Below are 57,671 nucleotides of genomic sequence, written 5' to 3'. Positions count from 1 at the left end.
TATATAAGTATATACGGTTTATTTATTTTCTTCCTCCTCAAAGGAATAATCCTTTCTGTCAAAATATGGATCCTGCTTTAGCACGTCAGAACTTTATCTTGACACATACTTTCTAAAAAATCTCACTAAAAAAGTCTAACATAATAATTGTAAGTTCTAATTATTTCTGTACCTTTGCGCACTGATAATAAAACCTTATATAATGAATAATCCAGACCTTTTAAAAAGAGTAGAAACAGCTTTGGCAGAAATCCGTCCTTATTTGCAGAATGATGGGGGAGATATCTCTCTTGTTGGAATTGAAGATAATAAAATAGTAAAAGTACATTTGCTGGGGAGTTGTCTTAATTGTAGCGTAAACCAGATGACCTTAAGAAGTGGGGTAGAAATGATGATAAAAAAATATGCTCCTGAAATAGAGAAGGTTATAAGTGTAAATGATTAAGAAATGGTTATTAGGAAGTCCCCTTGGTGAAAGAATGACCATTAAGGGGATTTTTTCTTGAAATGAATACCTGAAGATATTTATGGTGGAGGAGAGAGACTTTTATACACATGGAAAATTACTCCTCACAGGAGAATATGCTGTGTTGGATGGGGCTTTGGCTTTAGCACTACCTACCCAGAAGGGACAACAAATGAGAGTATTCCCTTCAGAGAAGGAAGGAATCTATTTCCGTAGTCTTACTCAGGAGAGAGAGATTTGGTTTGAGGAAAAGCTCTTTTCTTCAAGTCGGAATCCTATAGCACAAACCTTAGAAAAAATTATTAGAGAAGCTCAAAGATTGCATCCTAACTTCCTTAAAGAAGAAAATGTACAGGTAGAAACCCTATTGGAATTCCCGCGTCAATGGGGATTGGGTTCTTCTTCTACGCTTATAGCTATGATAGCACAATGGGCAGAAGTAAACCCTTATCTGTTGTTATGGAAAAGTTTCGGAGGAAGTGGGTATGATATTGCTTGTGCGAAGGCTACCTCTCCTCTTCTATATCAATTGCAAGAGGAACAAGCAAAGGTGTATCCTATATATTATAAACCTTCATTTGTCTCTTCTCTTTTTTTTATTTATCTAAATAAGAAACAAAATAGTAGAGAGGGAATTTCTCTTTATCATAGTATTAAAAAGAACAAAAAGGCTCTTATAGAACGGATCACATTCTTAACAGAATGTATTTATCGTGCAAATAATCTTACAGATTTTTCTTCTCTTATAAAAGAACATGAAACACTTCTATCCTCATATTTGCAAATACCAACAATAAAAGAACGACTATTTAAGGATTTTACAGGAGAATTAAAGAGTTTAGGGGCTTGGGGAGGTGATTTTATCTTAGCGATAGGGGAGTGTAATTATGTTAGCACGTATTTTTCTGAAAAAGGTTTTACAACAATCATTCCCTTTGAGGAGATGGTGCTTCTCAAGGATAAGGAGCCAATTCTACCTCCAAACCATTAAGATCTTCAGTAATAGGTATTTGGCATCCTAACCGACTATTTTCTTTAGTATAAGAGGTCTCAAAAAGCATCGCTTCTTCTTCAGCACCTATAGGAGGTAAGGGGGTATTATTCAGAATATAACATTGGCAAGAGCCACACATTGCCATACCTCCACACACCCCTATCTCGCCATCCTCAGCGATAGCATAAGCGCGGATAATTTCCATCAAGGACATATTCATATCTGTAGGGGCTTCTACCTCAAAAAGAACTCCATTGCGGTCAGTTATTCTTAAAGAAACATCGGACATTCTTGATTCATTTATAATAAGTGCAAAGATACAAATTAATGATTAATTACTGATATAAAAGAGTTAATTTGTAAATAATTGAGAATAAATAGAATGAGTATTTTATCTAAAAAAACAGTAAAAAATATTTGTCAGTTTGGAAAAAGGTAGTATCTTTGCACCCGATTACAAAAGGGTTCTTAGCTCAGCTGGTTCAGAGCATCTGCCTTACAAGCAGAGGGTCACTGGTTCGAATCCAGTAGGACCCACCACTTTTGTTCAAGTCAAAAATTTTTATTTGTTATTAATGTAGGGTTCTTAGCTCAGCTGGTTCAGAGCATCTGCCTTACAAGCAGAGGGTCACTGGTTCGAATCCAGTAGGACCCACAGAAAAGTCATCCATTAATTGGGTGACTTTTTTATATAGAATCACTTCAAATTAGTTAAAGTTGAAAAATTTTTCTATGATTTTATATTTTGTATAACCTCTTATTCTATAACGAGTTACAAGATTAATTTTAAGAAATGTCTTCATAATTAATCTATTTTATATTATTTTTTGATTTTTGAATGGTAAAATATTAGTATGTTTTAAAAATTTTTTGTAACTTTGCACGTCTCTTTATGGGAAATTATAGAAAATTGTTTTAATAAGGAAGTAGAAATTTTCTATAATATTAGGAAAAGCTAAGAATACAAAAAATGAATACATTAAAGATCAGAACTTTGCTAATGCTTATACTCCTTGTGGGGGTATGGCAAACTTCTTTTGCACAAGAAGAGATGAAAATTTCTGGGGTGGTGACCAATACTAAATCGTTACCACAGCCAGGAGTACAGGTGAGTGTAAAAGGTACGGAGAAGAGTACCTATACGGATTTTGAAGGTCGTTATTCTATTGAGATTACTAAAGGGCAAACTTTGATATTTGCTCTGCAGGGAATGAAACCTCAGGAAATTACTCCAACTTCCCTGATAGTGGATATCAAAATGGAAGGAGTGAATGAAGTGGCAGCTGCACCTGGGAAAAAGGAAGGAGGAACTCCTATGAATACCAATACACGAGGACAGACTTCTATTGCTAAAGAGGCAAAACCTTTATGGGTGCTCAATGGAGTGATATTGCAAGATGATATTGACCTTAAGCCTGAAGATTTGGTTTCTGATGATGCAAAAATGCTTATTGCTTCTGCTATTCCAGGACTTACGGCTGAGAGTATTGAGAGTTTCAAGGTGCTTAAGGATGCTTCTGCTACTGCTGTTTATGGTCCTCGCGCGATTGCTGGAGTAGTGGTGGTAACTACTAAAAAAGGAACCTCTGGTAGTAGTAGTATTACTTATACAAACGAATCAACCTTCCGCCTTATTCCTACTTATGGGGAGTATAATATCATGAATTCCAAAGATCAAATGTCTGTTTATCAGGAGTTGCTTAAGGGTGGACATTTTAAGGCGGACTATATGTCTATTCTTTCTTCTAAAGGGGTTATAGGGAAAATGTATGAATTACACAATACTTTGGATGCCAATGGGAATTCTGTAGTCCCCAATACTGCTGAAGGACGGTTAGCCTATATGCAAGAAGCAGAAAGAAGAAACACCAACTGGTTCAAGGAACTTTTCCAAACCAGCATCATGCAGAACCATACTTTGTCCTTCTCCTCTGGTAGTGAAAAATCTACTTACTATGCTTCTTTGAGCTTGCTTACAGATCCAGGATGGACAAAAGGAAGTAAACTTTCTCAATATTCAGGAAACCTAAATGCTAATTACAATCTTTCTTCTCAGTTTCGTTTGAATGTCATTACTGACCTTTCCTATCGTGATGAAACTTCCCCTTATATTTCTACTACAGGCTCTCTTTATAAGTTTGCTCTTAATCGATCACGTACTTTAGATCCTAAGGCATATTATACTAACCGATATAGTCCTTATAATATCTTTAATGAGATAAATAATGCCTATATGGATACAGATATAGCTACTTTACGACTTCAAGCGCAACTTTCTTGGAAAATCACTCCTAAGGTAGTGGCTACTGTAATGGGAGCTATTCGTTATCAATCAGCTATTTATAATCAGGAAAAGACAGAGTACTCTAATGAGGCTATTTCATATCGTTATATGCCCAACTCTATTATAAGAAATCAGAATGGTTATCTCTACAAAGATCCTAATGATCCATTTGCACTTCCTATTCCTGTACTTACAGAAGGAGGAATTCGTAGGAAAACAGAGAATACTACCAATGCTAATAGTTTCCGTGCAACAATAAACTATAATGACTCTTTCAAGAATGGGTTACATACCTTGGGACTTTATGGAGGATTTGATATGGATAATGCCAAGTATACCAATGATGTCAATAGGAATTATGGAGTTCTTTACAATTTAGGTTACTATAGCTCTTATAATTATATGCTTTTCAAGAAATTCCAAGAAGAGGATGCTACCAAGTATTATAAAATCAATAATACTGTGGGAAACTATCAAGCTTTCTTTGGGAATGCAACCTATACTTATAATAATCGTTATACTTTTAATGGTACTTTACGTTATGATGCTTCCAATCAGTTTGGAGAATCTCGCTATATCCGTTGGATGCCTACTTGGAATACAGGTCTCACTTGGGATGTGTCTCAAGAGAGTTTCTTTAAGTACTTAAAGCCATTTTCTCACTTAAGCCTTTATGGATCCTTTGGTATTACAGCGGTGGCTCCATCGGTAAGCAACTCACTTTCTCAAATATATCCTAACCTTCCTTGGAAGAATTCTAGCAAGCAAGAGATAGGACTTAATATCTCTTATGTAGCTAATCACGATCTTACTTACGAAAAGAATCAAGAACTTAACCTTGGTACAGCATTTGGTTTATTCAACGATCGTATTAATCTCTCTGTGGAATGGTTTAACCGTAGAAGCTATGACCTTATTGGAGATATTATTACTCAAGGAGTGGGAGGTACTATAGTAAAGAAAGGAAATATGGCAGAAATGCGTATTCATGGTTTGGAAATAGGATTGGAAACTACTAATATTAAAACTGATGATTTCTCTTGGAGGACTTCTTTTGTCTACTCAAGAGCTAAGAATGAAGTAACAAAATTGCTTACTAGTCCTAATATATCTGATATGGTAGGATATAACTCCTCTGATGCTACATCTGCAGGAGGTTTTGCTAAGGAAGGATATCCTTTGAAATCTCTTTTTTCTATTCCTTTTAATGGACTTAATAAAGAGGGAGTTCCTACCTTCCGTGACCAAAATGGTAATACTACTATAAGTGGTATACGTTTTGATAGCCAAAATGTAGACTTCTTAAAATATTCAGGAACACTCATTCCTACAGATAAAGGTAGCTTTAGCAATACAATTAATTATAAGGGAATCTCCTTTGGAGTGGTCTTCACCTATTCTTATGGAAATGTAGTACGCCTTAGAAGGTTGAGTAGTGTTTATAATGACTATTCCAATGCACCACGTGAACTAAATAACCGTTGGCAATATGCTGGAGATGAAAATAAGACGAATATTCCAAGGCTTTACACCACTTACATGTATGAAAAAATATATGGAGGTTGGAAAAATATGAACCAAGCTTATCTTACTTATGACTATTCTGATGTACGTATTGCTAAGGGAGATAACATTCGGTTGAAGGAAATTTCCGTAGGATATACTTTTGATAAGGATTTTCTTCGTGAGAGTCGCATTCGTCAATTGAGTGTGAAGTTGCAAGCCACTAACTTAGCTCTTCTTTATGCAGATAAGAAACTTAACGGAGATGACCCTGATTACTTAGTCAATGGCTATACTCCGATCTCTCCTAAAAGACTTATTTTTACCTTACGAATTGGACTTTAAAAGATGAACGTATGAAAAAATTATATACTATATTTGCCGTTGCAACTTTGATGTTTACAGGTTGTAACAAACAGTTAGATGAATTGCCAGATAATCAAGTACGGATAGATTCTCCTGAAAAAGTAAAGAAACTTCTTGTAAATGCTTATCCACAAGTGAGTGCCAGTATCCTGAATGAATTCTCCTCAGATAATATAGGAGATGGAGGAAGTATCATAACTTACTCTAACTACTTAAGTGAGGAGTTGGCAAATTGGAAGACTGTAAATGAATATTCTAACTATGAAGGGCTTAAGTATGTATGGCAATACCATTATGATGCTATTAATCATGCCAATACTGCTTTGGAGGCAATTGAGAAATTGGGAAATACTACAGAACTCCAACCAGCTAAAGGAGAGGCTCTGGTAGCTCGTGCTTATGGGCATTTTGAATTGGTGAACCTCTTCGGTAAACCATTTAATCCTAATACAAGTTCTTCAGATATGGGGATCCCTTATATGCTTGCTCCTGAAACAGAACTTAATAAGAAGTATAATCGAGTTTCTGTAGCACAAGTATATCAGCAAATAGATAAAGATCTTACTGCAGGACTTCCCTTAATCAGAGATAGTTATTATGATATGCCTAAGTATCATTTTAATAGAAAGGCAGCTTATGCCTTTGCGGCTCGTTTTTATCTTTATTATCAACAATGGCAAAAGGCTTTGGACGCGGCTAATGAGGTACTTACCATTAATGATGCTACCACCAAGAATCTGCTAAGAAATTGGGAAGATTTTAGAGATGTAACCAAAGCAGGAAGTGCTAAGCAAGGAAGTAGAGCTCTATATTACACACGTGATGATATTACAGCAAACCTATTAGTACTCCCCGTATATTCTCAGATTACTAACTATTATTCTGAGGATTATTCCAGACGCTATACTCACAATAGTCGTATTTCCAATGAAGAAACACTTTATGCTAAAAACCTTTGGGATCCTCAAGGAAAAGCTGGAGCCAATAATTTCGGGGGGGGATATTTCTGGTTTATGCCTATTAAGAACTCAAGTAATGAAAATGATACTATCTTCTTTGACAAGTGGCCTATTTTCTCAGGAGATTATTCCAGAAGTATCATGATTCCCTTCACTACTGATGAAACACTTTTGGTACGTGCTGAAGCTAAAATACATTTGGGACAATATGATAGTGCCGTGAATGATTTGAATCTGTGGACTTCCAAATTTATCTTTGTGAAAACTATTAATGGTTATACCAATCGTAATGTGGTAACCAAACAACAAATCATAGATTTCTATAGTGATGGTAATCTTGCTTATTCTACAAGTACCAATGATGGAGCCACTCAAAGAAAACGCTTGAACCCTTCCTTCACCATAGCCAGTGATGGTGTACAGGAGCCTCTTCTACAGTATGTGCTTCAATGTCGTAGAATCCTTACTTTGGGAGAAGGATTGCGTTGGCAAGATGTGCGCCGTTATAATATAGAAGTGGTGCGTTATGAAACAGATAATAGTAACCGTAATTTATTTACAGTCAAAGAAATCCTTCCTCAAGATGATTTAAGAAGGACACTTCAATTGCCAGCAATGGTGATAAAAGCAGGAATGACTCCTAATCCAAGATAACAAATACCTTAACTTATGAAAAAAATATTATACATACTTTTGGCAGGAACCTTTCTATTAGGTTGCTCTAATGATGATAAGCTCTCAGGGGAGAGTGGTATTATCCCTGATGAGGGAGGGGATGAACGAAGCCTCAACCCTCAGAATGATTTGGATAAGTACATAGAACAGAATTTTACCAAACCCTATAGTATTGATATTATTTATCGCTTTTTGGAGAGAGAAATCTATCGTGCTTATACCTTTGCACCTACTCGATATGAAAAAGCGGTAGAGTTTGTAAATGTATTCAATTATTTATTTGTGGAGCCTTACATTAAGATAACCTCTAAGCAATTCCTAAAGGAACACTCTTTCAATACCATTATTTTGATAGGAGAACCTGCTTTCAACCCAACAGGAGCTAAGCTTGTGGGATTTGCTTCTGCAGGAATCAAAATTCATTTGTTGGAAATTAATCATACTCAGCCTAATAATATCTATTGGCTTAATGATAATATCTTAGTTACTCTCTATCATGAAAATGCCCATACTTGGCACCAAGCTAAGCTATATCCTACAGATTATGAGAGGATATCCGCTACAGATTATAAAAGGGATAGCTGGGTGAATGCATGGAACCTTAATACAAGTAACTTCTTACCTGCGGGCTTTATGACTGCCTACTCTAGCTTTAATAGTGATGAGGATTTTGTGGAAATGTTAGCTCGTTATATAGTATATTATAATGCTACTTTGGATTGCGGTTGTGCAACTTCCGATGAGACTCGTTGGGGCAAAAACCAAACAAATACTCAGTATCACTCCATACCTGATGGTTTTGATTATGAGCTTTATACTGAATGGAAGAATAAATTTTGGAACTATGGCAACCTCTATAATGACCAAAGTGTTCAATATGAATCCTCTTATGTATGGGAAGAGCGATTAAAGGCTGCTGATACTAAAATACGTGAGACTGAAACTTATACTGGAAAGCAAAAAATAGAACAAAAGATGGCTATCATGAAAAAGTATCTTTTGGAAGAATGGAATATTAACTTGGATGAACTTCGTGCGGAGATACGTAGCCGTTACCCTTATGTAGTGGGTAAAGATTTTGAAGGGAATCCTGTTCAGAGAAAGGATTTTTCAGTTTTACCTAATAATTAAGATTTTATGAAAAGATATATAACATTATTTTTAATAGTTTCTCTTATAGTCTCTTGTAGCTATAAGGAGGATGATGCCTTTGATAAAAAACCTGCAGAGCGTACTACAGAGACTTTAGAGCATTATAAGAAAACCTTAGAGGATGGCAGTTATTGGTTACTTACTTATTATCCAGAAGTATATAGAAGCCTTGGAAAACTTCCAAGAGCACATCACAGTATAGGTGGATATAATATTTTCCTTAAGTTAAAAGATGGTAAAGTGAGTGCTTCTTCGGAAATGATGAAGGATAATAGTGAATATACTACCTATTTCACCTATCAGATTACAGAAGGACCTACTCTTAGCTTTGATACTTATAATGATGTGATACACCATTTTCGCCGTACCTCAGGGCAATTCCCTAATGCACGAGGTGGAGATATTGAGTTTGGGATTACAAAGGAAGAAAAAGAGGTCTTTACCCTATTGGGAAGGACATCTAATACGACCTTTACCCTTACCAAATTCACAGGAGATCGTATGGAATATCTTAATAAAGTACGTGAGAATGCGAATACCCTCAAAGGAAAAGGACTTAATTCTATTCAAGTTAATGGGAAAACAATCTCTCTCCTTCTTTTTCCTAGCTATCGCCAGTTAGTATTTAGCTATGATGACCAGAATATACAACAAGCCTTTATAGTAACAGATAAGGGAATTAAGTTCTACGAACCTGTGAATGTAAATGGAACTAAAATTGAGGAACTCTATATTAATGAAGCAAAAACGGGTCTTATTACACCAGATAATGCTATTTCTATAACCTTTGTTTCTTGTCCTATTGAAATTAATGGAACTGCTAAGTCAATTTGGTTTAACCAAGGCTATGTTTCTAATGTATTTTTGACAAGCTTCAATACAACAAACGCATGGATACAGTGGGGATATTCTTGGTATGATTTGGCTAGAAATACAGAACTTCTTGTTTCAACAATCAAGGGTAATGATGATCAATCAGTAGTAGGATTTACTAAGTTTGTTTCCTATTCTTCAGCTTATGAAGGAGGTTCTTGGACTTATTATGAAGCAGACTTTGTAGGGGTGGGTGACCATCCTGACCAAGTTCGGATTATTCTTAAAGATCCTTCTGATAATGAATCTCTTAGAACTGGTGAATATAGAAATCAAATACAGTTCTTTTCTCAATTGGTAACTATCCTCTATAGAAGAATCGCTAATAGTGGACCTTATACAGTGGAGGATGAAGGGATTCGTTATAAATTGACCAGTGTTGCCAATAGTGAGAACTGGTTCTATCTTTATAAAAACTAATGAGATTATTCAAAGATTTTAGAATTCAAATATTAAAGCCTTCTTTACTACGTTGTGAAGAGGGCTTTTTGTAAAAAATAAGAATTTTAATCACCTTGAAAGGCAAAAAATAATAAATTATTAGCGAATTTTAGGAGGATGATATAACATCTTTATCTAAATATAGGGAGTTTCAAGCTTTGTATCTGTATTTGGAATACTAAAACTTTTGATCTCTTCAGGCTTTCCACCGTTTTATCTATCGTGATAGCACTTATACGGCAACAAGAAAGAGGCTATCTGAAATTCCAGACAGCCTCTTTTTTCTCTTTTTATATATTTTTAAGCACCAGCGAATCGGTATTCTGCTTGTACGTCAAGGGTAAGGCGAGTGAATAAATCATCTAATAAATCTCGGCTTACTTGCAAGATATCCTCTAATAATTTATCAGAGAATTTTTGCAATAATTCTTGAGCAGCGATAGGTTGTGCTTTGTATATAGCTAAGTAATTAGCTTCCATTTCTCGTTGGCGTTGTTCCATTTCTTTTTCAAATCGGTCATATACATCTCGGATAACAGGAGCATATTTTTTGTAATTAACCATACCTAAAGTCTGTACTTTTCTCAGAATCCAATATGCGGAATCAGAACTACAATGATTATCCCCCTTACTATAAGCTTCTGGATAGGAAGTTACCCCTTGATACAAAGGGATGAAGATTCCTAGTGCAGCCATACCTAAGGCCACATAGTTAATCTCTCCAATAGCTTCAGGTAATTCTGGTCTTACTTGTAAGATGTGTGTATTGGTAGCACGGAAGATAGCCACAGGGCGGTATACTTCTTTAGGGTTTTCATGAAAATAAGGGTCATGTTCAGTACCTTGATAGTGGTGGTAATAAGCACGACGTACATCGGAGAGAGAAATTGGTTTTTCTCCTTTTGCATATACAGGGAATGTATTCTTAGTTACATCATTCTTAAGTTTAGGGCTGAAGAATGCTTGCAACGCCCATACACGAGGATAGTTATAAGTGATATCAAGTTTTACATCACGAATATAGGCTTTGTGAAAGTCAAATTTTTCTTTAGGATTGTGTAATTTATGTTGTATAGCGAAGTCTATCAAATCCTCACTGGCAAGGAAATTTTCCTTATCTTTAGGATCATAATCTCGGAAACGACTTTGATTGGCAGATATAAAATATACATCATCAGGGATACGACAAGCGAGCCAACGGTGTCCACAGGCAGTTTCTAAGTACCATATTTCTTTGTTATCCACGAAACTTACACCAAAACCCTCAGCAACACCGTGCTCTTTTATAAGCTTACCTAATAGTAACACACCTTCCTTAGCTGAATGAATATAAGGAAGTACAATACTAGTGATAGAAATTTCTCCTAGACCTGAAGGGACTAAGGGGTCAACTTCAAGGGCTTTGTCACTACTAAAGATACTTTCGGTAGCACTTAATCCTACTCCTGCAGTGTTAAATCCTGCACTTTCCCATTGATCAGGATATTGATAGGGAGGCATTCCCATATATCCTAATGCTTCTTCAGGAAGTTTGCAACGAAAAGGATTGTTGAAAGAAACAAATTCCTCAGGTCCTTTTTTCTGAGGAGCATGTACTTTGAATTTTTTAGCATTTACGGCATTCCAGTCATCAGAACGAGCTATAATCATGGAACCATCTTGAGTCATCTTTTTGCCTACGATAATGGTAGTACATTCGGAGGGATAAAGAGAGTCCTCCATTGGAGTTTGAAATTCTTCTTTTTTCATATCTTATTTATTTTAGATTCATCTGTTTGCTAATAGGGAGTAAAGTTACGAATGTCTATTGATAAATCAAAATAAAACCCTATATATTTTTATTTTGTAATATACTTAACTTTGTTTAGTATTTAGAAAAGATATGGGTTATTCTTTATATGCTGTTTTATATCAATAATTTATATATTAGATGGCTCATTTATTTGTTATTTATCGGAGATCATGATTCAATGGAGATCATGAGTTACTAATAAAAGTTTTTAAAATGTGGAAACTTTTTTTGTTTATTAAGTTTTTTGTTTTACCTTTGTCCCCGATTTAGAAGATATAACAAATGGATATAATTAAACTTTCTATTAAGCGTCCCAGTGTACTTATTGTGATGCTCTTGTTGTTACTACTTGGTGGTTTCTATTCATATAAGTTATTGAACTACGAACTCATTCCTAAGTTTGAGGTAAATGTAGTTACTATCTCTACTGTGTATGCGGGAGCCTCTCCTTCGGAGATTGAGAGCACCGTGACAAAGAAAATTGAGGATGCCGTTTCGGCTTTGGAGAATATCAAAAAGATATATTCATACTCGTACGAAAGTCTTTCGGTGGTAGTAGTACAACTTACTAACGATGCGAATGTAGATAACACCCTTAATGAGGCACAGCGCAAAATTAATGCAATAAGAGCTGATTTACCCGATGATGCTAAAGAGCCATCATTGAGTAAATTCTCTCTTTCCGATTTGCCTATTGTGTCTATAGGGGTAACTTCTAAGTTATCGGCACAAGAACTGTACGACTTGGTAGATAAAAAAATACAGCCAGAGTTATCACGTGTTCCAGGAGTAGCACAAGTAAATATAATAGGTGGTCGCAAGCGCGAAATACGCGTAAGCATTGATGCTAAGAAGTTAGAAGGTTACGGACTTTCTATTGCACAGGTACAACAACTCATTGCAGCCTCCAACATGGAAATTCCTGCAGGAAAAATAAAAACTCGCGAGAATAGTACCTCTATACGTCTGTTGGGAAAAATACAAGATGTAGAACAGTTGCGTAACCTTACGTTGGCTTCACAGAATGGTATAGAAATTCATTTGTCTGATGTTGCTGATGTGCAAGATACCGAAGAAGAAGCCACAAAAATAGCACGGATAGATCAAGAAAATACTCTCTTGCTACAAGTATTGAAACAAACCGATGCTAATGCTGTATCGGTGAGTGAAATGGTGCGTGAAAAAATGGTACAAATAGAACAAACGTATAAGAATGAAGGTGTAAAGATGCTATTAGCTGAGGATACCAGTGAGTTCACCTTGGAAGCAGCCAATTCTGTAATGTCCGATTTGATATTGGCAATTGTATTAGTAGCGGTAGTAATGTTCTTCTTCCTCCACAGCTTGCGTAATGCTATTATTGTAATGGTATCTATACCTACTTCACTCATTGCTACTTTTATAGGTATGTATTTCTTTGGCTTTACGCTGAATATGATGAGCCTTGTTGCCCTTTCGATGGTGGTAGGTATCTTGGTGGACGATGCTATTGTAGTGTTGGAAAACATTCACCGTCATATGGAGATGGGTAAGAACAAAGTGCGTGCTGCTTTTGATGGCTCTAAGGAAATTGTGCTTACTGTAATGGCAATTACCTTAGTAATTGTGGTAGTATTCGTCCCTATTTCAATAGGGAATGCTATTGTAGTAAAAGTATTGCGTGAATTCTGTTTGACTGTAGCTATTGCTACAATGCTTTCATTATTGATGTCTTTTACAGTTGTCCCTTGGTTGTACTCTAGGTTTGGAAAATTAGAGCACGCAAATCCCAATTCATTTTTAGGAAAGATGACCATAGGCTTTGAAGGATATCTCAAACGCTTTACACAGTTCTTCTCTGACTTATTGGTATGGGTATTTGCCAATAAATGGAAAACTATCATTTTGGTATTTTTTCTTTTTGCAGGTTCTTGTTCATTGATTCCTACTGGATTTATCGGATCTGAATTTATGCCTAATATGGATAGAGGAAAGTTTTTAGTGCAGTTTGAATTGAATAAAGATGCTTCCTTAGAGCAGACTAACTTTATCACCCAAAAGGCTGAGAACTACCTTCGTAGCTTAAAAGTAGAGGGTACCAATAAACCTTTGGTAGAGAGTATGATTACTACTGTAGGACAGTCTACCAGTGGTATGGGAGCTTCACAAGCGACCCCTTACAAATCGGAAATACAGCTTACTATTATCGATAAGAAAGAGCGTAGTGAATCAACTAAAGTGATTGCGGCAAAGCTGAAACGTGAACTGAGTCAGTATTTGGTAGATGCTAAAGTAAAGACGGTGCCTGTAGGATTGATGGGAGCTGAGCAATCGCCAATTGCTTTGGTAGTTACTTCTGACAATGTGGAAGTAGCCCAACAGTACGCTGAAAAAACAGCTGAGCTTCTTAAAACTGTTGAAGGTGCTACTGAAATTAAGCTCTCCTCAGAATCTGGTAATCCCGAAATAAATGTACAGATAGACCGCGATAAGATGGCAATGTTAGGACTTAATATTGCTACTGTAGGGGGAACGATGCGAACCGCTTTTAATGGTAATGACAACAGTAAGTTCCGTACAGGAGATTCAGAATACAATATTAATATAGTGTTTGAAGAAGGTAGCCGTCAGTCTATAGACGATATAGAAAATATGATGTTTATTAGTTCAGTGGGACAACAGGTAAAACTATCACAATTTGCAACTATAGCCTACGCTTCAGGACCTACACAGCTGGAACGTTATGACAAATCTCCTTCGGTAACTGTAAAAGCCCAATCGGTAGGTCGTCCTACAGGTACTATAGTTTCAGAATGGAAAACTAAAATAGATCAATTAGAAAAACCTGCTAACGTACACTTCGTGTTTACAGGTGACCAAGAGATGCAAGACGAAGGATTTGGTACCTTGTTCATATCGCTCTTTGCAGCTATTCTCTTAGTTTATATGGTAATGGTAGTGTTATATGACAGTTTTTCACGACCTTTTGTGGTATTGTTCTCTATACCGCTTTCGTTCATTGGAGCTTTAGTAGCTTTGGCATTAGCTAATATGTCACTCAATATCTTTACTCTTTTAGGTATCATTATGCTTATCGGGTTGGTTGCTAAGAATGCAATTATGTTAGTAGACTTTGCCAACCACCGCAAGCAAGAAGGGGAAGATACAGTAACCGCATTAATACAAGCAAACCACGCGCGTTTACGCCCTATCTTGATGACGACTATCGCAATGGTAGCAGGTATGATTCCGCTTGCTATTGCCAATGGAGCAGGTGCCGAAGTGAACAATGGTTTGGCGATTGTAATTATAGGTGGACTTATTTCCTCATTGTTCTTAACACTTATTGTAGTGCCTTTGGTATATCTTATTTTTGACAATATTGGCAGACGTTTCGGTAAAGGTACTAAAACTGATTACGAAAAACTGATGATTGCTGATTATGAGCACAGAGACATCAAAGGCGAACATGAGGTATAAAATTTTCATGATATTTAGATAAAAGAGGCTATCCGAAAGGTTAGTCTCTTTTCTATTAAAGAACTTGTTATTCTAACTAAAATGATTATATTTGCACAATATTATTTAAAAGAAATTAAAGAAAAAGAGACTCTAATAGCAATATGCTTAGGAGCTATTGCTAAAGTTGAGGCACAGATTAACTTAGGTAAAGTTGGTAAAGCTTTAAATTAAGCTTTTGATATAGATACTTAACTATTTTTGGACTTGGATGATAGATTTTTATGCTAAAATAATATGGATAAAAAGCTTAGGACGGATATTTACAATACACTTTCTAATTTCTTAGAATCTTATAAAGCTAAAGATACACAAACTTTAGCTGGAAGATATGATATCTCAGATGGTTTTTTGGAGGAAATATATGAAATGTTAGACTTTATAGAAGATAAAAGTAATTTGACCCTTTTTCCAATTGAGGAAATGGATAAGGGAGAGGGAGGAAAGAGTAATTTGGAAATTTTTGTGATGAACAACACTGACGAAGTGGTGGGAATTGAAGCCTCTTTGTATGAGGGAAAAGAATATTTTGCTGTTATCAAGGGAGAATATTACCTAAATAACCATTTTCCTAAGTTTGTCTTTCACTATTTTAGTACTTAATATTTGAAAATAATGATAGTAGAAATTTTTTGGAAAATCATTGAACAGGCGAGAAAATCTGTTGGAAACAATGATAAATTTCCTTAATATTACAAACCAAACTAGAGACTTTATAGGGCGAAGATTTACTCTTGTTTCAATTTATTTATGAATGGTATGAGATTACAGTGATTAAACAACCTGGACACTTAATGTGGTCAGCGTTGGTACTGATTAATGGAGGTTATTGTACTGATACTTATGGTTTTGCAGGCTACCTTATTACTCATGGACGAGAGGTCTATGAGAAAACGCTTGCTGATCCAGATTTTTTGGCTATACTGAACCCTAAAAAGGATAAATGTAACTATGAAGAAGTAAGAAGATTAGCGCAGAAAATCTATATGGAGCGTACTAAGACAAAAATTCGTGCTTTTGAAAAGATTTATCTTGGAGTGTGGAACAAAGAAATGCAAGATGAAATAGACCAATCTCTAGCTATTAATTCAGAAATCAGAAACCGAGATTGGACACAGGAGCAGCTCAAGGAAATATTTCCCCAGCTTGCTAAGGTACTTTCTGAGCAATGTAAAAAATGATAGAGATACCCACTCATTAGAAGGAACCCCTATAAAATGTAACCCAATACACCACACACTATAGCTATATACAGTATTTTAAACGACTTTTACCATTTTTGAGCTTATAGAAAAGCAAGTTACCAATGTTGATAGCACAGTCATAAAAGAAGCATTAACACAACTGTTAGCACCTTTTGCTGATAGCAATTAATCATAAGCAAATGGCAATTATTGAGATTTCCTAATTTATAGAGAAATACAAAATCTATGAACGTGAAGGCGGTGTAATAGATTTTCACCTTTTTCAACTGGATACTGAGCAAAATAACAACCCTTATCACAAACATTTGGCAGTAGCTCAGCAAACCCTTATATAGGAATTGTTGTCTCGACAGCAGACTAAAAAGTGAAAAATTTCATCCTATTTTTCTCTGTAAATTAAATATTAAAAATTAAATTATTAAAGAGATGAATGCGCCAAAAGAATTAGATGATGCACTCTACGATAGCATCACCGTTTTATCTGAAGAAGGCAACGATCTTGCCGACAATGACTGTTTTGCCGCTGCAAAAGCGAAGTTTGAAGAAGCACTTGCCTTAGTCCCCGAACCCAAAACCGTTTGGGAAGCATCTCTTTGGCTCTATGCGAGCATCGGAGATATGTGTTTTATGATGGGCGATTATGCGGGGTGCAGTAAGCAGATGTATAACGCAATAAATTGCGCCGATGGCTACGAAAATCCCTTTGTAAATATCCGTTTAGGGCAAGCTCAATATGAACTCGGTGATAAGGAGAAAGCAAAAGAATACCTCCTATGCGCCTATATGATGGAGGGAGAAGATATTTTCCAAGAAGAAGATGAAAAATATTTTGATTTTATCAGACCTTTGCTAAGAGGATAGAAAAATATTTTCAGCTAAGACAATATTAACTCTAAAAAATAGGATATGAACACAAAATAATGGAATATGAATCTATTTTTGTACAGAAGTGAGTAATTCTGCATCATAAATAAACATAAACGATGAAAAGAATAATAAAATTATTGAAATTATTTGCTTCTGACTTGGAAATGTACAATCAACTTGTAGAAAAAGACATTATAGGACTCCTACAAAATAAAAGAACATATTATCTATTAGAATACGATTACAAATAGCTTATAATTTCTGCTTGAACAATAAATGCAAAAGGTGAACATATTGATATCCTTTCACAGAAAATAGGGAAATACTTTCCCTCGTATGATTTTATTGCTAAAGATATCCATTTGGAAGATAATTTGTACGATGATGGCTTGAAAGAAGACGAGATAGATAACTATTTATAAAAATATGGAAAGGAAAAGAATATCATTTTCTCTAAATAGTTTCAACAAAGGTAGAAAGATGCCATAAAAGAAGCTAATATATAAGCTGAAGGCTATTTTTCTCCTCACGATTCCTATTTCTATACTGATTTGAACAACAGAAGACAAATCAATGATGATCAAATAAAAGCAAAAAATCAATAAAATACCCAGTAGATGAAAACAGATACACAAACTAAATTTGATACGATTGTAAAAGAGGGATTTACTCCTTTGTTAAAGCCCCTTTCTTTTAAAAAGAAAGCCTTGAACTATTATCGCCAACTCTCTGAGGTAGGGCATATCATCAATATTCAAAAAAGCAGTTATGGTAATAGAGATCATATTAGGTTTCGAATCAATATAGGAATCTTCAAACCCAGATTTTGGTCAGTTAGCCATACGGGAAAAGTGCCTGACTACCCCACAGAACCCATTTGTATTATTCGTAAAACTATTAACGATTTACGAGGTAGAAAGGATTTGTGGTACGAGGTAAATGATACTACTGATGAACAAAAACTCATCAAAGAAGTACAGGAAGATGTACAAAACTATATTCTACCTTTCTTTGACCAACTCAATTCAGTGCAAAAAATATTTTCAACATTAGAAAAAGATTCAAAACTGTTGGGTATTTCTTTTGACCTTCTCATTTTCTATGGCGAGTATAAACAGAAGGAGAAAGCCCAAGCAGTATATAACCAACTTTTACAAAAAGTAAATCCTTTGGCTAAGCCAACCTTAGAAGGTTATGCTAAGAAATATGAACTAAATATTTAATAACAAATATGCGCCTTACCACTCACATAGAAGAGAAGATCCTTGAGGAGCTCTCTCAAAGAATTATAAAACAAGGATTTAAAGCAAATCCTGATATTCCTACCCGTACTATCTGGATGGGGGATAAAATGCGTATTGAGATAAAGGTAATCCCTACTCCTGAAATGGATGAAAACCTTATAGAACTACATATAGGAACTTACTTGGAAGAAGGCTATTTTCCTCAAGGAATCAAGGATAACATAGCAGGATTCGGAGAGACAGACGAGGAAAAAGTACGTTTTCTTGCAATAAACTACCTTTCCACTACTTTTCAAACTATTATCAATAGTTTAAACTGTTATTTTGATAAGGGGTGCGATATCAATATCGGAGATTACCATTGGCATACCTCTCTTGGTAGTCTGTATCTTTTAGGAAAATGGCAAACACCTCCTAAGGAGACAGATTTTTACCATCTACTAATGGATATATTCCCTAAAAACTTTACTACAGACTTTCGTATTCAATCGCTCAAATGTTATGTAGCACGTGTTTGGGAAGACTGTATGGTAGAGTGTTTGCTGAACAATGAACTTTGGGACGAAGGTGCTCATCGTTTAAGACAATATGCCCAAACACTTCAAGAGAAGAGTTCTTTTTTGGTTGTGAAACAATTATTGGTGTTCCGCTTATGTGATGGAGTACATAATAATTAGAAATGAAATATAAAAAAACTAAAAATCTAACAGAATGTATTCAAATGTTGGACTATACTCTCAAAAAAGCGTCTGCCACTCCAATTGATATGTTGGTTGTGATACTCAAGAGTTATTGTAGGTGTCTTTTGGGAAATGATATCCCACTAACCCGAAAGTGGAGCAAATGACCAGTAACTAATGTCTCGTTGGAATATATTGTATTTATAATTGAAAAATGTATTTACGATAATGTAACCAAATTGCTATGATTGATATTTAATCAGAAAAAAGAATAACAACTTGTATGTAGCTTATATAGATAATGATGGTGTTTATGCTACAGGAAAAACCCTTAATGACGTGATGAATAATGTGGGAGAAACAAAAGATGGGCTTGTAGAAAACCTAAGAAAAGCAGGAAAAACAGAGGAGGCAGATGCACTAAATCTAAAGATTTTTCGTTTTAATGTAAATGGCAGAAATGATGGACAGAATAAGGGAGCAAATAACACCATATTTTAAACTATCTCGTACAGAGAAACAAGAAGATGATGATCCTGATTTTACAAACGAATGATAAAAAAAGTATAACCAGACAATAGCTGAACTCAAAATTCAAAGATATGGCAGCTTACAAACACGCTATTACCTTAGAAGCCGCTTTAAAAGAAGTAACCGAAGAGCGCTTCTGCAAAGGACATCATTATAAAAACGTTGCCCTCACCGATGCGATGGTAGAGCAGATAGTGCAAGTAAAATCCTTAGTAAATATGGGTTTTATCAATACCGATATTACCGATGAAGTCCTCAAATACTTGGCTACTTTGCCCAAACTAAAACTCCTTTTCTTAGAAGACAATAAGCAACTCACAGGCGAAGGCTTCAAATACTTTGTCGAGAAACCTGTTGCTCACATTTCGTTGGACGGTTGCCCCGTAACCGATGAAACCTTGAAAATCGTCTTGCAAGTGCCTCGCCTGAAGTCTATTTCATTGCGCCGTACCCACATCACTTTCGAGGGGCTAATGGCTGTGGCGCATTATAGCAGAATAAAGTTCTATCTCGATAAGTTTTTCACCGAGGAACAAATTAAAACCTTTGAACAAGCCCAGCGCACGGCAGGAAAGAAGAAATCTACTGCTACCAATGCTGATGATTTGCAAGTAGTTAAACAATTGCTCTTAAACTTTTTCTCGGCGATGACCCAGTGGGAAGAATTCGCTACAAAAAATGATGAAACAGAAGAGGATGACCTTTTGATAGAAGAAAAATGTAAAACGATTTTTAAAAAATATTGCACCGACAAACGCCGCATAGGCTATCGTCCTGAGTGGATTAGCTTTTCTATGACAAAAGGTGGGACCTATGGCAATCATCAAATTATAGATAGTGAAACCCTTACCAAGAATAAGATATATATTTACACCCAAGACGAGTTAAACTTTCAGTATCGCTTCCTAATTATCCGAAAAAACGGTATTTGGAAGATTGACGAGTGCCAATGGCGTGACGGAGGCTGGAAAAAATACGGATTATAATGAAGACAACTGCTCAACAACTTATAGAAAATGAACTTCAAAAAACAGTTCAGCAGATTAAAGAACATTTTCTCTCAGAGAAAGAGAAACAAGAACTTGTAGATTATAAAAAGGAGTTAGAACAGCTATTATTCCTTAAAAACCTTTCAGACACCTATCATTTGGAACGAAAAAATATAGAAAAGCTCATTGTTTTGCCTGCTCCTTCTACCGATTTTGCTAATTTTCGTATTGTAGATGATACAGAAATTGAAGAGAGGAAATATTGGCAAGAGTTACAAATAGAGGGTGAAAAACTTTTTTTGAATCAGGGAGATATATTAATTAAGAAAAGATAATAAAGGTAAAAAATTAAGTTTGTAGAATACAAAATTGAGTCCGTAGAAAGCAATATTAAGTCTGTAGAATACAATATTAAGTCCGTAGAAAGCAATATTAACTCCAAACAATACAATATTAAGTCCGAACAATGCAATATTAACTACAAACAATACAATATTAATTCCAAACAATACAATATTAAGTACAGGCAACACAATATCAGGTTCAAACAATACAATATTAAGTACAGGAAATGCAATATGAAGTAGAAAACTGACAGAATAGATAAGAAATATACTGAATATTGTTTGTTTTTGGTAAAAAGTGAGGAGATATTTTTCGGATTTCTTGGATTTTTTATCAAGAATAATAGAAAAAGTAACAAAAATAGGTGGGTAGAACGAAAAGATATAAAAAGGGAAAAAGCCCTATGGAAATTGAAATATAACTTAATTAAGAAAAACTCATTTGAATAAATAAATATGATGACAGATATATCTCAAAAGCTAAAATCTGATATAAAAGTAGAAGATTTGAAACAAGAAAATGGTATTTTATGCTGTATGAATGACTATTTCATTAGTGGAGATAACCAAAGGTATATGAAAATGTACGATTGGATGTCTTTTTTCTATGATTTTGGAGAGAAATGGATAGGAAGACTCAAGTATGGACACGCTATTGATCATCTACGTACCGAGTTGATGAGCCGTTTGGAATGGAAAAACAATATTTCGGTACTTTATGTTTCCATAGGTACAGGAGCTGACTTACGTTATTTGCCACAAAGGATTGATTTGAAAACGATAGACCTTGTAGGAGTTGATATTTCGATGGGAATGCTCAAAAAGTGCAAGAAAAAAATGCAAAAGAAAACTAATTTAACGCTTGTACAATGCCCCGCTGAAGATCTTCCTTTTGCTGATAATATCTTTGATATTGTTTTTCACATTGGGGGCATTAACTTTTTTAACGACAAAATTCGTGCAATGAGTGAAATGCTTAGAGTGGCTAAAGTGGGAAGCAAATTGCTTATTGCTGATGAAACAGCCGACTTTGTGGAGACCCAATACAAGAAAAGTGTCTTCTCCAAATCTTATTTTGAAGGCAAAACAGTCGATTTGAACACCATAGAACAATGTATTCCTCTTTCTGTAGCTGAAAAGAAAACAGAATTGTTTTGGGATAATAAATTTTATGGTATTACTTTTAGAAAAAGTAAATAAATGAATGTCTTACAAAAACGATTAGCACAGATAGGAACCGAGCCTCACGAAAATGGCTTGCGCGATGGAATTGTATATGAAGACATAGAAAGCCAATATTATTGGATTTACAACCACTATTCCTATTGTGAATGGCTTAAGCACTATATGGTACATTATGCAGGGCTTAGCTGGGAAGGAGCTGCTGAAAAATTAGCTCAAGGTCGCCTGAAAGCCCTATTTGCAACCCCGCCTAAAGATCTTGAGGATTTATTTTGTATTACGCACGAACTTACTTATCATAACGCAATGGAGATAACCAAGGAAAATAGGTATTGGCAAGACGGAACACCCTCTGATACCAATGGTTTTCAGGAAGAACACGACGCTTGGTACGAGAAGACTAAAGAGAAATATCACTTAAATGAAGAATACGAGATACTTAGTTTTGAAGAAGCATTAAAAAGCGACTAAATGAGTTATATTACCTTTAAAAGCAAACTTATAATATGAAAAAGATATCCTTATTGACCTCCTTATTGGTGTTATTCTCTTATTTAGGGAAAGCACAAGTGAAGGACACAATTCCTCAGATGAGTATTGAGGAAGAGGAGGTTGATGATGTAGTAGTATGTTGCTTCCCCTCAGGGGAACGAAAACCTATGTTTGTACAATGTAAGGAGGTGAGTACGAGTAAAAGAGATGCTTGTTTCTATTATTTTTTCTCTCAATATTTTCAACAGAGAACTCAAACGAAGTGTTACAAAGAACTTGATGGACAGGCAATAATTCTTTTTAGTGTGGAGAAGGATGGAAGTGTAAGACTTATTAAGTGCCTCACATCCTCCTCTTATATCAGGAAAGAGGTACAGCACTCTATGGATCATTTTCCTAAACTGATTCCAGCGCAACAGAGAGGAAAGCCTGTGCGTTACTTTTATTGTTGTAAAATTACTTTTAATTAAGTATAAGGTGATTATGGCTGTTTTTGATGTTCTTTTATGAACCTTCCATAATCATCGGCTGAAATTCGTTTGTAGGTATGGGGGGTACCTGTAGAAGTTTTTTTCAATAAGAGCTGTTCTTCTTTAAAGGCATACTCCCAAGAGTTATTCTCTCCCTCTATAGAGATTTTTCCTATCTCAGTCAAGGTATAAGTATGCTCTATGATTTTTGGATAGGCAAGTTTACAGGTATTTTCCTCTAAGTGAACAAATCCTATTCTCGTCTCTGTAAAAAGAAGGATTTCCTCTTCTCCGCAGGAAGAGGGATGTTCCTTCTGCCAATATCCTATTAGAGTACTGAGGTTTTTGGGAGGTGGTGCTACTTTAGGAGTGTTATCCTTTTGGCAACTTATAAAAGCTATGATGATAGCGAAAAAACTTAAAAATACTCTCATCTGAAATGTGATTTCTTTATTTGAAATGTGTACTGCAAAGATACAAATTATTTTTCACTTTTCATTTAATAAAAAGTTGGAAACTTTTTTTGTTTATTAAGTTTTTTATATTACCTTTGCGCCTTGAAAAAAGAATAAAGTGGATGACAGAGATAAAACCTTCACTTGAAATATAAAATTTAGAACAAATGAAAAAGATACTTACTGTATTAATCGTAATTGCTATAATGAGTCTTATAGCATACCGATTGTATTCTAACAAAGAAAAAAATGCCCAGGAAGTAGCTATTGTTGCTCAAAAAGAAGCGCAAGTAGCAGTACGAGCTGTTAAAGTGACTCGAGAAAATGTATCCGACTTATTTACTGCCAATGGAACTTTTGTTGCTGAACAAGACCTTAATGTCTCTTCTGAGGTAGGTGGACAGATTATCAAGATCTATGTAAAAGAAGGAGATTATGTAAAGGCAGGACAAGTACTTGCCACTACCAAAGCTGACCGTACTAATGTACAGTTAGAAAATGCTAAGGCTGTTCTTGAGAATGCTAAAGCTGACCTTAAGCGTTTTGAAAGTGCTTATCAAACAGGAGGGGTTACTGCTCAACAATTGGAGCAAGCTCGCTTACAACTCAAAAATGCTCAAGCCAATTATAACTCAGCTGCCATTGTCTCTGGAGATACTTCTGTAAGAAGCAAGATTAGTGGAATTGTAAGTAGTAAGGAAGTGGAAGAAGGAACTCTTGTCAGTGCAGGTCAACCTCTTTTTAATGTGGTTAATATTGACAATCTAAAGCTTAAGATTACTGTTGATGAGGATCAAGTAGGTAGGCTAAAAGTAGGAGAAATGATTAAGATAAAACCCAGCACTTCTTCCCAAGCAGTGGAAGGAAAGATTATTTTTATAGCACCTAAATCCAACGGCGCTCTTAAGTTCCCTGTAGAAATCTTGGTTGCCAATAAGAATAGAGAACTTAAAGCAGGAATGTATGCTACGGCTCAGTTTGATGGACAGACAGAGAATACTACTGCCCTTGTAGTGCCTCATGCTGCTTTTGTGGGAAGTGTAAGCCAAAACAAAATATTTAAAATTGTAACTGGAAAAAATAGCAAAGGAGAGAATGTACTTAAGGCTGAAATGGTCATTGTAAAAAGTGGACGTAATTTTGGTGATAAGGTGGAAATTTTAAGTGGACTCACTCAAGGTGAAGAAGTGATCACCAGTGGACAAATCAATATAGATAATGGTACTCCTGTGAGGGTAGTGGAATAATAAAGGAACTTCGAAGGCGATACAAAAGTATCGCTTTTCTATTTGATAAAAATTTATTTAAATTCTATGCTTTACTCTTAATAGAAAGAGAAAGAAAACATTCTTATGGAAAAATGTCTATTCTATACTTTAGCTTTAGTAGGATGTTGGCTCTTACCTATAGGAGTACAGACCTTAATAAGTGCTTTCTATGAAAAATACTTCTCTTATACCACTATACATGGTGTCTCATGGAGTTCATTTGTTTATTTTGTGTATTATTATTTCAACCCTATAGGGTTACTGCTCGCCTTTTTACTATTCCAATGGAAGAAAGGACTCTTTTTGCTGCCTTATGGGTTACTTTCCTTAGAGATATTACAGCATTTGCCCTATCGTCCTTTGAGAACTTTGCTTATATGGGGTAGTATAAGTATAGGCTATGTCCTATTATTCATCTTATTAAGCCGATTAAAAAAACAAAATACTCAAAATGAAAAAAATCTTTAACAAACAAAACAACTTCCTCTTTGCCTTAGTCGGTATGATCGTCTTGGCGAGAATTGTCCCTTATAGAGATGAATACAATACAGTTTTTAACTTGAATCGCTTTATTGACTGGGGAATTTGTATCATCTTCTTGCTCTACGGACTGAAACTCAATATTAAAGAAGTCTTTCGGGATATAAAAAACTGGAAACTACATTTATTGGTACAACTGGGTACTTTTGTCCTCTTTCCGCTCTTGGTAGTTTTGTTTTATCCCCTTGCCAAGGGAACAGAGTACCAATTGGTATGGCTTTCCATTTTCTTTTTAGCAAGTCTACCTTCCACTGTGTCGTCCTCAGTGGTGATGGTCTCTATTGCTAAAGGCAATATTACCTCAGCTATATTTAATGCCTCCATATCGGGGCTTATTGGGATTGTAGCCACACCTTTGCTTATGGGATTTTTCTTAGGGAATGCCTCCACAGAGGTCAATCAAGGAGAAATTATCCAACAATTATTATTAAAAGTATTATTACCTATCATATTAGGACTCCTTTTGAATCCACTTTTGAAGAAATGGGTGGATAAATATAACAAATGGATAGGGCAGTTTGACCGATTTATTATTTTGCTCATTGTATATGAGAGCTTTTCTGATGCTTTTGTTAAGCGGATATTCCTTTCTGTTTCTCTTATAACTTTTGTGATTATTGCCTTCGCTTCGGTAGGGTTATTTTTTGTAGTGTATGCTATACTCAAACGTATTGCACAGGCTTTAGGTTTTAATAGAGAGGATACTATTACAGCGACCTTCTGTGGGTCTAAGAAGTCACTGGTACATGGGAGCCTCTTTGTAATGGTCTTAGGAATTCCTGAAACCCAAAAAGTACTCTATCTGCTCCCTATCATGCTGTATCACAGTTTTCAACTCTTTTACGTAAGCTGGCTGGCAAATCGAATTGGGCAACAGGTAGATAAGAGTGAAAAGCAAATTAAGTGAAGAACGAAAAGTGAAAAGTGAAAAACATCACTCTATTGTTAACCATTCTTTATTTAATCTATAGTCAATCATATTTAGAATGCGAATAAAATACGAATAAATAAGGCAAGAGGTTCATCCCTAATTCACTCTCTTTCAAGGGCTAATTGCCATTAGCCCCTACACCTGCTCATGCTAATTTTTCGCAAACCATTTCTGTTTGACTATAACTCAAAATTCAAAACTAATAACTCAAAACTATATTATCATGTTTGCAACTATTGTAACTATTTTGGTAGCCCTTGAGCACCTATACATACTCTATATAGAGATGTTTGCTTGGGAAACAAAATTTTGAGTCTTTGCCCGAACATTTATTTGCCGATACAAAGAGTATGGCGGCTAATCAAGGATTGTACAACGGCTTTTTAGCGGCGGGACTTGTATGGAGTCTCTGTATCTCCGATCCCCAGTGGAGCCTATATGTGCGTTTCTTTTTCTTAGGCTGCGTAGCCATAGCAGGGATTTATGGAGGAATCACCACTTCTGGGAAGATATTCTTTGCGCAAGCATTGCCAGCATTGTTGGCAATGGTATGTGTGTATTGGAATGTGTAAAATTAGTAAAACATTATTAATTACTGATATTATGTTAAAAGATATTTTAAACTTCCGCAGGGCAGTGCGTTATTACGCTCCTACGCCCATTAGTGAGGAAAAAGTACGCGAATGCCTTAAGCTCGCCACCTTGGCACCTACCAGCTCCAATATGCAACTGTATGAGCTGTACCATATCACTGATAAGGAATTACTCAAAAAGCTCGCCCATGCCTGCCTTGACCAGCGTACGGCCATTACAGCCCAGTAAATGGTCATATTTGTTACCCGTCAAGACAAGCACCGCCAGCATGCCGAGATGATTTTAGAATTTGAACGAGGTAACGTACAGCGTAACAGTCCGCTCGAAAGGCAAGCCAAACGTATCAAGGATAAAGAAGCATATTACGGCAAACTGATGCCCTTCGTGTATAGTCGTTTTTTTGGATTGTTAGGCGGTTTCCGTAAATTATTTGGAGTAGTTACCAGTTGGTTTCGCCCTATGATGCAACAGCTCTCTGAGGGAGATATACGTGTGAGCGTACACAAGAGCTGTGGTCTTGTAGCACAGACCTTTATGCTAGCCATGGCAGAGGAGGGTTACGATACGTGTCCGTTAGAGGGTTACGATAGCAGACGCATTAAGAAGTTGTTACACTTACCTTGCGGAGCAGAAGTGAATATGGTGATTACTTGTGGACTTCGTGAACAGCGCGGTATCTGGGGTGAAAGGTTTAGATTGCCCTTCGAGGAAGTGTATAGAAATTGTTAAATGGTATAATGAAAGTAATTGGTATTATACTTTTGGTTTTTCTATTTTTAGGAGCTTTACTCTATTATCTGATTCAGCAATCAAAGAAACCTTCAGGGAGTGTAGGTGTTCTGATGATGCAACTTTTCAATAAAGCCTATCTACCGATGGTTCGTTGGGCACTTTCATTTTACAACCCATCAGAATCACCTATGAAAATATTAGATATAGGGGTGGGAAATGGAAAATCAACGGCATTACTAGCAAAAAACTTTCCTGAGAGTAAAGTAGTTGGTATTGAAATTGCTGAAATAGCTATCAGAGAAGCCAAAAAGCTACCTACTACAGCTGTTTTTCAATTGGAAAATATTCAAAACACCTCATTTGACAGCAAAACATTTGATCTGATATGTGCTTTTCAGACTCATTTTCATTGGCAAGACCTAAAAACAGCTTTCTATGAAATAAGACGTATTCTTACAGATGAAGGAATCGTTCTTGTCGCTTGTGAATATGCAAAGATAAGGTACTATCTACCACAGTATAAAGATACGCAAGCCTTTCAAAAGTTTTTAAATACGGTAGGTTTACAATTGGTACAAGAAGAAAAATACCAAGGATGGCGGTTTTACAAAATAAAGAAAACAATATAATTCTAATAATAAGAAAATGAAAATCAACACTTTAATTCTCATTCTTTTACTTGCCTTTCATTGGGCAAATGCTAAAACAGAACCTATAACTATTCAGGGAGCCGTGGGAACACTTCATGGAGTGGTAACTACCCCTGATTCTGTGAAAAAGTCTCAGAAAATCCCTACTGTGATTATCTTTCACGGACTGACCAGCAATAAGGACAAAAAGCTATATGCTACTTTGGCAGATAGCTTAGCGACACACGGTATTGCCTCAGTACGCTTTGACTTTAACGCACACGGGGAAAGTGAAGGAGATTTTAAGAAAATGTCGTTAGATAATGAGTTAGAAGATGCACGGCGCATAATGGCATTTACTAAAAGACTCTCTTTCGTAGGTAAGATAGGCTTGATAGGACACTCGCAAGGAGGGGCTATAGCAATGCTTTTGAGTGCAGAATTAGGGAAGAAAAACGTTAAAGCATTAGGCTTGTTAGCACCTGCTTCTACAATTCACGACATACTATCACAAGGGGTACTGTTCGATGCCACTTTCGACCCGCTGAATGTGCCTGAGGAGCTTTCCTTTTTTGGAGGGAAGGTAACTGTAGGGAAGGACTATATCCTCTCAGCACAACGGTGCAAACTCATTCAGAAAGCGAGAGCATATAAAGGCAATGTATTGGTAATTCACGGTACGGGTGATAGAATGCTCTCTTATACTTACAGTGAAAATCTGCCTTATTTCTATAAACATTGTAAAGTAAGTCTCATTGAAAAGGGAGACCATTTGTTTACGTCGAAAGAAGCGCAAGCAGCAGAGATGATGACACAATTTATGCTGAAAAACTTGAGATAATGAGTTGATTTGCCGATTTGTCAATTTGTCGATGTGCCGATGTACCCCAATTTACTAATGACTAAACATTAATAACTAATTTATCAAATGAAAATATATAAAGTTACCAATATTGTAGGAAATGAAGGTTTTGCTTGTATGAGACAGAGTAACAAACAATATGTTAGAGAAGTAGAAGTCCTTGATGTATGGTGGGACGACTGGTGTAGTGGAGGTAAAAAAATAGGCGATTTTGTAAATTGTATTGGAGCAGACATCTGTAAAGCAAGTGTATTTGAAGCTTTACATAAGCATTTTAGCACTCTTAAAGCAGTGCCTTTGCGCATTAATAAAACTCAAAAAGAACTTACTGCTAAGGACCCTAAGCGCCTGCGTTGGTTGCCTCAAGAAAAAGTTTCTTTAGTAGCTTTCTATGCTCCTGAATACTTTGACTGCCTACCACAGAGTACTATTGTAAGGAGTGAGAGAGGTATTGAAGAACTCATAGGTGTTGCCGATTTACGAGGAGATATTCTCATTCCCCGAAAAGAAGGAAAAGGAATTTTCTTTAGTAAAGAAGTAGTAAGGAATTATGATTTCTTTACGCTTAAAGGGTCTGGATTGGAGCTCTGTACGGAAAAGGTAAAGACTTTTTGTGAGGTACAAGGCTATGAGAATGTAGTGTTTTTAGAAATGGGAGAGGTGGTGTAATGGCAAAATACAAGTGGCAATGAAAGGAGTCATTTTAACAGATAATACTAATTACTTAGGTTTTGATAGAAATATTTCTCTATGGGGGCAATATTCCTTTCAATATCCTATAGTTGATGATTATTTTGTGGAAGCAAAATATCTTGAGTGTCTTTTAAAAGAAAAGAAAAGTTTTATGAAAAATAATCTTCATTTGTTATACTTCAGTGAAGATAATTGTAAATACCTCGATTTTAAACAGATAGGTGTAGATTGTGGCTATTTATATGAACCAAATGATGATTTCTATATAGGTTTTTCAATCATATACAATGAGATACTAAGAATAAACAATTCTTTTTGTGTAGAATATAAAAAACAACTTAATGAATATTCTCTTTTTTCCTCCGCTGTGCAGGCAAAATCTTTTTTACAAGAAAGAACTCTTTTCTGTGATAAGTATAAGCTTGAAAATGCTTTTCAGAAATTGAGTGTTGTGAATATTTATATATACAAATAGATTATGGCTTATTTTAGAATTATCTTTAAAGAGGATAATAAGTTGTGGCGAAATTATTTTACTTTTGCTTATTGTTTTGTGATAGGGGATAATGAGGATATGAAATTTCCTGAAAACTACACGCTTCAGCCTTCAGATGTGTTGAAGATACAAACGCTTAATCATCAAGGAGATGTGGTGAAAGATATTTCCTCATTTAAGGTGAATGAGAAACTCAAAGAAGCTCTTTTTACAACTAGCTGAACTATCTAAATTTTTAGATTTTGCTGAATTATGATTAAAAACATTTATGAACCTGATAATGAAGATATACTTTTTTGGTTAGCCCATAATGAAAAATGGCCTGACTCGGATTGGGATCTTTATGTGGTGAATGAAAAGAATGATGATTTGGTTTTCCAATTAGCTAATGACAAGGCGTGCCCTGAACAAGAGTTCTTCCTGCATTGTCTGTATTACTTTGTGGGTGAGGTGTATATCTCAAATAATATGGAGAAGTATCGGGAGCGTATAGATAATTTATTTAGCAAGAAAGCTCTTTTGCCTTCTGTGGTGCAGTGGAAAGAAAAAGCAGCACTTTTATTGGCAGGAAAAATTACTTTTGACAGCGATTTTTGGCTGAATTATCTCTTTTTTCAAGATATTCAAAGAAGAAATATAGAAGACCTATTATGTGAACCTAATCCTACAGAAAAGTTGAAACAATATGCCTTGCAATTGTATACAAAAGGCTTTTCTAAAGAGGAAATATATGAGATATTCCTCAACTGTACCTCTTCAACTATGGAACAAACACATAAGGATAACTTAGAGGATGTAATGGATATGATAACAGGCTGGTATGTAGGAAAAAATATTGATTTTAAGAATGAAGTAAAGATAATATGAATCTACTTAGTAGAAATATAAAGCGTAATGGCTATATCATATTAGTTTGTTTCTATAATGTATTCAATTATATTAAGAAAAGATAATCAACATGAGTTCGATATAAGCAAGTTATAGTAGCAGATTCAATTAATAAAGGTAATTTTATAAAAACAGAAGAATCCTATCAATCTCTAAGTTTCCAAAAATTCCCACTTATTAACTTTAAAGAAAGATGCAAAGAAATATTATTTATATACTACTTTTTATACTATTTTGTCAATGTACAAGCACCATAAGGAAAGATATAAAATGGATTGCAATTACAGACATTTATGAAGAATTTGGTATAAATTCTTATGATATAGAATTCGAGGAGTTCTATTTTGTAGATGAAAACACATTAATTTTATCAGGTTTTAAAGGGATAGGTACCCCTTCTCGGACAGGTATTATTTTTATATCAAAAGACTTAGGAAAAACATATCACAAAATAGAATTTGTTAATGAAAATATTTATTTCATTTCGGTAACTAAAGACTATTGCTTAATTGAAACTGAAAAAACAGACAATCAAAGAAATGCCTATTTGTTAAATAATTCAAATTTAAACTATGAAAAAATAGGAGAATATGATGGAGCTATTTTCTCTTATGGAGCTTTTAATGGGAAAATCTTAGAATGTATATCTTATGATATTTCCAAGTTTACAGATATAGAGACACATAAAATATATAATATACCTGAAAATTGGCAACATAAAAAATACCGATTACACTCAGATAATACATTATATTATGTAGAAAACAAGAACTTGTACACTTACAATCTTCTCACCCAAAAGGAAGAAGTAAAAGTATTGTCTCAGAATTACGATGTTTTGTCAGTTAAAAACGATGATATTTTCTTGGTGAAATTTAATTTTTTAAAAGATAAAGCCACTTTGTATAATTTAGAAGAAAGAGAAATATATACTGAATCTGAAGAAGATATAGAACATTATAAATATAAAGATTTTATATGCCATTATAAATCTTCCACTCCTCATATAGTACTAAATTACTCTTTTGATAAAGGGAATCATTGGTATTCTTATGAAGCGGATAACTTTTTTGCTGCTTCCCGTCCTATCGCTTATTATAAGGACAGATATATCGTATTAAAAGGAGGCGTATACCGAAATTCCGAGAAAGAAAAAGGAGGAGGAAGAATAATGGTAGGAGAATTTGTAAAATAATCTGGATAGTAGTCATACACGTTGTCGCCAAAAAGGAAAATCAGCAGGTTATCAAGCAAGAAAAAAAGCCGTAACTACAAATAGCATTTTTTTGAGTGATAATATAAGGACAAATGATAGCAATGGGGGCTCTAAAGCAGGAAATTACAATGATTTATATGAAATAGAATCTCTTGATATAACTCGGATCGGAATGCTCCTTATTTGAGTTTATCTCCAAGTTCCTCAAAAAAGTTTAAACACGTTTTATGAAAAGAATTATTATCATATTTATTTTAATAACTTTTATTAGTTGTAGAGATAAGAAGAACGCTAATAATATAGCCACCGAACCTACACCTACAGATACAGAAGTTGCTATAGCAACTTTAAAAGCATTTTATTCCTCAGCGTATAATGATTCGGTACATAGCCGTAAAGTACTTTTCAAGCAATATGTTTCCAAGCAATTGTTGGAAAAGATTGACGAACTATCTGCTGATATGACATTAGATTACGACCCTTTTATAAATGGACAAGATTTTTTTGCTGATGTTCTCAATAGTACATTAAAAATAACACCTTTAGAAAACAAAAATGAATACCGATGTTGTTTTTTACTATTTGGAAACACTTATGAAAAAGAAACTTGTGTAGACTATTTATTAGAAAAAGATAAGGACGGGCATTTTATAATTTCTAAAATATTAAATGATGATATTTTAGCAGGGAAAAGAGATGTAATGCCTAGTGATGACGATAGTGATTTAGGAAAGATTCTTTTTAGGAAAAAAATGGATATAAACAAAGATGGCATTGAGGATAGGTTTATTGTTTATGATTCAGGAGATGATGATCTTTTTGCGACCATAAAGATAGTTTTAAGTAATAAAAATAGAGAAAAACTATTTTTTAATAGTAAGATAATTAATAAAACCATTACAAGTGGAGAAGGTTTTAGAAATATTTCTTTTGAAAATCGTTTTTTCACTATTGAAGAAAACACCTCTACAGATCCAATACAAATAAAATACACTACTTTTTCAATAGATTATAAAACAAATGAAATTTTTCTTTACAAAGTAGAGGTTTCAAATATTTTCAACAATGCATCTGATGATTTTGATATAATTCGAACTCAAAAAGACTTTGGAAAAGTCTCTTTTGAAAATTATGACCCTGAAACACTAAAATTATTTTAATTTTTAACTTTTGAAGTGAAAACAACCTTTCTCATATTATACTCATTCCTATTGTTAAGTACTTGTCAGCAACAGCAAGTTCAGTATGACAATAGTGTAGCCACCACTACAGTTACTGAAACTGTCGGGAACGAAAATTCATCAAAAAATGAGATTTTTATAGGAAAAGAATTTTATGCCGGTGATGAGCTTTCGGATTATGAATGTATAAAAAATAGTAATCATTTTAAATCTGATAGTCTTTGTTATAGTGTTTACAAACCATTGAACTATCATTATTTTGTTTTTAGTTTAGAAAAGTTTCTTTCAAATGAAGATGTAGAAAAATTCCGTATATTAGATACACTGCATCTTAAAAACATTGCTCATATTAATTTCATCCATAATGAGTTGGGAGCGTCTTTATTTTTAGATGATAAAAAAATAAAAGAATGGAATCTTAATAAGACTCCCAATATTACCACTCCTAAGGACATCGTCATAACAGAAGGGGGGATCATTCAAAATGATAGTGGGGAGATCATTCAATTTAAAAATATTACTAAGGTCATCAATCGCATACAAAAATCTAAGCTCTTTACGCTAAAAAAAATGTATCAACACGACCTCAATCAAGATGGTTATAAAGATATCTTTCTTGTTTTTAAAAATAACAACGATTTAAAGTCTGATGACCATAAGACTTTGGTTGCCCCTGTTATCTTGTTAATTCATCAAGGAGGTGATAAGTACAAATTCTTTCACAATGAAAAAATCTATCCAAGTATGGAAGGTTTTTTCTTCAAAAGAATTGCTTTTAAAGACAATTTTTTCACTATTGAATTAGATACTGAAGTACCTGATGAATATACCGCTGAAAAGTATATCACTTTTAAATATAGTAAAAATAAGATTGTTCTACACCGATTTGGAGATATCACCTATTGGTGGGATGAGAGAAAGCCTTTCAATGCTCAACTAACGCAAAAAGACTTTGGAGAAATCCTTTTTGAAGATTATGATCCTGAAAAAATAAACGAAATAATATATGAATCAAGAAAGATTTAAAAAATGAAAGCAACCTTTCTCATATTATACTCATTTCTGTTGTTTTCATTTTTTCCTGCAATTCCTTTGGAAATATAGCATGCTTAAGGAGTTCTTCTGCAAGAGCTAATTTTTTAGGGAACATCACAGCCTCTACTAACTATTGGAGACTTATTACCGACCACTGCCCTCTATTTGGAATCCTACTTCGGTGATGCCTTGTAGGTTCTCCACGCCTTTTTCCTTTCCTAAACTGCGGTCGGCCTGTTCTATGGAAAATGTATAGGTTCCCTTGGTGGGGAAGATAACCCCCTCCTTATACCATAACTTACTGTTCTTGATAGTAGCCCCTTCTCCCAACCATTTACCCTCAGCAGTAGCCATCTCATACTCCAAAGTATCCACTATGATCTGGTTATTAGGGAACTCCATTTTGGTAATAAGAAAGATATTACTATAAGGATAATCATTATTATTTCTTAGCATAATGAAGAGGTTGTGCTTCTGTACTGTATCAGTAGCCTCATAGCGAAAGGCAATAGGTTTGTGAGCTTGCCACCCTTTAGGGAGGGTTTCGTATTCGCTATATTGTATGTTCTCTCCACAACTTACCAAAAGGAGAATTGTTATTAGGAAAAGAAAAGACTTATTCATCGGATTTTGGAGTAGTTTTACTGGGTTTTTTGAAAGGTTTCCTGCTGTTTTTTTTAAGATTTTGTCCTTGAGAGGATGCCTTCTCTTGTCTTTGTTGGGCACTTATATGCTTTTGAGGAGGATTGTAAAAGGGTTTTTTATTAATAGGATATGGCTTTCCTTCTTCAGGTATTTCTTTTATAGAAGGTAGTACTTTTTCCTTATTAGGAATAGTCTCTGTAACCGTATTTTCTATATCAGTAGGAGTGTTTTTGATACTTTGTCTTTTCTTGGATTTATACTTTCTGGGTTTTTCATCAAAACGGGTGAGGCTTCCTTCTTGAGAATTATCAAGAGGAGTTGTTTTAGCAGGGCTATCTTCCTCCTGCATATACTCTTCAAGGCTTGCCACAGGTTGTTTTTGTTTGTTTAATTCCAGAATTTCTTTTACTTGATCTACAGTGAGTTTATGCCAATTAATGAAATCACCCTCATAGGTGAACCACATTAAGCGCTTGAAGATATCTACCTTCTGACAAGAGGCAATCCCTTTATCAGTCAAGAGTTTAGTATCGGTACGAGGGAAATCCTTAAGCGCTTCTAAATAATAGTCTAGCTCAAAATTGAGATCACATTTGAGTTTGCCACATTGTCCCGCCAATTTCTGGGGGTTGAGTGAGAGCTGCTGGTAGCGCGCTGCGGCAGTCGTTACGCTACGGAACTCGGTGAGCCAAGTGGAACAACTGATTTCTCTCCCACTGGAGCCAATTCCACCGAGACGTGCTGCTTCTTGGCGGTAACCTATTTGTCGCATTTCTATACGAGTGGAGAATTCTTTAGCCATATCTTTGATAAGCTGACGAAAATCTACACGACCTTCAGCAGTATAATAGAAAGTCGCTTTTGAACCATCTCCTTGATATTCCACATCAGAAATTTTCATCTCTAGACCTAAGGCGATAGCGAGCTCTCGGGAGCGTTTCTGTAAAAACTCCTCTTTGGCACGATGTTCTTTCCAAACTTCTATATCACGTTCTGTTGCTTTACGGTATATTTTTGGTAGAGTAGGTGATTGTGCATCTGCTTTTTTCTTTTTCATCTGAATGCGCACTAACTCTCCAGTGAGGGAAACGGTACCTATGTCATGGCCTGAAATGGTTTCGGTAGCCACCATATCCCCTATTTGTAAGGGGAGCTTATGTACATTTCGGAAAAACTCCTTGCGGCTGTTCTTAAAGCGTACTTCTACGCAGTCAAAAGCCTCTTGCCCAGCAGGCAGCGGGATATCGGAAAGCCAGTCATAAACGGAGAGTTTGACACTTCCGTAGTTATACGCTATTTTATTATGTGAAGGTTCGTTGTTGTAAATCATTGATTGAAAATAATACTTTTCTAAGAGGGCAAAAATACGCAAAAAAGTCAAGAATAAAAAGTTAAATATACAGTTTCTGAAAGTTCTTGTACTTTCTCTGTCAAGGAGAGTATTCCCAAAGAAAGATCCGTTTGCAGAAAAAACTTATAAGAGAACAACTCATAAAAAACAGAATGAACGGTAAGGGTATATTCCCCTACTGATAATTTCTCCATGATAAAACTCCCGTCTCCTTGAGAGAACACTGCTCTAACCATCTTCCCCTCTTTGTCTGTTAAGGTACCAGTGACTTTAAACTGACCCCAGCAACAAAGAGGAATAAGTAGGCATAAAAATAAGAAAGATTTCATAAAAATATCACAATAAGAGAATCAATTATCCATGATGAAAAAGCTCAGTACAAAGTTAGTATTTTTTTGTTTTACGACAGGAATTTAACATTCTTTTTTGTTATTTTATATTAGATATAAACAAATATAGTAGTGATAATATTTTTTAGCTATATTAGGTGAAATTTTTCAAGAAAAGCCGTATATTTGCACGCATTTTAACAAGATAATTGAAGAGAAAATGGGAAGAGCATTTGAATTTAGAAAAGCCCGCAAATTCAAGCGTTGGGCTGCAATGGCGAAAACATTTACACGGTTAGGGAAAGATATTGTAATGGCTGTAAAAGAGGGAGGTCCTCATCCTGAAACTAATGCTCGCTTGCGTGCCGTTATGCAAAATGCGAAAGCAGCCAATATGCCTAAGGAAAATGTAGAACGTGCCATTAAGCGTGCTACTGAAAAGGATACAGCTAATTATAAAGAGATTCTTTTTGAGGGGTATGCTCCTCATGGAATTGCTGTTTTAATAGAAACAGCTACTGATAATAACAACCGTACTGTGGCGAATATTCGTAGCTATTTTAATAAATATAATGGCACTTTAGGTACTTCAGGTTCTGTGGAATTTATGTTTGACCATACTTGTAATTTTCGTATTAATGGAGAAGGGATAGATCCTGAGGAGTTGGAGTTGGAGATGATAGATTTTGGTGCAGAAGAGGTATTTGTAGATGAGGACGGTATTTTAATTTATGCTCCTTTTGAGAGCTTTGGAGCTATCCAGAAGGAATTAGAAAGTCGCAATATAGAGATTCTTTCTTCTGGTTTTGAGCGTATTCCACAGGTAACTAAGGAGCTTACTCCTGAAGAGCAAGCCGATGTGGAAAAACTCCTTGAAAAAATAGAAGAGGATGATGACGTTCAGAATGTGTATCATACCATGAAAGAGAGCGAGGAATAAAGGTGTAAGTTCTGATAAAAAATATTTTTCTTAGAAATAATAAAATTAGTAATATAATGAATATGAAAAAGTATTTAGCAGAAATGTTTGGCACGATGGTACTTGTTTTAATGGGTTGTGGTGTTGCTGTAAGTTTAGGATGTACCAATGATATTCCTTCAACAGTGATTGGCACAGCACTGGCTTTTGGTTTGTCAGTTGTAGCCATGGCTTATACCATTGGCGGTATTTCAGGTTGTCATATCAATCCAGCCATTACGTTAGGTGTATTTCTTTCAGGGCGTATGAGTGGCAAAGATGCAGTAGGCTATATGGTCTCACAGGTGATTGGAGCACTGATTGGTTCAACTCTTTTGTATATTTTGACCTCAAATGCAGGTTTAACAGGTACGGGAGCCAATGACCTACAGGATGCTAATGTAACAATATTAGGTGGTTTATTAGCTGAAATTATTTTTACTTGTGTGTTTGTGCTTATCGTTTTGGGAACAACAGCAAAGGATAATGGTACCACGAACAAATTCGCTGGTTTGGCAATTGGTTTAGGCTTGGTACTCATTCATTTAGCTTGTATTCGTTATACAGGTACCTCAGTGAATCCCGCGCGTAGTATTGCTCCAGCTCTTTATGCGGGAGGTACTGCTTTGCAACATCTTTGGATTTTTATTGTAGGACCATTCATTGGTGCTTGTTGTGCAGCAGGTATTTGGAAAGTGATTGAAATCAAGAATTAAGAAGTGATTGGACTTTATAGGAAAGGCGCTAATTCTTTGTAATTGTTCTCTAAAGATTGGTTATAATAAGAGCCTTGTATGCTAGGAGAATTGGCGACGAAAAAAACAGAAAATATTTAGGTGGTTAAAGAGAAAAGTTGTATCTTTGCCACTGACTCTGGGGGATTGGCGCAGCTGGCTAGCGCGTTTGCATGGCATGCAAAAGGTCACGGGTTCGAATCCCGTATTCTCCACTTCAATACTACAAATGACCAATGACAAATCCTCTAGGTATTAGTCATTGGTCATTAATCATTATTCGTTATGTTAGGTGCTATTATAGGTGATATAGTTGGCTCCCGTTATGAATTTGCTAATATCCATACGACAGATTTTGAGCTATTTACTCCTTACAATGGCTTTACCGATGATGCTATATGTACCATTGCGGTAGCCGATGCGCTTCTTCAGGGAAAACCTTTTAAGGACAGCCTGCTCTATTAGTGTAGAAAATATCCTTCGCCTATGGGTGCTTATGGGGCGCGCTTTGGTCGGTGGGTGCATAGTGCTAACCCACAACCGTATAATAGTTTTGGCAATGGTTCCGCTATGCGAGTAGCCCCTTGTGGTTGGTTAAGTTCTTTGGAAGAGGTACTAAAAGCCGCTCGCCTGAGTGCCGAATGTACCCATAACCATCCCGAAGAGATCAAGGGTGCCCAGTGTGTAGCGCATGTCATAGCCTTAGCACTTAGGGGCAGTGGAAAGGGTAAAATCAAGCAAACTACTACACAAACCTATGGCTACGACCTCTCCACTAGTTGTGATGTCCTACGCAAAAACTATTCCTTTAATGAAACCTGTCAAGGAACTGTTCCACAGGCTATCACCTGTTTTTTAGAAAGTAATGACTTTGAGAGCGTCTTACGCTTGACTGTCTCCATAGGAGGCGACAGTGATACTCTTGCAGCTATTACAGGTGGTATCGCCGAAGCCTATTACGGTATTCCTACAGCCATAGAAACCCAAGCCATGAGCTACTTAACGGAAGAGTTTAAGAAAGTGGTGAGGGAGTTTAGAGAGAAGATAATAGGTAAAGGATAACAAGTAAAAGGTAATTATGCGGATCAGTAATTAAAATACTATTTGCTAAATTATAGGATACAAATTGTTGGTCATTAATTGATTATACTATACAAATATTTTTTACTATTGATTGGTGTTAAAGTAAAAGATAACAGGGATAATACGCTCATAGAGTTTGCGCTATTCTTCAAAAACATCTTTTTAGAGGGCTAAAAACGGTTCTTTTCAAGTGTTTTTTTGGAAAAATATTTCTACAATAATATCTCATAATTGTTCTTGAATGTTTTTTCTTGTGTAGGGTTCATATTCTGTAACTCAAGTATGTTGCAAAGATAATTAATTATTTTTTATTCTCCTTCCTGACATTTCCTCCTCTTCTCTCTGTCATTTTTTTGTATCTCAAACCTTTAGGAATCAACGCTTATTTCTGGTATCTTTCCAACACTCCTTCTAAAATATGACAAATTGACATATTTTTGTTTTTGGAATATTTCTTGTTAATTGTAGTACAAATCACAATTAAAGGGAAATCTATGAATTTTAATAACTATACTATTAAGTCCCAAGAGGCTATTCAAAGAGCGCAGCAACTCGCTCAAAGTCTTGGGCAGCAAGATATCCAAGTGGAGCATATCTTCAAGGGAATCCAAGAGGTAGATAACAATGTGCTACCTTTCATTCTCAAAAAGTTGCAAGTGAATGTTACAGCTCTTAATCAATCTGTAGAGAAAGTTCTTAACTCCTACCCTAAAGTACAGGGCGGGGAAATGTCCCTTTCACGTACTGCAGGGGAGGTGCTTACGGAGGCAAGTAATATAGCTAAAAAGATGAATGATGAATATGTCTCTATAGAACATTTGCTTTTAGCTATCTTTAAAATTAAGAACCAAGTAGGACAGGCTCTTAAGGAACAGGGTGTAACTGAGAAAGAGTTTGAAAAAGTGATTGCAGAACTTCGTAAGGGAGAGCGTGTAACTTCTGCCTCCGCGGAGGAAACTTACAACTCGCTTAACAAATATGCTAAAAACCTTAACCAACTTGCTCATAGTGGTAAGCTTGATCCCGTTATTGGTCGTGATGAAGAAATCCGTAGAGTACTTCAGATTCTTTCTCGCCGTACTAAGAATAATCCTATGCTCGTAGGAGAACCTGGGGTAGGAAAAACGGCTATCGCAGAAGGTTTGGCACATCGTATTGTTAACGGAGATGTACCTGAAAACCTTAAGGATAAGACTATCTACTCCTTGGATATGGGCGCCCTTATTGCAGGGGCAAAGTATAAAGGAGAATTTGAGGAACGACTTAAATCGGTAGTGAAAGAGGTTACCTCTTCCGATGGAAACATCATTCTTTTTATTGATGAAATACATACTCTTGTAGGAGCGGGTGGAGGAGAAGGAGCTATGGATGCTGCCAATATTCTAAAACCTGCTTTGGCACGTGGTGAACTTCGTGCAATCGGAGCTACTACTTTGGATGAATACCAAAAGTATTTTGAAAAAGATAAAGCTCTTGAGCGTCGTTTCCAAAAAGTGATGGTGGAAGAACCAGATACCGAGAGTGCTATTTCTATTCTCCGAGGAATTAAAGAAAAATATGAAGCACATCATAAGGTACGTATTAAGGATGATGCTATTATTGCCGCTGTGGAACTCTCTGAGCGATACATCCCTAACCGTTACTTACCTGATAAGGCTATTGACCTGATGGATGAAGCGGCTGCTAAGCTCCGTATGGAAATTAATTCCAAACCAGAGGAGTTGGATGTACTTGACCGTAAGATAATGCAATTAGAGATTGAAATAGAGGCGATTAAGCGAGAAAATGATGAGGAAAAGCTTCGATTGCTTAATGCAGAACTTGCTAACCTTAAAGAAGAACGTAATGCTTTATTTTCTAAATGGCAAGGAGAAAAAACTTTGGTAGATGAAATACAGGCTGCTAAGAATAATATAGAAAACTATAAGTTAGAAGCCGAGCGTGCTGAACGTGAGGGAAACTATGGAAAAGTAGCAGAGCTTCGTTATGGGAAAATTAAGCAAGAAGAGGCAAAACTTGAAGACCTTCAGAAGGAAGTAGAAGGACATGAAATGTCCATGATTAAGGAAGAGGTAACACGTGAAGATATAGCCGAGGTAATTGCCAAATGGACAGGAATACCTGTAACTAAGATGATGCAAGGTGAGAGAGAAAAACTTCTTCATTTGGAGGAAGAGTTGCATAAAAGGGTTGTAGGACAAGAGGAAGCTATTGCAGCTGTTTCCGATGCGATTCGCCGCAGTCGTGCAGGCTTACAGGATCCTAAAAAACCAATTGGTTCCTTCCTTTTCTTGGGAACCACTGGAGTCGGAAAAACAGAGCTTGCCAAGGCACTTGCTGAATATCTCTTTGACGATGAGAATGCAATGACACGTATTGATATGAGTGAATATCAAGAAAAGCATGCTGTGAGTCGTTTGGTAGGAGCACCTCCTGGATATGTAGGCTATGATGAGGGAGGACAACTTACCGAGGCTGTACGTCGCCGTCCTTACTCCGTAGTTTTACTTGATGAGATAGAAAAAGCACACCCTGATACTTTTAATATCCTTTTGCAGGTGTTGGACGAAGGAAGGCTTACTGATAATAAAGGTCGTACGGCTGATTTTAAGAATACTATTATCATTATGACCTCCAATATGGGTAGTCATCTTATTCAAGAAAGTTTTGAGAACAATAAGGATATAGAGCAAGCTACCGAAAAGGCAAAAGATGAAGTATTACAGCTTCTTAAGCAGACAGTACGTCCTGAGTTCATTAACCGTATAGATGATATAGTAATGTTCACTCCTCTTACTGAGGCAAATATTAAGCAAATTGTTCGCTTACAACTCAATGCTATCATTAAGTTGGTAGCTCGTGAGAATATCCTTTTAGAAGCTACAGATGAAGCGATAGATTATTTAGCAAAGAAAGGATATGATCCACAGTTTGGAGCTCGTCCTGTAAAGCGTGTCCTACAGAAGGAAGTCATGAATGCTCTTTCTAAGGAAATTCTTAAGGGAAGTATCAAAGCCGGAAGCATAGTACTTATAGACTCCTTTGATAATGGGCTTGTGTTCAGAAATAAAGATTAAATAAATATTTATAAGTCTTAGAGAAAGAGATGTCCTTTAGCTTAGGGCATCTCTTTTTTTCAAAATGAAAAAACACTTACATTTTTGTAAGTGTTTTTATTTGAGGTGGTCCAGCTTGGGCTCGAACCAAGGACCCCCTGATTATGAGTCAGGTGCTCTAACCAGCTGAGCTACAAGACCTCTCTTTTTTCAGGGTGCAAAATTACAACCTTTTTCTCATATATCAAAATTTTACACTTTACTTTTTTAAATGAAGTATATAGAATGCTGATTTTAATAAGGTTATCTGTTAAAAAATCTTCTAAGCAAAAAACCTCCTATCAAGGCGAGTAGGCTCCTTTGCTTGTTTATGATAGACTCTTTTAGTTGTGCTATAGAATCTGAAAACAACTTACTGATAGAAAGATTACGTAAGAGTGATTGATAGTCACTTTTTAGACATACAAGATCTATGTCCTTTTTTAGTTTAAGGGCACGCAGGTCTTTCTCTATTTCATTAAAAGAGGTATATTTCCTTTCCATGTTGGTTATTCTTTAAAATATATTTCAGATAATTTTCCTAATATAGGTTTGTGGATAAGAAACCTACGGAACCTATAGATAATAAGTAAGCCTATAAGGAATATAACTCCCATGATTAAAAATCCTAAAGCATCACTACCGAGCCATTGTCCTATGGCAAAAGCAGAGGCACATGCTAGGAAAAAAGCAATAACCAAGGCAAAAAGCCCTACTACAAATAGGCTTACCAATCCTGCAGCTGACTTGGCTATAATACGGAAAATATATAGCTTATAATATTCCGTATAGGAATCAATGGTGGACTCTACTTCGTTAGGTAAGTTTTTTGCTGTTTCCTTTAGTTCACTCAGTGCCATAATAATTACTTAGTTTGGGTTATTTTTGTAATTTAGCATTTGCTTTCTTGAGATCCTCTAACTTTCTCTCTAGAGCGTTAATAATCTCTTCTGTCTTATAACTAGACTTGGATAGCAGTCTTTCTACATTTTCTTCTAAAGTGCCCTTGAGTTTTAATTTCTTTTCTTTTAAATTCTCATTCAAATGAGTGAGTCTATCTCTTAGACCATCAGAAACATCTTCTAATGATTTTCTAATGCGTTTGCGTGTTTTCTTTCCTTCATCAGGAGCGAAGAGAATACCTACACTTAGTCCGATAGCAGCACCTACAACTAGGCCTGCTAATGTATTTCCTATTTTAGACATGATTAAATAGTTTTTAATGTTGGGCAAAGATACACTTTTATTTCTAAAAATAATCATTTTAGGATGTTATTTTTTGTAAAAAGAATGACTTTATTCTTGTAAAAAGAAAAAGGATATTAAGAAGTTAAAAGTCAGATTTTTATGATTTGTAAAAGAAAAAACTTATGAACATTAACACAAAGAGTATAATTAGTTTAGGAAAAAAATAGTAATTTTGCCCAGTTCAATGATGAGATACTGAATATGTTTAGTGATAAAAGATGTTAATCAGTATTCTTAATTTAGAAATTAAAAAACGCATATGTCTTGGTTTAAGCGAAAAACAAAAGGAATACAGACAGCCACTGAGGAGAAAAAGGATATTCCACAGGGCTTATGGTATAAATCTCCTACGGGTAAGATTATTGAGACAGAAGAACTTGCTCAGAATTTCTATATCAGTCCAGAAGATGGTTACCATGTACGTATAGGGAGTAAGGAATATTTTGAAATTCTCTTTGATGGGAAATTCAGTGAATTGGATAAAACTATGAAATCCAAAGATCCTTTGGATTTTGAGGATACAAAGAAATACAAAGATCGCCTCAAGGAAGCCCAGAAGAAGACAAACTTATATGATGCTGTTCGTTGTGCTGTAGGAGAATCTAAGGGAAGGGAACTTGTGATTGCCTGCATGGACTTTGAATTTATTGGTGGGTCTATGGGAAGTGTTGTAGGAGAGAAGATTGCTCGCGGAATTGATTATGCTATTAATAATCGCTTGCCTTTCATGATGATATCCAAGTCTGGAGGAGCTCGTATGATGGAGGCAGCTTTTTCTCTTATGCAGATGGCGAAAACATCTGCTAAGCTTGCACAGTTGGATGATGCAGGATTACCTTATATTTCTCTTTGTACTGACCCTACTACAGGAGGAGTAACTGCCTCCTTTGCTATGTTGGGAGATATTAATATAGCTGAACCGGGCGCACTAATTGGTTTTGCAGGACCTCGCGTGGTTAAAGATACTACAGGGAAAGATCTCCCTGAAGGATTCCAAACAGCAGAATTTGTACAAGAACATGGCTTTTTGGATTTTATTGTGAACCGTAAGGAGCTTAAGGATAAGGTAAATCTGTATATTGACCTTATCATGAATTTGCCCGTAAGAGCATAGTTTTGGTGAAAGTCAGAAACCTAATTATAATAAATGCGTGATTCTGTAGTCAGAAATCGCGCATTTTGCTATCTATAAAAATAGTAACAGGACCATCGTTACAGAGTTCCACCTGCATATTGGCGCCAAAAACTCCTGTAGCAACCGTTGTTTGTGCTATTTTATTAAGAGTTTTAATAAATTGTTCATACAAGGGGATTGCTATCTCTGGCTTTGCTGCCCGAATGTAGGAAGGGCGATTTCCTTTTTTAGTATTTGCATGTAGGGTGAATTGGCTAACTACCAATAAGGAAGCATCTGCCTCTTGCAAAGAGAGATTCATTACCCCATTGCTATCATTAAACAGGCGAATCTGTGCAATTTTCTTACATAGATAATCAATATCATCTTGGTTATCGGCTTCTTCTATTCCTAAAAAGATAAGTAGACCTTGTAAAATCTCTGAATGGATAGTTCCTTTGATGGAAACACTAGCTTTCTTTACGCGCTGTATAAGTATACGCATATTATTTTTTGGCAAAGATACAAAAAAATAACCCTTTGTTATAGAAAGCAAAGGGAATTTTCTAAGATTAATTTATGATAGATTGAAGGGATTTTCCTCAAACAAGTCTGCTACAGACCAATAACGGTCTCCTGAGTCATAATTAATGGTGAGAATAGTTTCATTCTCTTTGATTTCAGGAAGCTTTTTAGCAATAGCGGCAAGAGAAGTTCCTGTGGAAATACCCGCTAAGATACCCTCAGTTTTCACTAAGCGACGAGTATAATCATAAGCTTCATCTTTATCAATAGTGATAATACCATCATAAATAGAAGTATTAAGTGTTTTAGGGATAAATCCTGTCCCAATACCTTGTAAAGGATGAGGTCCCGGTTTACCCCCACTAAGCACAGCAGAAGTAGCAGGCTCTATTCCTAATACTTTTGTTCTTGGAAACTTCTGTTTTAGAATTTCTCCGATGCCAGAGAGATGCCCTCCCGTTCCAATGCCAGAGATGAAATAATCCACTCCTTGTGGAAAGTCATCTACAATCTCTTGGGCGGTAGTAAGGCGATGGATTTCAGGATTAGCAGGGTTTTCAAACTGCTGTGGAATCCAAGAATTGGCAATAGAAGCAGCAAGTTCTTTGGCTTTCTCTACGGCTCCTCCCGTTCCCTTTTCTTTAGGAGTGAGTACGAAAGAAGCTCCATAAGCAGAAACAAGTTTGCGACGCTCTACACTCATGGATTCTGGCATAACAAGAACTAACTTATATTCCTTTACTGCAGCTACCAAAGCCAATCCTACACCAGTATTTCCAGAGGTAGGCTCAATAATAAGGGTATCTTTATTAATAAGCCCTTCTTTTTCCGCCTTTTCAATCATTGCAAGGGCAATGCGATCCTTGATACTTCCACCAGGGTTGCTTTTTTCAAGTTTAATCCAAACCTGATGTGTAGGGAAAAGCCTAGATAGACGAATTACGGGAGTGTTTCCTATAGCTCCCAAAATGTTACTGTACTTCATAAAATGTAAATATAATATTTAATAAAAATTGTTTCTATATATGAAAAAAGATAGGCTCAGTAGTAGGAGTCCTTTGCTTGGTAATCATCTCATTTTTATGGTATATAACTGTATATGGTTCAATACTCTCAGTAAGCCAGACATTTCCTCCAATGATACTATCATGACCAATATTTGTGTTTCCTCCCAGAATAGTAGCCCCTGAGTAAATAATAACATTATCACCTATTTTTGGGTGTCGTATGGTATTCATTTTATCTTTGGAAACAGAAAGAGCTCCTAAAGTAACTCCCTGATATATCTTTACATGGTTTCCAATCACGCAAGTTTCTCCAATGACTATGCCTGTGCCATGATCTATACAGAAGTTCTTACCAATTTGTGCAGCAGGATGGATATCTATCCCTGTTCTACTGTGAGCGAATTCCGACCAAATACGTGCCAATAGCTTCAAATCTCGTAACCATAATTGATGGGCAAACCTATGAATAACAATAGCATAGAAACCAGGATAAGCGATATATACTTCCTCTAAGTTCTGTGCAGCAGGATCATTCTCTAAGATGGTTTGTGCATCGGATAATAGTGTAAGATATATCTCCTCCATATTGTTAAAAAGGAATAGAGTTTCTCTTTGAGCTGTTTGATCAGATTTACAATAATCATAGATGATTTGAGAAAACTCTAATTGCTTTATCTTCAACCGTTGCTCTATCTCATAATGACATTCACAGGGGACCATATCCAGGTTAAAAAGTAAGCGGTATAGGCTATCTATAAAATCCTCTGCTTTCCTCTTAGGAAGTATATTTTTGATATCCCTTCGCTGTTCTATTATGAGATTGATAAGTGAGTTATCCATGATTATTATATATTCTATTTTAGAATTTTTTACAATGGAGATATTGTAAATATTTTTTGCAAAAATACATATTATTTTGGAAACAAAAAATTTAAAAAACGTGTTTTTTAGAAAAATATTTTAAAACAAATAAAGTCTAATCAGTATATTGTACAATATACTGATTTTCATGGATATATATTCATGTTTTGATTTAGTTAAAATAAATTTATTTATTGAGAAAAAGCAATATCTTTGTCAGAAAAAATAGAATACAGATGATACAAGATATAATTACATATACTTTGGTGGCATTTGCTGTTGTTTTCTTAGTGAAAAAATTCTTTTTTACTAAAAAGAAAAGATGTGGAGGAGGTCCTGATTGTAAATGTGGAGGATAAGTTTCATAATATTAGGAATGTAGTAAAGAAAATAATTTGTACCTTTGCACCCACTTAAAGAAATAAATAAATGACAAAGCTTAGTGTAAATATTAATAAAATAGCTACATTGCGTAACTCACGAGGAGGTAATGTACCTAATTTATTGCAAGTAGCTACTGATCTTCAAGAATTTGGAGCAGAAGGAATTACGATTCACCCACGCCCAGATGAACGTCATATCCGTTATCAAGATGCTTTGGATTTGAAGCAAATAGTACATACTGAATATAACATAGAAGGAAATCCTATTCCAAAGTTTATGGATTTGGTTCTACAGATAAAACCTACGCAAGTTACCCTTGTTCCAGATGCTGAGGATGCTATTACTTCCAATGCAGGTTGGGACACTCTTATTCATCAGGCTTATCTTACTGAGATAGTAGCTGAATTCAAGCGTAATGGCATTCGTACTTCTCTATTTGTGGATCCCATTCCTAAAATGATAGAAGCCGCTGCTAAAACAGGTACTGATAGAGTGGAACTCTATACAGAGGCTTATGCTAAAGGGTATGCCTTTGGTAATAAAGAAGCCATAACACCTTATATACTTGCGGGGAAGGTAGCCGATAGTATAGGATTAGGGCTTAATGCGGGACATGACCTTAATTTAGATAACTTACACTATTTCAAAGAAAATATTCCTTCTCTTTTAGAAGTTTCTATAGGACATGCTCTTATAAGTGAAGCTCTGTATTTAGGTTTACAAAATGTAGTAAGTATGTATTTATATCGTCTTAAATAATAATATTATGGAACTTGTTAATTCACAAATAGTAGGAGAGGGAAAACCTTTAGTTATATTACATGGCTTTTTAGGTATGGCAGACAATTGGCGAACCCTATCACTTCGTTTTGCAGAGGTGGGCTATCAAGTACACGTGATAGATGCCCGTAACCATGGACATAGTTTTCATTCTTCTGAATTCTCGTATGCTTTGATGGTAGAGGATCTTATTCGTTATATGGATTTCTATCATATTGATTCGGCTCCTATTATAGGGCATTCTATGGGAGGAAAAACAACTATGCTTCTGGCAGTAACCTATCCTAAGCGTGCTGAACGCATTGTGGTGGTGGATATGGCTCCTAAATATTATCCTGTACATCATAAGGTAATATTGGATGCACTTTCAACTTTAGATTTTTCTCAAATTAAAACTCGTGAAGAAGCCGATAAACAATTAGGAAAATTCATCATAGAACCTTCTGTGCGTCAGTTCTTGCTTAAGAATGTGTATAGAAAGACTTCTGAAGAATTAGGTTTGCGTATTAATTTGCCGGTTCTTAGAGAACGTGTCGCTGAGATTGGTACAGCACTTCCTGTAGGAACTGTTTATAATGGGGAAACACTTTTTGTGGTGGGAGGAAAATCCTCTTATGTATTGCCAGAGGATATGACTCTTATCAAACAACATTTTCCAAAGGCTGAACGAGTAGTTATACAGGATGCAGGGCACTGGATACAGGTAGAAAAACCTAAGGAATTTTTTGAGACAACCTATCAATTTTTACAAAAATAATTTATTAAAATGAAGTATATACTTAATATTATTATTACCAGTATACTTATTTTGGGTCTAAGTAGGGTATTGCCTCATATTTATGTGAGAGATTTCTCAGATGCTTTACTTTTTGCCTTAGTGGTAAGTATTTTAAATGTATTTCTAAAGCCTATTTTGGTAGTGCTTTCTTTTCCTATTACAGTTGTTACCTTCGGATTATTTCTAATCATTATCAATACAATTATCATTATCTTAGCTGATAAGCTTATTGAAGGGATAGAAATAGTAGGTTTTTGGTATGCTGTTCTCTTTAGTCTTTGCCTTTCAGCTGTTCAGTCACTGTTGCAAGGCAGGTCTAATTAATTAAAAAGATACAATGCGAAAATATATTTTTCTTTTTTTTATAGGAATATCTTTCTTCTCTAAAGTGAGTGCACAATATAATGAGATAGGTGTATTCTTTGGAGGAGTGAATCCTATCTCCGATATAGGAGCTACTTATTATGTGTTTCCTACCAAGCCAGCTGTGGGATTTTTATATAAGCGTAACTTATATAAACAACTTTCTGCACGGGCTGATATTAAATGGTTTGACCTTTGGGATAGTGATGCTAGAGCAACAACAGAAGCACGCAAAAATAGAGACTTTTCTTTTAAAAATAGAATGGTGGAAATGGGAGTGGGAGTAGAATATGATTTCTTACATTTTGATACTCATGAGCCCTTTAAGCTACTTTTCACTCCTTATATACATACAGGATTTTATTATTTTAAGATGGATAGGCTATATTTTGATAATCTTGCTCTTACAGGACAGGAAGCTAAGCATCAAAAATATCCTGAAAGAGATGAATCATGGGCGATTCCTTTTACTTTAGGGGTTAAAACACGCTTGTGGGGATCACGCTTTCTGGTAGGGGCAGAAGTGAGTTTACGTTATACTTTTACTAATAATCTAGATGGTAGCTATTCCTCCAAAGGAGTGAAGTTTGGAAACCTTAATACCCCTGATTGGTATATGGTCTCAGGTTTTTATCTTACTTATACTTTTGGGGCAAAAAAATGCAACTGTTTTGAATTTGCTAAATAGAACACTTTTGTTTTTTTTTGAAATAATTATAGATTGTTATATAGGATATCCCTATTACTATATTGTAATAAGGGATATTTTTATAAAAAAAACTTAAAAAAGTAATCTTCTTTTTTATGATTGCTAAAAAAATAAAAATAAGATGTTATTTGTTAAAAAATATCTCCTTAAATTAAAGAAAAAATCATATCTTTGCCACTTGATAGCAATTGGCAAATAGATATAGATGAATATAGATAAGGAAAGGTTACCCAAACATTTAGCAATCATAATGGACGGAAATGGACGTTGGGCAAAACAACAAGGCAAGAAACGTATTTTCGGGCATGAAAAAGGAGCGAGGACTGTACGTAAAATTATAGAGGAAGTCTCTCAGATTGGAATTCCTTATCTTACACTATATACTTTTTCCTCTGAAAATTGGAAGCGACCTAAGTTAGAGGTAGATGCACTGATGCATTTGCTGTCAAGATATTTAAAAAAAGAGATGGCTGTTATGCAGAAGAATAATGTCCGACTTAATGCCATAGGAGATCTGCAGAGCCTACCTAAAAGTATTCAGAGAGAACTTCAAAAGGCTATGGAGTTTACTCAAAATAATACAAAAACAACTGTGAGTCTTGCTTTAGGATATGGAGGACAACAAGAAATCTTGCAGATGGTTCAGCGAGTAGCTCAGAAGGTGGAAAAAGGAGAACTCTCTCCTTGTGATATTACTCCTAATATTGTGGAGGAATCACTTTATACTAAGGGAATTCCTCCAGTGGATTTGCTTATTCGTACCAGTGGAGAGTATCGTATCAGTAATTTTCTTCTTTGGCAGATAGCTTATGCAGAATTATATTTTACTAATGTTCTTTGGCCTGATTTTACTCCTGAAGAACTACATAAAGCCCTTTTAGATTATCAAAATAGAGAACGCAGATTTGGAAAAACCAGTGAACAACTTACTTAGTATGAGAACATTTGTATACATTTTTGGGATACTTTTTCTCAATATGGCTTATGCACAACAGGATGAAACCAGCAAGGACTTTGCCGTGAAAGATACTCTTATCACTCAAGAGACAGAGCTTACTTCCCTTGAAAAGGGAAGGGAGTTTATCATAGGAGGAATAGAGGTAAAAGGTGCAAAGCACTACAATGCACAAACGATTATTGTCGCCTCTGGACTTAAAGTTGGGGACAAAATTACAATTCCTAGTGAAAAATTTACCCGTATTATTCATAAATTATGGGATTATCAAGTATTTAACGATATTGATATCTATATTACTAAAACAGAAGGTGATAAAGTATTCTTGGAGTTCGCTATTCAAGAAATGCCTGAACTTGTAGAGGTGCAGGTTGTAGGTCTCCGTAAGAGAAAGGGAGAAGAACTTATAAAGAAGTTAGAGCTTACTAAGGAACAGCTTGATAAGGGCAAGAAACTTAATGAGAGCCTTATTGCTAAAACAAAATCCTATATCACTAATAAATATAAGAAGGAGGGTTATCTTAATACAAAGGTGAATATCTCTACCCAAGAGGCTGATTCTTTGGGAACAAAGGAGAAAATGCTTATTCATATAGATAGAGGTAATAAGGTAAAGATTAATCATATTACTTTTGAAGGAAATGAAAAATTTACCGATGTTAAACTTCGTCGCCAATTGAAAAAGACTAAGCAGCGCTTCTTTGGACGGTTTTGGAAACGTTCTAAATATGTACAAGATAAATACAAGGAAGATATCTCTTCCCTGATTGACTTCTACAAAGAAAATGGATATCGTGATGCACGTGTAACTCATGATACTATTTATGATGGAAAAGAAAATATTGATATTAAGATTTCCTTAGAAGAGGGTAAAAAATACTATTTTGGAGATATTAAATTCTTAGGGAATACCGTTTATAGCAATCAAGCGCTCAGTCATATACTAGGGCTCAAGAAGGGAGAAGTATATAATGGAGTACAGCTTCGTAATCGTATCAATGATCCCAAAGATCCAGATGCTAATAGTATCTCTAACCTTTATCAGAATACAGGGTATCTTTTTTCACAAATTAATCCAGTAGAAACCTCAGTGGTAAATGATACTATTAATTTTGAAATTCGTATTCATGAAGGAAAACCTGCCCATTTTAATAATATTTCTATTGCAGGAAATACTATTACCAATGATAGGGTTATTTATAGGGAACTCCGTACCCGACCAGGATATTTGTATTCCAAAGAGGATGTAATCCGTACCGTACGTGAACTTTCTCAATTAGGTATGTTTGATGCTCAAAAAATTAACCCTCAAATAAAGAATCCTGACCCTAATTCAGGAACTGTAGATTTGGAATACGGATTGGATGATACTAGCTCTTCTAGCCAAATTCAACTACAAGGAGGTTATGGAGGAGGAGGTTTTATAGGTACCTTAGGGCTTAATTTTAATAACTTCTCTATACAGAATATATTTGATAAGAAATCTTATCGCCCACTTCCAATGGGAGATGCTCAAAGGCTTTCCTTGAATGTGAGTGCTAGTCGTTCTTATCGAGTCGCAAGTTTTTCTTTTATGGAACCATGGATGGGTGGAGAACGTCCTGTACAGTTCTCCGTATCATTTAATTATTCTGTAAGCTATAACTATAACTACTATACTTATGATGTAGATAAAAGTAAACGATTCTATATTACAGGGGTTACTTTAGGTTTGGCTAAGCGCTTAAGAGTACCTGATGATTATTTCCAATTGGCCCAGTATATTAGCTATAATTATTATGATTTAAGAAATTATAATACTACGCTTTTTACCTTTGGAAATGGACATTCTAATGCCCTTGCCTATACTATATCTTTGAGCAGACGTTCTAGTGGACCTAATCCTATTTTTCCATTGGGGGGAAGTGATTTTACCATCACAGCTAAGCTTACTCCACCTTATTCATTATTCAGTAATGTGGATTATAAGTCCCTTATGGAGCAACGTGCCCAGGCAGCATCTCAAAAGAATACCAATCGTATTTCAGAAATTGATCAAGAGCGTTTCAAATGGCTTGAATATTATAAACTTCGCTTACAAGGGATATGGTACTTAAATCTTGTGGATAAGTTAGTATTGAAGCCAAGCGTGGATTTTGGTTATTTAGGCTATTATAACCGACACCGAGGAACTGTACCATTTGAGCGTTTCTTAGTGGGAGGAGATGGTATGGCTTATAATACTTTGGAAGGACGTGAATACATACAAATGCGAGGTTATCCTAATCAATCCCTTTCTTCACGGGATGGAGATGTGATTTATAACAAATTCTCCTTAGAAATGCGCTATCCTATTACTCTGAAACCCACTGCTTCTATCTATGGATTGGTGTTTGCTGAAGGAGCTAATTCTTTCCAGAGTTTTTCTCAGTATAATCCTTTTGATATCAAGCGATCTGCAGGATTTGGAGTACGTATCTTCATGCCTATGCTCGGATTGTTAGGTTTTGATTTTGGATATGGATATGATGGAATCAATGGGCGAACTACTCCTCACGGATGGGAAACACACTTTATTTTTGGACAACAGTTTTAATATCAGGTAAAAAGTAAAAGGTAATAGGTTTTCCTTTTACTTTTTATCTTTTGCTTTTTACTTTTATGGAAGAAAATACTCCTATAGAACAAAATCTATCTTCTGAAACTCCACAAGGAGATTCCCAAGAGACTATTACTCGTATCAGTGGAATGTATGAGACTTGGTTCTTGGACTATGCTTCTTATGTGATCTTAGAGCGGGCTGTTCCTGCTATAGAGGATGGCTTTAAGCCTGTACAACGACGTATCATGCACTCCATGGACGAGTTGGAGGACGGTCGCTATAACAAGGTAGCCAATATTGTAGGGAATACCATGAAGTACCATCCCCATGGTGATGCTTCCATTGGCGATGCCATTATTCAATTAGGACAAAAGCAACTTTTGATTGATACACAAGGAAGCTGGGGAAATATCCTCACAGGTGACGATGCAGCTGCTCCCCGATACATTGAGGCACGACTCTCTCACTTCGCTCTTGAAGTGCTCTTTAGCCCTAAGGTAACCCAGTGGCAAAAAAGTTATGATGGGCGTAATGATGAACCCGTACACTTACCTGTGAAATTTCCTTTGCTCTTAGCCCAAGGAGCCGAGGGAATCGCTGTGGGACTCTCTACCAAAATTTTACCCCATAACTTTAATGAACTTATTGAGGCTTCTATTCAGTACTTAGAAGGAAAGCCCTTTGAACTCTATCCTGATTTTCCCACCGCAGGTATCATGGATGTGGCAGGCTATAACGATGGGATGCGAGGAGGACGCATTAGAGTGCGTGCTAGGATTTCCCAAAAGGATAAATCCACCTTAGTAATTACCGAAATTCCTTTCGGAACCACCACCTCATCCCTGATTGATTCTATTCTTAAAGCCAATGAAAAGGGAAAAATAAAAATACTCAAGGTAGATGATAATACTGCCAAGCATGTGGAAATATTGGTACACCTGCCCAAGGGAATTTCCCCGGATAAGACCATAGATGCTCTCTATGCCTTTACCGATTGTGAACTCTCTATTTCTCCACTCTGCTGTGTGATTGAGGATAACAAACCCCACTTTATTAGAGTGAGCGATGTACTGCGCAAGAGCACCGATCGCACCGTGGAGATTCTCAAAAAGGAGTTGGAGGTAAAGCTTGATGACCTTGAGCAAAAATGGCACAACGCCTCCTTGGAGAAAATATTTATTCGCGAGGAGATGTATATTGACTTTAAGAAATATAATGACAAGGAAAGCCTTTTTGCCTACCTATACGAGCGCTTTGAACCCTTCAAGGAACAACTCTTACGCCCTATCACCGATGAGGACTTGGAACGCCTTACCCAAATTCCTATGATTCGTATCACTCGCTATGATACCTACAAGGCCGAGGAAAATCTCCTAAAGATAGAAGCTGATATAGAAGTGGTCAAAAATCACTTAGCCAATTTGATTTCTTTCACCATTGACTATTTCAGGAATTTGCAAAAGAAATATGGCAAAGGTAAGGAGCGCAAAACGCAGATACGACCTTTCGACACCATTGAGGCTACCAAGGTAGTGGTACGTAACCTTAAACTCTATGTCAATCGGGAAGAGGGTTTTGTGGGTACCTCTCTCAAAAAAGACGAATATGTAGCCGATTGTAGCGATATAGACGATATTATCGTCTTTACCGCTGATGGGAAAATGATTATTACCAAAGTAACCGAAAAGAGCTATATAGGTAAGAATATTGTTCATGTGGGGGTATTCAAGAAGAATGACACCCGTACGGTGTACAACTTAGTGTATCGTAATGGAAATGACAAAATCTCCTATATTAAGCGCTTTACCGTAACGGGAATTATCCGTGACAAGGAATATGATGTGATAGAACCACATAAGGATTCTCAAATCCTATACTTTTCAGCCAATCCCAACGGAGAGGCGGAGGTGATAACCATCATACTCCGTCAGGCAGGTAGCGTAAAGAAACTCAAATGGGATATCAATTTTGCTGATATTCTTATCAAAGGAAGAGCCTCTCGCGGAAATATCGTGACAAAGTACGCCATTAAGCGTATAGAACTCAAGGAAAAAGGTATATCCACCCTCAAGCCACGCAAGATATGGTACGACCCTATTGTACACCGTCTCAATACCGAAGGGCGTGGGGAGCTGCTTGGCTCCTTCAAGGGTGAAGATAGGTTACTACTGATTGGTAAGGATGCCGTAGTGAAGACAGTGATTCCTGATCTCTCCCTACACTTTGACCCGAACCTGCTCATCATAGAAAAGTGGAATCCCGAAAAGCCTATTTCGGTCATTCACTACGAAGGAGAGAAGGAACGCTACTTTGTCAAACGCTTCTTAGTGGAAAACCCCAACCGTGAGGAACTGGTTATCTCCGATCACCCTAAGTCTCAGCTGCTTTTTGTCTCCACTCAGTGGCGTCCTATGGCGGAGGTCGTATTTACCAAGACAGGCAGAGAGCGTGCCGAAAACCAAACGGTCAATATAGAAGAGTTTATCGCTATCAAGGGTATCAAAGCCATTGGTAACCAACTCACCACTGAGCGTATCAAGGAGATTATTCCTTTGGAGCCACTTCCATACGAAGAACCTCAAACAGTAGAAGAACCCACCGAAGAAGAGGAAACCGCAGCACCAGAGGCGACACAACCCGATTTGTTTAGCGGATTAGATCAGTAGTCAGTGGTCAGTACTCAGAAGTTAGTGGCTATTATATAATTCAACTTATTCAGAGACAAACAAAAGAAATAACTAATGGCAAAGAAAAAACGAACCTGGACAAGTCTTAGAACAGAAATAGCACAATTAGTGGTTCAATTGCAGATTTCTTCAGAGGATTTTCGCTTATTAGGGATAGAAGAATGGAAAGCTGTAGAGACTCAGATTTATAAGACATTCTGCAAGCATCAAAGAGGTAGGTACTATTGGCTTTGGGAGGATTTCTCTCAAGAAGCGGTTGCTTTTGTTCCGCCTCATAATCCTGAAAATTATCTTACTGAACTTATTGATGCACAGGAAGAGATATTCTTTATCTTTGCGGAATCTCAGAATGATAAGTTTTGGTTTTATGAAGGGAGGATAACCCCAGTACTCCCACTTATAGGAGAACTTCGTCATTATGATGAGTTTTATTTTGTTTCTAAGAAATACGAATGGCTTATAGCTATTAATCATCATGATGCTCTTATTGCTACAGGCAGTAAAACAGAGGCCTTGAAAACTATTATCTCATAGAGGAATAAACCAGCCCCAATTAGTAACCTCAATTCATCACCACGCTGGTGATGAATTGTAAAACACTGATAGCTAACAACTAATGAGAGTTCGACGTAAGCAAAATTATATTTTTTCTCCCACAAATTCCACGGATTTTCACGGATAAATAAGACCAAAGGTCTTATACAAATCTGTGTAAATTGCAACAACACAATTACACAGGCATAGAAAATCTGTGAAATTCGCAAAAATCAGTGGGAGCTTTTGTTATATCGAACTCATGTTAAATTACAAAGCTTGCGAAACTTAAATCAATAATTCCTAATAAATCTCTGTTATAAAAAGTAGTTATGGATGAAGAAGTGGTGGTGCTTCAAAAAGTATGATACAACTTTAGATGTACCCATAATTGATATAAAAGAAAGCTAAAGCAAAGGCCTT

59 protein-coding genes, 4 tRNA genes and 2 pseudogenes (1 of these 65 running past the window's edge) are annotated in these 57,671 nt (G+C 35.9%); 52 read left to right on the top strand and 13 right to left on the bottom strand.

Going from position 1 to position 57,671, the window contains the following annotated elements:
* The 3 genes from VJJ03_RS08525 to VJJ03_RS08515 form a co-directional block, all read left to right on the top strand.
* On the top strand, positions 1–116 hold the 3' portion of the coding sequence (locus tag VJJ03_RS08525) for a DUF3822 family protein (protein ID WP_009401445.1). The gene continues 703 nt to the left of window position 1, outside the view; 116 of the gene's 819 nt are visible here — the last part of the coding sequence; its start codon lies off the left edge, out of view; its stop codon occupies positions 114–116.
* A gap of 86 nt (positions 117–202) precedes the next feature.
* Complete coding sequence (locus tag VJJ03_RS08520) at positions 203–445, top strand: NifU family protein (protein WP_009401444.1); 243 nt, start codon at positions 203–205, stop codon at positions 443–445.
* 82 nt (positions 446–527) lie between these two features.
* Positions 528–1,457, top strand: a complete 930-nt coding sequence (locus tag VJJ03_RS08515) for a GYDIA family GHMP kinase (protein ID WP_323975013.1) — start codon at positions 528–530, stop codon at positions 1,455–1,457.
* On the opposite strand, the gene VJJ03_RS08510 is transcribed toward VJJ03_RS08515, so the two are convergent.
* Positions 1,420–1,749, bottom strand: a complete 330-nt coding sequence (locus tag VJJ03_RS08510) for a 2Fe-2S iron-sulfur cluster-binding protein (protein ID WP_009401442.1) — start codon at positions 1,747–1,749, stop codon at positions 1,420–1,422. The genes VJJ03_RS08515 and VJJ03_RS08510 overlap by 38 nt on opposite strands.
* A 173-nt stretch (positions 1,750–1,922) precedes the next feature.
* On the opposite strand from VJJ03_RS08510, the gene VJJ03_RS08505 reads away from it, so the two are divergent.
* From VJJ03_RS08505 to VJJ03_RS08480, 6 genes are all read left to right on the top strand, one after another.
* Positions 1,923–2,000, top strand: a tRNA-Val gene (locus VJJ03_RS08505).
* 40 nt (positions 2,001–2,040) lie between these two features.
* Positions 2,041–2,115, top strand: a tRNA-Val gene (locus tag VJJ03_RS08500).
* A 315-nt stretch (positions 2,116–2,430) separates the two neighbouring features.
* On the top strand, positions 2,431–5,592 hold the full coding sequence (locus VJJ03_RS08495) for a SusC/RagA family TonB-linked outer membrane protein (RefSeq protein ID WP_009401440.1): 3,162 nt from the start codon (positions 2,431–2,433) through the stop codon (positions 5,590–5,592).
* An 11-nt stretch (positions 5,593–5,603) separates the two neighbouring features.
* Positions 5,604–7,226 (top strand): RagB/SusD family nutrient uptake outer membrane protein, encoded by a 1,623-nt coding sequence (locus VJJ03_RS08490; RefSeq protein ID WP_323975010.1) that lies wholly within the window; start codon positions 5,604–5,606, stop codon positions 7,224–7,226.
* Between the two features lie 15 nt (positions 7,227–7,241).
* Positions 7,242–8,378, top strand: a complete 1,137-nt coding sequence (locus VJJ03_RS08485) for a substrate import-associated zinc metallohydrolase lipoprotein (RefSeq protein ID WP_323975007.1) — start codon at positions 7,242–7,244, stop codon at positions 8,376–8,378.
* Positions 8,379–8,384: 6 nt separating this feature from the next.
* On the top strand, positions 8,385–9,692 hold the full coding sequence (locus VJJ03_RS08480) for a DUF4302 domain-containing protein (protein ID WP_323975006.1): 1,308 nt from the start codon (positions 8,385–8,387) through the stop codon (positions 9,690–9,692).
* Positions 9,693–10,013: 321 nt separating this feature from the next.
* On the opposite strand, the gene VJJ03_RS08475 is transcribed toward VJJ03_RS08480, so the two are convergent.
* Positions 10,014–11,462 carry a C69 family dipeptidase gene (locus VJJ03_RS08475; protein WP_323975004.1) on the bottom strand — a complete coding sequence of 483 codons (1,449 nt, stop codon included), beginning with the start codon at positions 11,460–11,462 and terminating at the stop codon, positions 10,014–10,016.
* A gap of 325 nt (positions 11,463–11,787) precedes the next feature.
* Here VJJ03_RS08475 and VJJ03_RS08470 point away from each other — a divergent pair, with 325 nt between their 5' ends.
* From VJJ03_RS08470 to VJJ03_RS08410, 13 genes are all read left to right on the top strand, one after another.
* Positions 11,788–14,964: an efflux RND transporter permease subunit gene (locus VJJ03_RS08470; protein ID WP_323975002.1), complete on the top strand. Its 3,177-nt coding sequence runs from the start codon at positions 11,788–11,790 to the stop codon at positions 14,962–14,964.
* Positions 14,965–15,045: 81 nt separating this feature from the next.
* Positions 15,046–15,177: a hypothetical protein gene (locus tag VJJ03_RS08465; RefSeq protein ID WP_323975000.1), complete on the top strand. Its 132-nt coding sequence runs from the start codon at positions 15,046–15,048 to the stop codon at positions 15,175–15,177.
* A 63-nt stretch (positions 15,178–15,240) separates the two neighbouring features.
* Positions 15,241–15,606 carry a hypothetical protein gene (locus tag VJJ03_RS08460; RefSeq protein ID WP_009401425.1) on the top strand — a complete coding sequence of 122 codons (366 nt, stop codon included), beginning with the start codon at positions 15,241–15,243 and terminating at the stop codon, positions 15,604–15,606.
* 131 nt (positions 15,607–15,737) lie between these two features.
* On the top strand, positions 15,738–16,184 hold the full coding sequence (locus VJJ03_RS08455; RefSeq protein ID WP_323974998.1) for a DUF4240 domain-containing protein: 447 nt from the start codon (positions 15,738–15,740) through the stop codon (positions 16,182–16,184).
* 450 nt (positions 16,185–16,634) lie between these two features.
* Positions 16,635–17,069 (top strand): hypothetical protein, encoded by a 435-nt coding sequence (locus VJJ03_RS08450; protein ID WP_009401422.1) that lies wholly within the window; start codon positions 16,635–16,637, stop codon positions 17,067–17,069.
* Positions 17,070–17,692: 623 nt separating this feature from the next.
* Entirely contained in the window at positions 17,693–18,298 is a 606-nt protein-coding gene (locus VJJ03_RS08445; protein WP_323974996.1) for a DUF4304 domain-containing protein, read from the top strand.
* Positions 18,299–18,306: 8 nt separating this feature from the next.
* Positions 18,307–18,996: a DUF6348 family protein gene (locus tag VJJ03_RS08440; protein ID WP_323974994.1), complete on the top strand. Its 690-nt coding sequence runs from the start codon at positions 18,307–18,309 to the stop codon at positions 18,994–18,996.
* Between the two features lie 282 nt (positions 18,997–19,278).
* On the top strand, positions 19,279–19,500 hold the full coding sequence (locus tag VJJ03_RS08435; RefSeq protein ID WP_323974992.1) for a hypothetical protein: 222 nt from the start codon (positions 19,279–19,281) through the stop codon (positions 19,498–19,500).
* Between the two features lie 101 nt (positions 19,501–19,601).
* Positions 19,602–20,516: an NTF2 fold immunity protein gene (locus VJJ03_RS08430; protein ID WP_323974990.1), complete on the top strand. Its 915-nt coding sequence runs from the start codon at positions 19,602–19,604 to the stop codon at positions 20,514–20,516.
* Positions 20,516–20,854, top strand: a complete 339-nt coding sequence (locus VJJ03_RS08425; protein ID WP_009401403.1) for a hypothetical protein — start codon at positions 20,516–20,518, stop codon at positions 20,852–20,854. The genes VJJ03_RS08430 and VJJ03_RS08425 overlap by 1 nt, the downstream gene beginning before the upstream one ends.
* A gap of 465 nt (positions 20,855–21,319) precedes the next feature.
* Positions 21,320–22,063 (top strand): class I SAM-dependent methyltransferase, encoded by a 744-nt coding sequence (locus VJJ03_RS08420; protein WP_323974988.1) that lies wholly within the window; start codon positions 21,320–21,322, stop codon positions 22,061–22,063.
* Positions 22,064–22,516: a hypothetical protein gene (locus VJJ03_RS08415; protein WP_323974986.1), complete on the top strand. Its 453-nt coding sequence runs from the start codon at positions 22,064–22,066 to the stop codon at positions 22,514–22,516.
* Between the two features lie 35 nt (positions 22,517–22,551).
* Positions 22,552–23,007 (top strand): hypothetical protein, encoded by a 456-nt coding sequence (locus tag VJJ03_RS08410; RefSeq protein ID WP_323974984.1) that lies wholly within the window; start codon positions 22,552–22,554, stop codon positions 23,005–23,007.
* A gap of 11 nt (positions 23,008–23,018) precedes the next feature.
* On the opposite strand, the gene VJJ03_RS08405 is transcribed toward VJJ03_RS08410, so the two are convergent.
* Positions 23,019–23,441: a hypothetical protein gene (locus VJJ03_RS08405; protein WP_009401391.1), complete on the bottom strand. Its 423-nt coding sequence runs from the start codon at positions 23,439–23,441 to the stop codon at positions 23,019–23,021.
* 188 nt (positions 23,442–23,629) lie between these two features.
* On the opposite strand from VJJ03_RS08405, the gene VJJ03_RS08400 reads away from it, so the two are divergent.
* The 14 genes and pseudogenes from VJJ03_RS08400 (at position 23,630) to VJJ03_RS08335 (ending at position 34,518) form a co-directional block, all read left to right on the top strand.
* Positions 23,630–24,709 carry an efflux RND transporter periplasmic adaptor subunit gene (locus VJJ03_RS08400; protein WP_323974982.1) on the top strand — a complete coding sequence of 360 codons (1,080 nt, stop codon included), beginning with the start codon at positions 23,630–23,632 and terminating at the stop codon, positions 24,707–24,709.
* A 105-nt stretch (positions 24,710–24,814) separates the two neighbouring features.
* Positions 24,815–25,198 carry a hypothetical protein gene (locus VJJ03_RS08395; protein ID WP_009401387.1) on the top strand — a complete coding sequence of 128 codons (384 nt, stop codon included), beginning with the start codon at positions 24,815–24,817 and terminating at the stop codon, positions 25,196–25,198.
* A complete protein-coding gene (locus VJJ03_RS08390; RefSeq protein ID WP_323974980.1) occupies positions 25,182–26,177 on the top strand; it encodes a bile acid:sodium symporter family protein in 996 nt (331 codons plus the stop codon). Before VJJ03_RS08395 ends, VJJ03_RS08390 begins: the two co-directional genes overlap by 17 nt.
* A 247-nt stretch (positions 26,178–26,424) precedes the next feature.
* A pseudogene (locus VJJ03_RS08385) lies at positions 26,425–26,773 on the top strand (DUF1304 domain-containing protein).
* 31 nt (positions 26,774–26,804) lie between these two features.
* Positions 26,805–27,524: pseudogene (locus VJJ03_RS08380) on the top strand (nitroreductase family protein).
* An 8-nt stretch (positions 27,525–27,532) separates the two neighbouring features.
* Positions 27,533–28,156 (top strand): class I SAM-dependent methyltransferase, encoded by a 624-nt coding sequence (locus VJJ03_RS08375; protein ID WP_323974978.1) that lies wholly within the window; start codon positions 27,533–27,535, stop codon positions 28,154–28,156.
* Between the two features lie 16 nt (positions 28,157–28,172).
* Positions 28,173–28,997 (top strand): alpha/beta hydrolase, encoded by an 825-nt coding sequence (locus VJJ03_RS08370; protein ID WP_323974976.1) that lies wholly within the window; start codon positions 28,173–28,175, stop codon positions 28,995–28,997.
* An 87-nt stretch (positions 28,998–29,084) separates the two neighbouring features.
* A complete protein-coding gene (locus VJJ03_RS08365) occupies positions 29,085–29,687 on the top strand; it encodes a hypothetical protein (RefSeq protein WP_323974974.1) in 603 nt (200 codons plus the stop codon).
* Between the two features lie 19 nt (positions 29,688–29,706).
* Positions 29,707–30,186, top strand: coding sequence for a hypothetical protein (locus VJJ03_RS08360; RefSeq protein ID WP_323974972.1), 480 nt, complete (start codon positions 29,707–29,709; stop codon positions 30,184–30,186).
* 3 nt (positions 30,187–30,189) lie between these two features.
* Positions 30,190–30,429 (top strand): NAD-dependent dehydratase, encoded by a 240-nt coding sequence (locus VJJ03_RS08355; protein WP_323974970.1) that lies wholly within the window; start codon positions 30,190–30,192, stop codon positions 30,427–30,429.
* A 30-nt stretch (positions 30,430–30,459) separates the two neighbouring features.
* Positions 30,460–31,074, top strand: coding sequence for a hypothetical protein (locus VJJ03_RS08350; RefSeq protein WP_323974968.1), 615 nt, complete (start codon positions 30,460–30,462; stop codon positions 31,072–31,074).
* A 214-nt stretch (positions 31,075–31,288) separates the two neighbouring features.
* On the top strand, positions 31,289–32,290 hold the full coding sequence (locus VJJ03_RS08345) for a hypothetical protein (protein ID WP_009401376.1): 1,002 nt from the start codon (positions 31,289–31,291) through the stop codon (positions 32,288–32,290).
* Positions 32,291–32,538: 248 nt separating this feature from the next.
* Positions 32,539–33,471: a hypothetical protein gene (locus tag VJJ03_RS08340; RefSeq protein ID WP_009401374.1), complete on the top strand. Its 933-nt coding sequence runs from the start codon at positions 32,539–32,541 to the stop codon at positions 33,469–33,471.
* A 15-nt stretch (positions 33,472–33,486) separates the two neighbouring features.
* Positions 33,487–34,518 (top strand): hypothetical protein, encoded by a 1,032-nt coding sequence (locus tag VJJ03_RS08335; protein WP_216698070.1) that lies wholly within the window; start codon positions 33,487–33,489, stop codon positions 34,516–34,518.
* 153 nt (positions 34,519–34,671) lie between these two features.
* Here VJJ03_RS08335 and VJJ03_RS08330 read toward each other — a convergent pair whose 3' ends face one another.
* The 3 genes from VJJ03_RS08330 to VJJ03_RS08320 are packed head-to-tail and all read right to left on the bottom strand — an operon-like array spanning position 34,672 to position 36,852.
* Positions 34,672–35,151: a gliding motility lipoprotein GldH gene (locus VJJ03_RS08330; RefSeq protein WP_323974964.1), complete on the bottom strand. Its 480-nt coding sequence runs from the start codon at positions 35,149–35,151 to the stop codon at positions 34,672–34,674.
* Positions 35,144–36,502, bottom strand: coding sequence for a regulatory iron-sulfur-containing complex subunit RicT (locus tag VJJ03_RS08325; protein ID WP_323974962.1), 1,359 nt, complete (start codon positions 36,500–36,502; stop codon positions 35,144–35,146). The genes VJJ03_RS08330 and VJJ03_RS08325 overlap by 8 nt, the downstream gene beginning before the upstream one ends.
* A gap of 47 nt (positions 36,503–36,549) precedes the next feature.
* Positions 36,550–36,852, bottom strand: coding sequence for a hypothetical protein (locus VJJ03_RS08320; protein WP_323974960.1), 303 nt, complete (start codon positions 36,850–36,852; stop codon positions 36,550–36,552).
* 220 nt (positions 36,853–37,072) lie between these two features.
* Between VJJ03_RS08320 and VJJ03_RS08315 the strand changes: the two genes are divergently transcribed.
* The 6 genes from VJJ03_RS08315 (at position 37,073) to clpB (ending at position 42,704) form a co-directional block, all read left to right on the top strand.
* A complete protein-coding gene (locus tag VJJ03_RS08315; RefSeq protein ID WP_009401369.1) occupies positions 37,073–37,792 on the top strand; it encodes a YebC/PmpR family DNA-binding transcriptional regulator in 720 nt (239 codons plus the stop codon).
* A 56-nt stretch (positions 37,793–37,848) separates the two neighbouring features.
* A complete protein-coding gene (locus tag VJJ03_RS08310) occupies positions 37,849–38,526 on the top strand; it encodes an MIP family channel protein (RefSeq protein WP_323974958.1) in 678 nt (225 codons plus the stop codon).
* 159 nt (positions 38,527–38,685) lie between these two features.
* Positions 38,686–38,759 (top strand) — tRNA-Ala (locus VJJ03_RS08305).
* 70 nt (positions 38,760–38,829) lie between these two features.
* Positions 38,830–39,009, top strand: coding sequence for a hypothetical protein (locus tag VJJ03_RS08300; RefSeq protein WP_323974956.1), 180 nt, complete (start codon positions 38,830–38,832; stop codon positions 39,007–39,009).
* Positions 39,010–39,030: 21 nt separating this feature from the next.
* Positions 39,031–39,606 carry an ADP-ribosylglycohydrolase family protein gene (locus VJJ03_RS08295; RefSeq protein WP_323974954.1) on the top strand — a complete coding sequence of 192 codons (576 nt, stop codon included), beginning with the start codon at positions 39,031–39,033 and terminating at the stop codon, positions 39,604–39,606.
* Between the two features lie 515 nt (positions 39,607–40,121).
* Positions 40,122–42,704 (top strand): ATP-dependent chaperone ClpB, encoded by a 2,583-nt coding sequence (gene clpB, locus VJJ03_RS08290; RefSeq protein WP_009401366.1) that lies wholly within the window; start codon positions 40,122–40,124, stop codon positions 42,702–42,704.
* A 106-nt stretch (positions 42,705–42,810) separates the two neighbouring features.
* Here clpB and VJJ03_RS08285 read toward each other — a convergent pair.
* The 4 genes from VJJ03_RS08285 to VJJ03_RS08270 all read right to left on the bottom strand — a co-directional run bounded on the left by VJJ03_RS08285 (position 42,811) and on the right by VJJ03_RS08270 (position 43,928).
* Positions 42,811–42,884: transfer RNA gene (locus tag VJJ03_RS08285), tRNA-Ile, on the bottom strand.
* 102 nt (positions 42,885–42,986) lie between these two features.
* Positions 42,987–43,226, bottom strand: a complete 240-nt coding sequence (locus VJJ03_RS08280) for a DUF6327 family protein (RefSeq protein WP_009401365.1) — start codon at positions 43,224–43,226, stop codon at positions 42,987–42,989.
* Positions 43,227–43,231: 5 nt separating this feature from the next.
* Positions 43,232–43,582 (bottom strand): hypothetical protein, encoded by a 351-nt coding sequence (locus tag VJJ03_RS08275; RefSeq protein ID WP_009401364.1) that lies wholly within the window; start codon positions 43,580–43,582, stop codon positions 43,232–43,234.
* Between the two features lie 19 nt (positions 43,583–43,601).
* Positions 43,602–43,928 carry a YtxH domain-containing protein gene (locus tag VJJ03_RS08270; RefSeq protein ID WP_040358728.1) on the bottom strand — a complete coding sequence of 109 codons (327 nt, stop codon included), beginning with the start codon at positions 43,926–43,928 and terminating at the stop codon, positions 43,602–43,604.
* Between the two features lie 301 nt (positions 43,929–44,229).
* On the opposite strand from VJJ03_RS08270, the gene accD reads away from it, so the two are divergent.
* Positions 44,230–45,084 (top strand): acetyl-CoA carboxylase, carboxyltransferase subunit beta, encoded by an 855-nt coding sequence (gene accD / locus VJJ03_RS08265; RefSeq protein ID WP_009401362.1) that lies wholly within the window; start codon positions 44,230–44,232, stop codon positions 45,082–45,084.
* 49 nt (positions 45,085–45,133) lie between these two features.
* Here accD and dtd read toward each other — a convergent pair whose 3' ends face one another.
* The 3 genes from dtd to epsC all read right to left on the bottom strand — a co-directional run bounded on the left by dtd (position 45,134) and on the right by epsC (position 47,456).
* Positions 45,134–45,589: a D-aminoacyl-tRNA deacylase gene (dtd, locus tag VJJ03_RS08260; RefSeq protein WP_009401361.1), complete on the bottom strand. Its 456-nt coding sequence runs from the start codon at positions 45,587–45,589 to the stop codon at positions 45,134–45,136.
* Between the two features lie 72 nt (positions 45,590–45,661).
* Positions 45,662–46,594: a cysteine synthase A gene (gene cysK, locus VJJ03_RS08255; RefSeq protein ID WP_323974950.1), complete on the bottom strand. Its 933-nt coding sequence runs from the start codon at positions 46,592–46,594 to the stop codon at positions 45,662–45,664.
* Positions 46,595–46,628: 34 nt separating this feature from the next.
* Complete coding sequence (epsC, locus tag VJJ03_RS08250; RefSeq protein WP_323974948.1) at positions 46,629–47,456, bottom strand: serine O-acetyltransferase EpsC; 828 nt, start codon at positions 47,454–47,456, stop codon at positions 46,629–46,631.
* Positions 47,457–47,713: 257 nt separating this feature from the next.
* On the opposite strand from epsC, the gene VJJ03_RS08245 reads away from it, so the two are divergent.
* From VJJ03_RS08245 to VJJ03_RS08205, 9 genes are all read left to right on the top strand, one after another.
* Positions 47,714–47,836, top strand: a complete 123-nt coding sequence (locus VJJ03_RS08245) for a hypothetical protein (RefSeq protein WP_009401358.1) — start codon at positions 47,714–47,716, stop codon at positions 47,834–47,836.
* A 70-nt stretch (positions 47,837–47,906) separates the two neighbouring features.
* Positions 47,907–48,620, top strand: coding sequence for a pyridoxine 5'-phosphate synthase (locus VJJ03_RS08240; protein WP_323974946.1), 714 nt, complete (start codon positions 47,907–47,909; stop codon positions 48,618–48,620).
* A 7-nt stretch (positions 48,621–48,627) separates the two neighbouring features.
* Positions 48,628–49,398, top strand: a complete 771-nt coding sequence (locus tag VJJ03_RS08235) for an alpha/beta fold hydrolase (protein ID WP_009401356.1) — start codon at positions 48,628–48,630, stop codon at positions 49,396–49,398.
* Positions 49,399–49,407: 9 nt separating this feature from the next.
* Positions 49,408–49,743: a phage holin family protein gene (locus VJJ03_RS08230; protein ID WP_009401355.1), complete on the top strand. Its 336-nt coding sequence runs from the start codon at positions 49,408–49,410 to the stop codon at positions 49,741–49,743.
* 13 nt (positions 49,744–49,756) lie between these two features.
* Entirely contained in the window at positions 49,757–50,470 is a 714-nt protein-coding gene (locus tag VJJ03_RS08225) for a DUF6089 family protein (RefSeq protein WP_009401354.1), read from the top strand.
* Positions 50,471–50,696: 226 nt separating this feature from the next.
* Positions 50,697–51,425 carry an isoprenyl transferase gene (locus VJJ03_RS08220; RefSeq protein ID WP_323974944.1) on the top strand — a complete coding sequence of 243 codons (729 nt, stop codon included), beginning with the start codon at positions 50,697–50,699 and terminating at the stop codon, positions 51,423–51,425.
* A 1-nt stretch (position 51,426) separates the two neighbouring features.
* On the top strand, positions 51,427–54,021 hold the full coding sequence (locus VJJ03_RS08215; protein WP_009401352.1) for a BamA/OMP85 family outer membrane protein: 2,595 nt from the start codon (positions 51,427–51,429) through the stop codon (positions 54,019–54,021).
* Between the two features lie 65 nt (positions 54,022–54,086).
* Positions 54,087–56,693: a DNA gyrase/topoisomerase IV subunit A gene (locus tag VJJ03_RS08210; RefSeq protein ID WP_323974942.1), complete on the top strand. Its 2,607-nt coding sequence runs from the start codon at positions 54,087–54,089 to the stop codon at positions 56,691–56,693.
* A gap of 75 nt (positions 56,694–56,768) precedes the next feature.
* Positions 56,769–57,248 carry a DUF6756 family protein gene (locus VJJ03_RS08205; RefSeq protein ID WP_323974940.1) on the top strand — a complete coding sequence of 160 codons (480 nt, stop codon included), beginning with the start codon at positions 56,769–56,771 and terminating at the stop codon, positions 57,246–57,248.
* The last annotated feature ends 423 nt before the right edge of the window (positions 57,249–57,671 follow it).

This window comes from Capnocytophaga sp. G2 (genome assembly GCF_035282625.1).
Classification (GTDB): domain Bacteria; phylum Bacteroidota; class Bacteroidia; order Flavobacteriales; family Flavobacteriaceae; genus Capnocytophaga.
The sequence above is the reverse complement of the archived record's forward strand: the minus strand, read 5'-3'. Positions and strand labels throughout refer to the sequence as shown.

What these genes read in the sequence shown, in the direction of transcription:
- VJJ03_RS08330 (WP_323974964.1), bottom strand. Translation starts at nt 35,151, where the DNA reads ATGAATAAGTCTTTTCTTTTCCTAATAACAATTCTCCTTTTGGTAAGT.
- epsC (WP_323974948.1), bottom strand. Translation starts at nt 47,456, where the DNA reads ATGGATAACTCACTTATCAATCTCATAATAGAACAGCGAAGGGATATC.
- VJJ03_RS08395 (WP_009401387.1), top strand. Translation starts at nt 24,815, where the DNA reads ATGGAAAAATGTCTATTCTATACTTTAGCTTTAGTAGGATGTTGGCTC.
- VJJ03_RS08365 (WP_323974974.1), top strand. Translation starts at nt 29,085, where the DNA reads ATGAAAATATATAAAGTTACCAATATTGTAGGAAATGAAGGTTTTGCT.
- VJJ03_RS08295 (WP_323974954.1), top strand. Translation starts at nt 39,031, where the DNA reads ATGGGTGCTTATGGGGCGCGCTTTGGTCGGTGGGTGCATAGTGCTAAC.
- VJJ03_RS08240 (WP_323974946.1), top strand. Translation starts at nt 47,907, where the DNA reads ATGACAAAGCTTAGTGTAAATATTAATAAAATAGCTACATTGCGTAAC.
- VJJ03_RS08520 (WP_009401444.1), top strand. Translation starts at nt 203, where the DNA reads ATGAATAATCCAGACCTTTTAAAAAGAGTAGAAACAGCTTTGGCAGAA.
- VJJ03_RS08425 (WP_009401403.1), top strand. Translation starts at nt 20,516, where the DNA reads ATGAAGACAACTGCTCAACAACTTATAGAAAATGAACTTCAAAAAACA.
- VJJ03_RS08465 (WP_323975000.1), top strand. Translation starts at nt 15,046, where the DNA reads ATGATTATATTTGCACAATATTATTTAAAAGAAATTAAAGAAAAAGAG.
- VJJ03_RS08220 (WP_323974944.1), top strand. Translation starts at nt 50,697, where the DNA reads ATGAATATAGATAAGGAAAGGTTACCCAAACATTTAGCAATCATAATG.
- VJJ03_RS08320 (WP_323974960.1), bottom strand. Translation starts at nt 36,852, where the DNA reads ATGAAATCTTTCTTATTTTTATGCCTACTTATTCCTCTTTGTTGCTGG.
- clpB (WP_009401366.1), top strand. Translation starts at nt 40,122, where the DNA reads ATGAATTTTAATAACTATACTATTAAGTCCCAAGAGGCTATTCAAAGA.
- VJJ03_RS08360 (WP_323974972.1), top strand. Translation starts at nt 29,707, where the DNA reads ATGAAAGGAGTCATTTTAACAGATAATACTAATTACTTAGGTTTTGAT.
- VJJ03_RS08370 (WP_323974976.1), top strand. Translation starts at nt 28,173, where the DNA reads ATGAAAATCAACACTTTAATTCTCATTCTTTTACTTGCCTTTCATTGG.
- VJJ03_RS08280 (WP_009401365.1), bottom strand. Translation starts at nt 43,226, where the DNA reads ATGGAAAGGAAATATACCTCTTTTAATGAAATAGAGAAAGACCTGCGT.
- dtd (WP_009401361.1), bottom strand. Translation starts at nt 45,589, where the DNA reads ATGCGTATACTTATACAGCGCGTAAAGAAAGCTAGTGTTTCCATCAAA.
- VJJ03_RS08235 (WP_009401356.1), top strand. Translation starts at nt 48,628, where the DNA reads ATGGAACTTGTTAATTCACAAATAGTAGGAGAGGGAAAACCTTTAGTT.
- VJJ03_RS08450 (WP_009401422.1), top strand. Translation starts at nt 16,635, where the DNA reads ATGAATGCGCCAAAAGAATTAGATGATGCACTCTACGATAGCATCACC.
- VJJ03_RS08485 (WP_323975007.1), top strand. Translation starts at nt 7,242, where the DNA reads ATGAAAAAAATATTATACATACTTTTGGCAGGAACCTTTCTATTAGGT.
- VJJ03_RS08475 (WP_323975004.1), bottom strand. Translation starts at nt 11,462, where the DNA reads ATGAAAAAAGAAGAATTTCAAACTCCAATGGAGGACTCTCTTTATCCC.
- VJJ03_RS08405 (WP_009401391.1), bottom strand. Translation starts at nt 23,441, where the DNA reads ATGAGAGTATTTTTAAGTTTTTTCGCTATCATCATAGCTTTTATAAGT.
- VJJ03_RS08510 (WP_009401442.1), bottom strand. Translation starts at nt 1,749, where the DNA reads ATGTCCGATGTTTCTTTAAGAATAACTGACCGCAATGGAGTTCTTTTT.
- VJJ03_RS08430 (WP_323974990.1), top strand. Translation starts at nt 19,602, where the DNA reads ATGGCAGCTTACAAACACGCTATTACCTTAGAAGCCGCTTTAAAAGAA.
- VJJ03_RS08230 (WP_009401355.1), top strand. Translation starts at nt 49,408, where the DNA reads ATGAAGTATATACTTAATATTATTATTACCAGTATACTTATTTTGGGT.
- cysK (WP_323974950.1), bottom strand. Translation starts at nt 46,594, where the DNA reads ATGAAGTACAGTAACATTTTGGGAGCTATAGGAAACACTCCCGTAATT.
- VJJ03_RS08315 (WP_009401369.1), top strand. Translation starts at nt 37,073, where the DNA reads ATGGGAAGAGCATTTGAATTTAGAAAAGCCCGCAAATTCAAGCGTTGG.
- VJJ03_RS08340 (WP_009401374.1), top strand. Translation starts at nt 32,539, where the DNA reads ATGAAAAGAATTATTATCATATTTATTTTAATAACTTTTATTAGTTGT.
- VJJ03_RS08375 (WP_323974978.1), top strand. Translation starts at nt 27,533, where the DNA reads ATGAAAGTAATTGGTATTATACTTTTGGTTTTTCTATTTTTAGGAGCT.
- VJJ03_RS08210 (WP_323974942.1), top strand. Translation starts at nt 54,087, where the DNA reads ATGGAAGAAAATACTCCTATAGAACAAAATCTATCTTCTGAAACTCCA.
- VJJ03_RS08460 (WP_009401425.1), top strand. Translation starts at nt 15,241, where the DNA reads ATGGATAAAAAGCTTAGGACGGATATTTACAATACACTTTCTAATTTC.
- VJJ03_RS08400 (WP_323974982.1), top strand. Translation starts at nt 23,630, where the DNA reads ATGAAAAAGATACTTACTGTATTAATCGTAATTGCTATAATGAGTCTT.
- VJJ03_RS08390 (WP_323974980.1), top strand. Translation starts at nt 25,182, where the DNA reads ATGAAAAAAATCTTTAACAAACAAAACAACTTCCTCTTTGCCTTAGTC.
- VJJ03_RS08215 (WP_009401352.1), top strand. Translation starts at nt 51,427, where the DNA reads ATGAGAACATTTGTATACATTTTTGGGATACTTTTTCTCAATATGGCT.
- VJJ03_RS08415 (WP_323974986.1), top strand. Translation starts at nt 22,064, where the DNA reads ATGAATGTCTTACAAAAACGATTAGCACAGATAGGAACCGAGCCTCAC.
- VJJ03_RS08495 (WP_009401440.1), top strand. Translation starts at nt 2,431, where the DNA reads ATGAATACATTAAAGATCAGAACTTTGCTAATGCTTATACTCCTTGTG.
- VJJ03_RS08440 (WP_323974994.1), top strand. Translation starts at nt 18,307, where the DNA reads ATGCGCCTTACCACTCACATAGAAGAGAAGATCCTTGAGGAGCTCTCT.
- VJJ03_RS08245 (WP_009401358.1), top strand. Translation starts at nt 47,714, where the DNA reads ATGATACAAGATATAATTACATATACTTTGGTGGCATTTGCTGTTGTT.
- VJJ03_RS08470 (WP_323975002.1), top strand. Translation starts at nt 11,788, where the DNA reads ATGGATATAATTAAACTTTCTATTAAGCGTCCCAGTGTACTTATTGTG.
- VJJ03_RS08325 (WP_323974962.1), bottom strand. Translation starts at nt 36,502, where the DNA reads ATGATTTACAACAACGAACCTTCACATAATAAAATAGCGTATAACTAC.
- VJJ03_RS08355 (WP_323974970.1), top strand. Translation starts at nt 30,190, where the DNA reads ATGGCTTATTTTAGAATTATCTTTAAAGAGGATAATAAGTTGTGGCGA.
- VJJ03_RS08490 (WP_323975010.1), top strand. Translation starts at nt 5,604, where the DNA reads ATGAAAAAATTATATACTATATTTGCCGTTGCAACTTTGATGTTTACA.
- VJJ03_RS08445 (WP_323974996.1), top strand. Translation starts at nt 17,693, where the DNA reads ATGAAAACAGATACACAAACTAAATTTGATACGATTGTAAAAGAGGGA.
- VJJ03_RS08515 (WP_323975013.1), top strand. Translation starts at nt 528, where the DNA reads ATGGTGGAGGAGAGAGACTTTTATACACATGGAAAATTACTCCTCACA.
- VJJ03_RS08480 (WP_323975006.1), top strand. Translation starts at nt 8,385, where the DNA reads ATGAAAAGATATATAACATTATTTTTAATAGTTTCTCTTATAGTCTCT.
- VJJ03_RS08410 (WP_323974984.1), top strand. Translation starts at nt 22,552, where the DNA reads ATGAAAAAGATATCCTTATTGACCTCCTTATTGGTGTTATTCTCTTAT.
- VJJ03_RS08350 (WP_323974968.1), top strand. Translation starts at nt 30,460, where the DNA reads ATGATTAAAAACATTTATGAACCTGATAATGAAGATATACTTTTTTGG.
- accD (WP_009401362.1), top strand. Translation starts at nt 44,230, where the DNA reads ATGTCTTGGTTTAAGCGAAAAACAAAAGGAATACAGACAGCCACTGAG.
- VJJ03_RS08225 (WP_009401354.1), top strand. Translation starts at nt 49,757, where the DNA reads ATGCGAAAATATATTTTTCTTTTTTTTATAGGAATATCTTTCTTCTCT.
- VJJ03_RS08205 (WP_323974940.1), top strand. Translation starts at nt 56,769, where the DNA reads ATGGCAAAGAAAAAACGAACCTGGACAAGTCTTAGAACAGAAATAGCA.
- VJJ03_RS08270 (WP_040358728.1), bottom strand. Translation starts at nt 43,928, where the DNA reads ATGTCTAAAATAGGAAATACATTAGCAGGCCTAGTTGTAGGTGCTGCT.
- VJJ03_RS08345 (WP_009401376.1), top strand. Translation starts at nt 31,289, where the DNA reads ATGCAAAGAAATATTATTTATATACTACTTTTTATACTATTTTGTCAA.
- VJJ03_RS08275 (WP_009401364.1), bottom strand. Translation starts at nt 43,582, where the DNA reads ATGGCACTGAGTGAACTAAAGGAAACAGCAAAAAACTTACCTAACGAA.
- VJJ03_RS08310 (WP_323974958.1), top strand. Translation starts at nt 37,849, where the DNA reads ATGAATATGAAAAAGTATTTAGCAGAAATGTTTGGCACGATGGTACTT.
- VJJ03_RS08300 (WP_323974956.1), top strand. Translation starts at nt 38,830, where the DNA reads ATGTTAGGTGCTATTATAGGTGATATAGTTGGCTCCCGTTATGAATTT.
- VJJ03_RS08420 (WP_323974988.1), top strand. Translation starts at nt 21,320, where the DNA reads ATGATGACAGATATATCTCAAAAGCTAAAATCTGATATAAAAGTAGAA.